The sequence below is a fragment of the Streptomyces griseoloalbus genome, from assembly GCA_014650015.1.
In the GTDB taxonomy this organism is placed as follows: domain Bacteria; phylum Actinomycetota; class Actinomycetes; order Streptomycetales; family Streptomycetaceae; genus Streptomyces; species Streptomyces griseoloalbus.
On the sequence record BMUD01000002.1, the window covers coordinates 225,828 to 281,004 of the forward strand.

Annotated in this window: 58 protein-coding genes and 1 pseudogene (1 of these 59 running past the window's edge); 29 read left to right on the top strand and 30 right to left on the bottom strand. The window is 72.4% G+C overall.

Going from position 1 to position 55,177, the window contains the following annotated elements; all coding sequences use genetic code 11:
• Positions 1-395: 395 nt before the first annotated feature.
• Positions 396-1,349 carry an ROK family protein gene (locus tag IE178_RS03955; protein WP_193511305.1) on the bottom strand — a complete coding sequence of 318 codons (954 nt, stop codon included), beginning with the start codon at positions 1,347-1,349 and terminating at the stop codon, positions 396-398.
• Positions 1,350-1,553: 204 nt separating this feature from the next.
• On the opposite strand from IE178_RS03955, the gene IE178_RS03960 reads away from it, so the two are divergent.
• Together IE178_RS03960 and IE178_RS03965 are read left to right on the top strand one after the other, a co-directional pair.
• Positions 1,554-2,648 carry a LacI family DNA-binding transcriptional regulator gene (locus IE178_RS03960; RefSeq protein WP_184762111.1) on the top strand — a complete coding sequence of 365 codons (1,095 nt, stop codon included), beginning with the start codon at positions 1,554-1,556 and terminating at the stop codon, positions 2,646-2,648.
• A gap of 7 nt (positions 2,649-2,655) precedes the next feature.
• Positions 2,656-3,459: a hypothetical protein gene (locus IE178_RS03965; protein WP_184762112.1), complete on the top strand. Its 804-nt coding sequence runs from the start codon at positions 2,656-2,658 to the stop codon at positions 3,457-3,459.
• 40 nt (positions 3,460-3,499) lie between these two features.
• Here IE178_RS03965 and IE178_RS35690 read toward each other — a convergent pair.
• The 8 genes and pseudogenes from IE178_RS35690 to IE178_RS04000 form a co-directional block, all read right to left on the bottom strand.
• Positions 3,500-3,745, bottom strand: a pseudogene (locus tag IE178_RS35690) (serine/threonine-protein kinase); the annotation flags it as partial.
• A gap of 46 nt (positions 3,746-3,791) precedes the next feature.
• Positions 3,792-4,046: a helix-turn-helix domain-containing protein gene (locus tag IE178_RS03970; RefSeq protein ID WP_193511306.1), complete on the bottom strand. Its 255-nt coding sequence runs from the start codon at positions 4,044-4,046 to the stop codon at positions 3,792-3,794.
• Positions 4,046-4,543 carry a DUF2975 domain-containing protein gene (locus IE178_RS03975; protein WP_193511307.1) on the bottom strand — a complete coding sequence of 166 codons (498 nt, stop codon included), beginning with the start codon at positions 4,541-4,543 and terminating at the stop codon, positions 4,046-4,048. Before IE178_RS03975 ends, IE178_RS03970 begins: the two co-directional genes overlap by 1 nt.
• A gap of 77 nt (positions 4,544-4,620) precedes the next feature.
• Positions 4,621-5,925 carry a DUF6986 family protein gene (locus tag IE178_RS03980; RefSeq protein WP_193511308.1) on the bottom strand — a complete coding sequence of 435 codons (1,305 nt, stop codon included), beginning with the start codon at positions 5,923-5,925 and terminating at the stop codon, positions 4,621-4,623.
• A 164-nt stretch (positions 5,926-6,089) separates the two neighbouring features.
• A complete protein-coding gene (locus IE178_RS03985) occupies positions 6,090-7,052 on the bottom strand; it encodes an electron transfer flavoprotein subunit alpha/FixB family protein (RefSeq protein WP_184762116.1) in 963 nt (320 codons plus the stop codon).
• Between the two features lie 61 nt (positions 7,053-7,113).
• Positions 7,114-7,902 (bottom strand): electron transfer flavoprotein subunit beta/FixA family protein, encoded by a 789-nt coding sequence (locus IE178_RS03990; RefSeq protein WP_184762117.1) that lies wholly within the window; start codon positions 7,900-7,902, stop codon positions 7,114-7,116.
• Between the two features lie 218 nt (positions 7,903-8,120).
• Positions 8,121-8,630, bottom strand: coding sequence for a flavin reductase family protein (locus IE178_RS03995; RefSeq protein WP_184762118.1), 510 nt, complete (start codon positions 8,628-8,630; stop codon positions 8,121-8,123).
• A gap of 217 nt (positions 8,631-8,847) precedes the next feature.
• The gene (locus tag IE178_RS04000) at positions 8,848-9,207 is read right to left on the bottom strand and encodes a TlpA family protein disulfide reductase (protein WP_184762364.1); all 360 of its coding nucleotides are present in this window, start codon (positions 9,205-9,207) and stop codon (positions 8,848-8,850) included.
• 235 nt (positions 9,208-9,442) lie between these two features.
• Between IE178_RS04000 and IE178_RS04005 the strand changes: the two genes are divergently transcribed.
• Together IE178_RS04005 and IE178_RS04010 are read left to right on the top strand one after the other, a co-directional pair.
• A complete protein-coding gene (locus IE178_RS04005) occupies positions 9,443-10,171 on the top strand; it encodes a lysophospholipid acyltransferase family protein (RefSeq protein WP_184762119.1) in 729 nt (242 codons plus the stop codon).
• A gap of 107 nt (positions 10,172-10,278) precedes the next feature.
• Complete coding sequence (locus IE178_RS04010) at positions 10,279-11,298, top strand: hypothetical protein (RefSeq protein WP_193511309.1); 1,020 nt, start codon at positions 10,279-10,281, stop codon at positions 11,296-11,298.
• A gap of 22 nt (positions 11,299-11,320) precedes the next feature.
• Here the strand turns inward: IE178_RS04010 and IE178_RS04015 are convergent, their stop codons facing one another.
• The 6 genes from IE178_RS04015 to IE178_RS04040 all read right to left on the bottom strand — a co-directional run bounded on the left by IE178_RS04015 (position 11,321) and on the right by IE178_RS04040 (position 17,137).
• A complete protein-coding gene (locus tag IE178_RS04015; protein ID WP_193511310.1) occupies positions 11,321-12,502 on the bottom strand; it encodes a hypothetical protein in 1,182 nt (393 codons plus the stop codon).
• Between the two features lie 10 nt (positions 12,503-12,512).
• Positions 12,513-13,226 carry a B3/B4 domain-containing protein gene (locus tag IE178_RS04020; RefSeq protein WP_193511311.1) on the bottom strand — a complete coding sequence of 238 codons (714 nt, stop codon included), beginning with the start codon at positions 13,224-13,226 and terminating at the stop codon, positions 12,513-12,515.
• Positions 13,227-13,240: 14 nt separating this feature from the next.
• The gene (locus IE178_RS04025; protein WP_184762123.1) at positions 13,241-13,813 is read right to left on the bottom strand and encodes a transglutaminase domain-containing protein; all 573 of its coding nucleotides are present in this window, start codon (positions 13,811-13,813) and stop codon (positions 13,241-13,243) included.
• Between the two features lie 74 nt (positions 13,814-13,887).
• Positions 13,888-14,958, bottom strand: a complete 1,071-nt coding sequence (locus tag IE178_RS04030; protein WP_184762124.1) for a threonine aldolase family protein — start codon at positions 14,956-14,958, stop codon at positions 13,888-13,890.
• Positions 14,955-15,701: an SDR family NAD(P)-dependent oxidoreductase gene (locus IE178_RS04035; RefSeq protein WP_184762125.1), complete on the bottom strand. Its 747-nt coding sequence runs from the start codon at positions 15,699-15,701 to the stop codon at positions 14,955-14,957. Before IE178_RS04035 ends, IE178_RS04030 begins: the two co-directional genes overlap by 4 nt.
• A gap of 38 nt (positions 15,702-15,739) precedes the next feature.
• Positions 15,740-17,137 (bottom strand): DUF6421 family protein, encoded by a 1,398-nt coding sequence (locus IE178_RS04040; protein WP_184762126.1) that lies wholly within the window; start codon positions 17,135-17,137, stop codon positions 15,740-15,742.
• A 253-nt stretch (positions 17,138-17,390) separates the two neighbouring features.
• On the opposite strand from IE178_RS04040, the gene IE178_RS04045 reads away from it, so the two are divergent.
• Positions 17,391-18,074 (top strand): glycerophosphodiester phosphodiesterase, encoded by a 684-nt coding sequence (locus IE178_RS04045; RefSeq protein ID WP_193511312.1) that lies wholly within the window; start codon positions 17,391-17,393, stop codon positions 18,072-18,074.
• Here the strand turns inward: IE178_RS04045 and IE178_RS04050 are convergent.
• Positions 18,064-18,639, bottom strand: coding sequence for a GNAT family N-acetyltransferase (locus IE178_RS04050; RefSeq protein WP_193511313.1), 576 nt, complete (start codon positions 18,637-18,639; stop codon positions 18,064-18,066). The two genes, IE178_RS04045 and IE178_RS04050, sit on opposite strands and share 11 nt — an antisense overlap.
• Positions 18,640-18,729: 90 nt before the next feature.
• On the opposite strand from IE178_RS04050, the gene IE178_RS04055 reads away from it, so the two are divergent.
• Together IE178_RS04055 and IE178_RS04060 are read left to right on the top strand one after the other, a co-directional pair.
• Positions 18,730-19,131, top strand: a complete 402-nt coding sequence (locus tag IE178_RS04055) for a VOC family protein (protein WP_193511314.1) — start codon at positions 18,730-18,732, stop codon at positions 19,129-19,131.
• A 118-nt stretch (positions 19,132-19,249) separates the two neighbouring features.
• The gene (locus IE178_RS04060) at positions 19,250-20,017 is read left to right on the top strand and encodes a VOC family protein (RefSeq protein WP_193511315.1); all 768 of its coding nucleotides are present in this window, start codon (positions 19,250-19,252) and stop codon (positions 20,015-20,017) included.
• Between the two features lie 117 nt (positions 20,018-20,134).
• Here IE178_RS04060 and IE178_RS04065 read toward each other — a convergent pair whose 3' ends face one another.
• Positions 20,135-20,740 carry a MarR family winged helix-turn-helix transcriptional regulator gene (locus IE178_RS04065; RefSeq protein ID WP_193511316.1) on the bottom strand — a complete coding sequence of 202 codons (606 nt, stop codon included), beginning with the start codon at positions 20,738-20,740 and terminating at the stop codon, positions 20,135-20,137.
• A complete protein-coding gene (locus IE178_RS04070) occupies positions 20,737-22,422 on the bottom strand; it encodes an FUSC family protein (RefSeq protein ID WP_193511317.1) in 1,686 nt (561 codons plus the stop codon). Before IE178_RS04070 ends, IE178_RS04065 begins: the two co-directional genes overlap by 4 nt.
• A gap of 157 nt (positions 22,423-22,579) precedes the next feature.
• On the opposite strand from IE178_RS04070, the gene IE178_RS04075 reads away from it, so the two are divergent.
• The 4 genes from IE178_RS04075 to IE178_RS04090 all read left to right on the top strand — a co-directional run bounded on the left by IE178_RS04075 (position 22,580) and on the right by IE178_RS04090 (position 25,860).
• Complete coding sequence (locus tag IE178_RS04075) at positions 22,580-23,140, top strand: DUF5134 domain-containing protein (RefSeq protein ID WP_193511318.1); 561 nt, start codon at positions 22,580-22,582, stop codon at positions 23,138-23,140.
• A gap of 100 nt (positions 23,141-23,240) precedes the next feature.
• The gene (locus tag IE178_RS04080; protein ID WP_193511319.1) at positions 23,241-24,176 is read left to right on the top strand and encodes a M56 family metallopeptidase; all 936 of its coding nucleotides are present in this window, start codon (positions 23,241-23,243) and stop codon (positions 24,174-24,176) included.
• A gap of 96 nt (positions 24,177-24,272) precedes the next feature.
• Entirely contained in the window at positions 24,273-24,944 is a 672-nt protein-coding gene (locus IE178_RS04085) for a phosphatase PAP2 family protein (protein ID WP_193511320.1), read from the top strand.
• A gap of 199 nt (positions 24,945-25,143) precedes the next feature.
• A complete protein-coding gene (locus IE178_RS04090) occupies positions 25,144-25,860 on the top strand; it encodes a TetR/AcrR family transcriptional regulator (RefSeq protein WP_184762136.1) in 717 nt (238 codons plus the stop codon).
• On the opposite strand, the gene IE178_RS04095 is transcribed toward IE178_RS04090, so the two are convergent.
• A complete protein-coding gene (locus IE178_RS04095) occupies positions 25,848-27,350 on the bottom strand; it encodes an LVIVD repeat-containing protein (RefSeq protein ID WP_184762137.1) in 1,503 nt (500 codons plus the stop codon). The two genes, IE178_RS04090 and IE178_RS04095, sit on opposite strands and share 13 nt — an antisense overlap.
• 207 nt (positions 27,351-27,557) lie before the next feature.
• On the opposite strand from IE178_RS04095, the gene IE178_RS04100 reads away from it, so the two are divergent.
• Positions 27,558-28,226, top strand: a complete 669-nt coding sequence (locus IE178_RS04100) for a DUF305 domain-containing protein (RefSeq protein ID WP_184762138.1) — start codon at positions 27,558-27,560, stop codon at positions 28,224-28,226.
• A 27-nt stretch (positions 28,227-28,253) separates the two neighbouring features.
• On the opposite strand, the gene IE178_RS04105 is transcribed toward IE178_RS04100, so the two are convergent.
• Positions 28,254-28,754 (bottom strand): DUF6214 family protein, encoded by a 501-nt coding sequence (locus tag IE178_RS04105; RefSeq protein ID WP_193511321.1) that lies wholly within the window; start codon positions 28,752-28,754, stop codon positions 28,254-28,256.
• A 201-nt stretch (positions 28,755-28,955) separates the two neighbouring features.
• Here IE178_RS04105 and IE178_RS04110 point away from each other — a divergent pair, with 201 nt between their 5' ends.
• Positions 28,956-30,338: an FAD-dependent oxidoreductase gene (locus tag IE178_RS04110; RefSeq protein WP_193511322.1), complete on the top strand. Its 1,383-nt coding sequence runs from the start codon at positions 28,956-28,958 to the stop codon at positions 30,336-30,338.
• Between the two features lie 45 nt (positions 30,339-30,383).
• On the opposite strand, the gene IE178_RS04115 is transcribed toward IE178_RS04110, so the two are convergent.
• Positions 30,384-30,743, bottom strand: a complete 360-nt coding sequence (locus tag IE178_RS04115) for an ArsR/SmtB family transcription factor (RefSeq protein WP_184762141.1) — start codon at positions 30,741-30,743, stop codon at positions 30,384-30,386.
• A gap of 126 nt (positions 30,744-30,869) precedes the next feature.
• Here IE178_RS04115 and IE178_RS04120 point away from each other — a divergent pair, with 126 nt between their 5' ends.
• From IE178_RS04120 to IE178_RS04145, 6 genes are all read left to right on the top strand, one after another.
• Complete coding sequence (locus IE178_RS04120) at positions 30,870-31,949, top strand: NADH:flavin oxidoreductase/NADH oxidase (RefSeq protein WP_193511323.1); 1,080 nt, start codon at positions 30,870-30,872, stop codon at positions 31,947-31,949.
• Between the two features lie 277 nt (positions 31,950-32,226).
• Positions 32,227-33,030, top strand: a complete 804-nt coding sequence (locus IE178_RS04125) for a pectate lyase (protein WP_193511324.1) — start codon at positions 32,227-32,229, stop codon at positions 33,028-33,030.
• A 470-nt stretch (positions 33,031-33,500) separates the two neighbouring features.
• Positions 33,501-34,655 carry a WD40/YVTN/BNR-like repeat-containing protein gene (locus IE178_RS04130; RefSeq protein WP_193511325.1) on the top strand — a complete coding sequence of 385 codons (1,155 nt, stop codon included), beginning with the start codon at positions 33,501-33,503 and terminating at the stop codon, positions 34,653-34,655.
• Between the two features lie 73 nt (positions 34,656-34,728).
• Positions 34,729-35,406, top strand: coding sequence for a uracil-DNA glycosylase (locus tag IE178_RS04135; protein WP_184762145.1), 678 nt, complete (start codon positions 34,729-34,731; stop codon positions 35,404-35,406).
• Complete coding sequence (locus tag IE178_RS04140; RefSeq protein ID WP_193511326.1) at positions 35,403-36,419, top strand: N-acetylglucosamine kinase; 1,017 nt, start codon at positions 35,403-35,405, stop codon at positions 36,417-36,419. Before IE178_RS04135 ends, IE178_RS04140 begins: the two co-directional genes overlap by 4 nt.
• A gap of 84 nt (positions 36,420-36,503) precedes the next feature.
• Positions 36,504-37,427, top strand: a complete 924-nt coding sequence (locus IE178_RS04145; RefSeq protein ID WP_184762147.1) for a sirohydrochlorin chelatase — start codon at positions 36,504-36,506, stop codon at positions 37,425-37,427.
• Between the two features lie 117 nt (positions 37,428-37,544).
• On the opposite strand, the gene IE178_RS04150 is transcribed toward IE178_RS04145, so the two are convergent.
• Entirely contained in the window at positions 37,545-38,576 is a 1,032-nt protein-coding gene (locus tag IE178_RS04150) for a lactonase family protein (protein WP_193511327.1), read from the bottom strand.
• A gap of 110 nt (positions 38,577-38,686) precedes the next feature.
• Entirely contained in the window at positions 38,687-40,174 is a 1,488-nt protein-coding gene (locus IE178_RS04155; protein WP_184762149.1) for an FUSC family protein, read from the bottom strand.
• A gap of 267 nt (positions 40,175-40,441) precedes the next feature.
• Here IE178_RS04155 and IE178_RS04160 point away from each other — a divergent pair, with 267 nt between their 5' ends.
• From IE178_RS04160 to IE178_RS04175, 4 genes are all read left to right on the top strand, one after another.
• A complete protein-coding gene (locus IE178_RS04160; RefSeq protein ID WP_184762150.1) occupies positions 40,442-40,918 on the top strand; it encodes an Lrp/AsnC family transcriptional regulator in 477 nt (158 codons plus the stop codon).
• 20 nt (positions 40,919-40,938) lie between these two features.
• Positions 40,939-41,634 (top strand): HAD family hydrolase, encoded by a 696-nt coding sequence (locus IE178_RS04165; protein WP_184762151.1) that lies wholly within the window; start codon positions 40,939-40,941, stop codon positions 41,632-41,634.
• Between the two features lie 141 nt (positions 41,635-41,775).
• Complete coding sequence (locus IE178_RS04170; protein ID WP_193511328.1) at positions 41,776-44,598, top strand: beta-L-arabinofuranosidase domain-containing protein; 2,823 nt, start codon at positions 41,776-41,778, stop codon at positions 44,596-44,598.
• Between the two features lie 92 nt (positions 44,599-44,690).
• Positions 44,691-45,440, top strand: coding sequence for a DUF4142 domain-containing protein (locus tag IE178_RS04175; RefSeq protein ID WP_193511329.1), 750 nt, complete (start codon positions 44,691-44,693; stop codon positions 45,438-45,440).
• A gap of 18 nt (positions 45,441-45,458) precedes the next feature.
• On the opposite strand, the gene IE178_RS04180 is transcribed toward IE178_RS04175, so the two are convergent.
• Complete coding sequence (locus tag IE178_RS04180; RefSeq protein ID WP_193511330.1) at positions 45,459-46,214, bottom strand: LysR family transcriptional regulator substrate-binding protein; 756 nt, start codon at positions 46,212-46,214, stop codon at positions 45,459-45,461.
• A 123-nt stretch (positions 46,215-46,337) separates the two neighbouring features.
• Here IE178_RS04180 and IE178_RS04185 point away from each other — a divergent pair, with 123 nt between their 5' ends.
• The 3 genes from IE178_RS04185 (at position 46,338) to IE178_RS04195 (ending at position 48,532) form a co-directional block, all read left to right on the top strand.
• Positions 46,338-46,730 (top strand): DUF5997 family protein, encoded by a 393-nt coding sequence (locus IE178_RS04185; RefSeq protein WP_193511331.1) that lies wholly within the window; start codon positions 46,338-46,340, stop codon positions 46,728-46,730.
• A 127-nt stretch (positions 46,731-46,857) separates the two neighbouring features.
• Positions 46,858-47,346, top strand: coding sequence for a hypothetical protein (locus tag IE178_RS04190; RefSeq protein ID WP_184762156.1), 489 nt, complete (start codon positions 46,858-46,860; stop codon positions 47,344-47,346).
• A gap of 100 nt (positions 47,347-47,446) precedes the next feature.
• The gene (locus IE178_RS04195) at positions 47,447-48,532 is read left to right on the top strand and encodes a DNA polymerase III subunit beta family protein (RefSeq protein WP_193511332.1); all 1,086 of its coding nucleotides are present in this window, start codon (positions 47,447-47,449) and stop codon (positions 48,530-48,532) included.
• Positions 48,533-48,593: 61 nt separating this feature from the next.
• On the opposite strand, the gene IE178_RS04200 is transcribed toward IE178_RS04195, so the two are convergent.
• Together IE178_RS04200 and IE178_RS04205 are read right to left on the bottom strand one after the other, a co-directional pair.
• Positions 48,594-49,841 (bottom strand): cation:proton antiporter, encoded by a 1,248-nt coding sequence (locus IE178_RS04200; protein ID WP_184762158.1) that lies wholly within the window; start codon positions 49,839-49,841, stop codon positions 48,594-48,596.
• Positions 49,842-49,845: 4 nt separating this feature from the next.
• Complete coding sequence (locus IE178_RS04205) at positions 49,846-50,316, bottom strand: cation:proton antiporter regulatory subunit (RefSeq protein ID WP_184762159.1); 471 nt, start codon at positions 50,314-50,316, stop codon at positions 49,846-49,848.
• 303 nt (positions 50,317-50,619) lie between these two features.
• Between IE178_RS04205 and IE178_RS04210 the strand changes: the two genes are divergently transcribed.
• Both IE178_RS04210 and IE178_RS04215 read left to right on the top strand, forming a co-directional pair.
• Complete coding sequence (locus tag IE178_RS04210; protein ID WP_193511333.1) at positions 50,620-51,456, top strand: universal stress protein; 837 nt, start codon at positions 50,620-50,622, stop codon at positions 51,454-51,456.
• Between the two features lie 59 nt (positions 51,457-51,515).
• Positions 51,516-52,037: an SRPBCC domain-containing protein gene (locus IE178_RS04215; protein WP_193511334.1), complete on the top strand. Its 522-nt coding sequence runs from the start codon at positions 51,516-51,518 to the stop codon at positions 52,035-52,037.
• 45 nt (positions 52,038-52,082) lie between these two features.
• Here the strand turns inward: IE178_RS04215 and IE178_RS04220 are convergent, their stop codons facing one another.
• Complete coding sequence (locus tag IE178_RS04220) at positions 52,083-52,427, bottom strand: hypothetical protein (protein ID WP_193511335.1); 345 nt, start codon at positions 52,425-52,427, stop codon at positions 52,083-52,085.
• Positions 52,428-52,597: 170 nt separating this feature from the next.
• A complete protein-coding gene (locus IE178_RS04225; protein WP_184762161.1) occupies positions 52,598-53,020 on the bottom strand; it encodes a secondary thiamine-phosphate synthase enzyme YjbQ in 423 nt (140 codons plus the stop codon).
• Positions 53,021-53,144: 124 nt separating this feature from the next.
• Between IE178_RS04225 and IE178_RS04230 the strand changes: the two genes are divergently transcribed.
• On the top strand, positions 53,145-54,212 hold the full coding sequence (locus IE178_RS04230; RefSeq protein WP_438874345.1) for an NAD(P)-binding domain-containing protein: 1,068 nt from the start codon (positions 53,145-53,147) through the stop codon (positions 54,210-54,212).
• Positions 54,213-54,234: 22 nt separating this feature from the next.
• Here the strand turns inward: IE178_RS04230 and mltG are convergent, their stop codons facing one another.
• Complete coding sequence (gene mltG / locus IE178_RS04235) at positions 54,235-55,080, bottom strand: endolytic transglycosylase MltG (RefSeq protein ID WP_193511337.1); 846 nt, start codon at positions 55,078-55,080, stop codon at positions 54,235-54,237.
• 43 nt (positions 55,081-55,123) lie between these two features.
• A protein-coding gene (locus tag IE178_RS04240) for an ABC transporter ATP-binding protein (RefSeq protein ID WP_193511338.1) crosses the window boundary here: on the bottom strand, positions 55,124-55,177 show its 3' end. Its footprint extends 1,749 nt past the window's final position; 54 of the gene's 1,803 nt are visible here — the last part of the coding sequence; its start codon lies beyond the right edge, outside the window — the gene reads right to left on this strand; it ends in the stop codon at positions 55,124-55,126.

Sequence of the window (55,177 nt, forward strand, 5' to 3'; positions counted from 1 at the left end):
TCAACTGCCGGAGCGGCCCCAGGGTCACGCACGGCTTGCCGGAACCGCCCCCGCCGCCGGTCACTGTCGTCTGCCCCCGCCGCCCGTCACCGCCGCCGGTCACTGTCGCCTGGCACCACCGCCCGTCACCGCCGCCGGTCACTGTCGCCCGGCACCACCGCCCGTCACCCCCGCCGGTCACTGTCGCCCGGCACCACCGCCCGTCACCGCCGCCGGTCACTGTCGCCTGGCACCGGGCGGGCGCATCGGACGCCCGCGGTCGGACGACCGGACCGGGAAGACCGGACTCCGAAGACCGGGCTCGGACGACCGGGCTCGGACGACCGGGCTCGGACACGGCCCCTCGGGGCCCCGCGTGCCCCAGCCCTCCGCCCTCCGCCCTCCGCCCTCCGCCCTCACACTGCCGCAACCGCCGCGTCCGCACTCCTGGCCAGCGCCGCCGCAGCGGCACCCACCAGGCCCGCGTCGGTGCCCATCTGCGCCGGTGTCACCGCGAGGCGGTGGACGAAGGACAGGGTGGCGTACTCGGTCAGGGCCTGACGCAGAGGGGCGAAGAGGACCTCACCCGCCTTGCCCACGCCCCCGCCGATCACGGCGATGTCGATCTCGACGAGCGTCGCGGTGGCCGCGATGCCCGCGGCCAGCGCCCTGGCCGCCCGCTCGAAGGACGCCACGGCCACCGGATCCCCGGCGCGGGCGGCGGCGGCCACCGCGGCGGCGGAGGTGTCACCGTCCGGGCCGGGCCGCCAGCCGTTGTCCAGGGCCCGGCGGGCGATGTTGGGGCCGCTCGCGATGCGCTCCACACAACCGCGCGAGCCGCACGGACACAGGTCGCCGTCGAGGTCCACACTGATGTGGCCGATGTGGCCGGCGTTGCCGGTGGGCCCGGGGTGCAGCCGGCCACCGAGCACCAGGCCGCCGCCGACCCCCGTCGAGACGACCATGCACAGCGCGTTGTCGTGGCCGCGGGCGGCGCCCTGCCAGTGTTCGGCGGCTGCGATGGCCACACCGTCGCCGATCAGCTCCACGGGCAGGCCCCCGGCCGCGGTCCGGACCCGGGAGACGAGCGGGTAGTCGCGCCAGCCGGGGACGTTCACCGGGCTCACCGTGCCGGCGGTGGCGTCCACGGGACCTGCGCTGCCGATGCCCACCGCGCCGGCGCGCTGCCACAGCGGGGACGCGGTGAGCTCGTCGAGCACCGCGTCGACCGCCCTCATCACGGTCTCGCCGCCCTCCCGCGCGGGCGTCGGCCGCTGGGCTCGGACCAGGATCCGGCCCTGGCGGTCCACCAGTGCGCCGGCGATCTTGGTGCCGCCGATATCGAGCGCAGCCACGAGGTCGGTGTGCATCAGCGTCGAATCTCCCCGTCAAACATCAGAAAACGTCGAAAAGCCCTGGGAACGACCATGCGCGACCAGGAGGCAACACATGGACCGTGGGCAGCGGCCCGGTCGAGCGGTGATGTGCAGGCCGGAGTGTGCGTTGGACAGTGTCTCCTGAGCCTGACAACGTTGTCCAGGCTCTATGCTCGACGCCACATCCTCATACAACCCATGGGCCAGCGCATCCCCGTGGCCGACAGGACAGGACATCGCACCGTGCCGGAGACGACCCGCCGCACCGAACGCCTCCCCAGGAACCGTTACGGCAACCGTCCGACGATGAAGGACGTGGCCGCCCGGGCCGGTGTCGGACTCAAGACGGTCTCCCGGGTGGTCAACGGCGAAGCCGGGGTCACGCCGGAGACGGAGCGCCGCGTCCAGGAGGCGATCGAGGCGCTGGGCTTCCGCCGCAACGACAGTGCCCGGGTGCTGCGCAAGGGCCGCACCGCCAGCATCGGTCTGGTCCTGGAGGATCTCGCGGACCCGTTCTACGGGCCGTTGAGCCGGGCGGTCGAGGAGGTGGCCCGCGCACACGGCGCCCTGCTGATCAACGGCTCCAGCGCGGAGGACGCCGACCGCGAGCAGGAGCTGGTGCTGGCCCTGTGCGCCCGCCGGGTGGACGGACTGGTGGTGATCCCGGCAGGCGACGACCACCGCTACCTGGAGCCGGAGATCAAGGCGGGCGTCGCCACCGTCTTCGTGGACCGGCCGGCCGGGCACATCGACGCGGACGTCGTGGTGTCGGACAACCACGGCGGTGCCCGCGACGGTGTCAGCCACCTCATCGCGCACGGCCACCGCAGGATCGGCTTCATCGGTGACATGCCCCGCATCCACACCGCGGCCGAGCGGCTGCGCGGCTACCGGACCGCCATGGAGGACGCGGGGATACAGGTGGCGGACTCCTGGATGTCGCTGGGGATCACCGACCCGGATCGGGTGCGCCGGGCGGCCGAGGACATGCTCTCCAGCCCGGATCCGGTCACCGCGATCTTCACGGGCAACAACCGGGTGACGGTCACCGTGGTCCGTGTGCTCGCCGAACACGCGCGCCCGGTCGCCCTCGTCGGTTTCGACGACATCGAGCTGGCCGATCTCCTGCAGCCGGGGGTCACCGTCGTCGCCCAGGACGCGGCGACCCTCGGCCGGACCGCCGCCGAGCGTCTGTTCCGTCAACTGGACGGCACTCTGCTCACTCCGGAGCGCATCGTCATCCCCACCCGACTGATCACCCGGGGCTCCGGCGAGCTGCCCCCGGCGGACTGAGCGGGCGATGCCGGTGGAGGAGGACCGCACCCTGCGGGCGCTGGGCCTGGACAAGGCGCCGCGCGAGCATCCGCTGCTGTATCCGGGCGCGTGGCCGCGGGAGTCGGGACTGCTCAACGGGGAGCGGCTGCTGCCGCTGGACCGCCTGGTGCACGAGGACCGCGTGCCCGTGCTCGCGGTCGGCTCCAACGCCTGTCCCGGTCAACTGCGGCACAAGATGGCCGAGTCCGGGGTCATCACGCCGGTCCCGATGGTGCGGGCCCGGGTGACCGGCGTCGGCGTCGGCGTCTCGGCGCACGTCAGCCGCATGGGGTACGTGTCGAACTCACCCATCAGCGCCCCGCACACGGTGCGGGAGTTGTTCGTCATCTGGCTCGACGCCCGGCAGCTCGCGGTGATCGACGCGAGCGAGGGCGTACCGCGGGCGAACGGCAACTTCCACCGCGCCTGGCTGCCCGCACCCGACGTGCGGATCGAACTCGCCGACGGCTCCACGCTCCCGGGCGCGTATGTGTACGTCAATCGCCACGGCGTGCTGCACGACGGCACCGGCGCCCCGCGCGCCCATCCGGGCCAGCGGGCACTGCTCACCGGCCTGCTCGCCGGCTCACCCGGGTTGCGGGAGCTGTTCGGCGTGTCCCCCGAGGAGTTCTGCGCGCGGGCCCGCGCCGACCGGCGGCTGTGCGCCCGGGGCACGCGGCTGTTCGTCGAGGAGGAGCTGGTGACCGCCTGCGGCCTGGAGCGGTATGTGGGGTCTCAGCAGTACGGAAGTCCGGGCACCGGTGCGTCGTTGGCGCCGCCCTTGATGTAGACGTCGCTGACCCAGACGCCGCGTTCGCGCTGTCGTCGTCGGGGTGGCGCACCCTGGCCGCCGCGCGTGCCTCGCGCCGCATCCGCAGTCCGAGGTCGGCCAGTTCGGTGCCGGCGGCATCGGTGTAGGCGCGCAGTTCCTTGACCGCCACCTCGCGGCCCAGGACTTCGTCCAGCGCCTTCCACATCACGCCCATTCCGCCGCGCCCGAGCTGCGCGGTGACCCGGTAGCGGCCGGCCAGCAGGCGACCGGTTCCCTCCGCCTGTCCGTGCTCCCCCGTTGACACCGTTGCCCCGTCCCTGTGACACCACTGACCGTGCGTGGCGTACAGCCTAAGGGGCGCGGGTGACGGATCCGGCCGGGGCGTCCGCGCCCTCGGGGTCCTCGGCCTCCCAGCGCAGCAGGTCGCCCGGCTGGCACTCGAGCACTTCGCAGAGCGCGGCGAGGGTGGTGAAGCGCACCGCCTTGGCGCGGCCGTTCTTGAGCACCGCCAGATTGGCCGGTGTGATCCCGACGCGTTCGGCGAGCTCGCCCACGGACATCTTCCGCTTGGCGAGCATCACGTCGATGTCGACGGCGATCGGCATCAGATCACCTCGGCCAGCTCGGCCTGCATCCGCGACGCCTCGACCTCGCGCGCGACGGCCTGCGCCAGCAGCATCCGCAGGACGAGGACGATCAGCGCGATCCCCAGGATCGCCAGGCCGGCCCCGCCCAGCAGCAGCACGATGCCCGGGGCCACCGCCTCGCCCGGCGCCAGGAGCACGCCGAGCGCGAACACCAGCAGTGCGGCGGCGACGAACGCGCCGATGACGATGTGCACGTAGCGGAAGGCGGCGGGGGAGAAGACGGTCCCGCGCCGCGCCATCGTGACCAGCCGCCAGACGCAGACCAGGACGGTCTGGGCGGCCAGCACCACGAGGACCACGATGAGGAGCGACGGGGCGCGCAGGGGGGAGTGGTCGGCGTCCAGCCCGTCGAGGTCGCCCGCCAGCAGCGGCACCATCACCACCTGCACGCCCAGGGAACCCGTCAGCAACGCTACGGTCACGGCGCGCAGCGCGAGCACGGTCAGCTGTCCCATCGCCCCTCCTTCACCCGAACCACGATGGAAACCTATCGAAATTCGATAGGTGAGACAAGCGGGCGGACGCGCCGGGGCTACTGCGCGGAGGCCGTCGAATCGCCGCGGCGGGGCGACGCGAAGCCCTGCAGGTCGGCCCGCGCGAGGCCGGTGAGCCGGGTCACTTCGGCGGTGTCCAGGGCGCCGCAGTCCAGGCCGCGCAGCAGGTATCCGGCGAGGGCCTTGGCGGTGGCGGGCTCGTCCATGACGTCGCCGCCGGCCCGGCCGACGTACCGGACGAGGCGGGCGGCGGCCTGCTCCAAGCCCTCGCGGTAGAAGGCGAAGACGGCCGCGTAGCGGGTGGGAAGGTGGCCGGGGTGCATGTCCCAGCCCTGGTAGTAGGCGCGGGCGAGGGCACGGCGGGTGAGGCCGTAGTGCAGGCGCCAGGCGTCGTGCACCTTCTCGGCCGGACCGACGGGCAGCACGTTGGTGGAGCCGTCCGAGAGGCGTACGCCGGTGCCCGCGGCGGCGACCTGCATGACGGCCTTGGCGTGGTCGGCGGCCGGGTGGTCGCTCGCCTGGTGCGCGGCGGAGACGCCGAGGCAGGCGCTGTAGTCGAAGGTGCCGTAGTGCAGGCCGGTGGCGCGGCCCTCGGCGGCCTGGATCATGCGGGCGACGGTGGCGGTGCCGTCGGCGGCGAGGATGGACTGGCTGGTCTCGATCTGGATCTCGAAGCCGATCCGGCCGGGCTCGAGTCCGCGCGCTTCCTCGAAGGCGTCGAGGAGCCTGGCCAGGGCGGTGACCTGCTCGGGGTAGGTGACCTTGGGCAGGGTCAGAACCAGTCCGCCGGGCAGACCGCCGGCCTCCAGCAGGCCGGTGAGGAAGATGTCGAGGGTGCGGATGCCCCGGTCGCGGACGGCGGCCTCCATGCACTTCACACGGATGCCCATGTACGGGGCCGCGGTGCCTTCGGCGTACGCCTCGGCGATCAGCCGTGCGGCGCGGGCCGCGGCCTCGTCCTCCTCGGCGTCGGGGCGGTTTCCGTAACCGTCCTCGAAGTCGACGCGCAGGTCCTCGACCGGCTCGCGCTCCAGTTTGGCGCGGACGCGGCCGTACACGTCCTCGGCGAGCGCGTCGTCCAGTCCGAGGACGGCGGCGAAGGCGGCGGCGTCGGGGGCGTGTTCGTCGAGTGCGGTGAGCGCCCGGTCGCCCCAGACGCGGAGGGTGTCGGCGGTGAAGGCGTCGCCGGGGACGTAGACGGTGTGGACGGGCTGGCGGGTGCCGGGGTCTCCGGGATAGCGGCGCTCCAGTTCGGCGTCGACCGGCGCGAGGGAGGCGCTGATCTCCTCACTGACGGCGCCCGCGAGACTCGTCGCCACCCGTTCCCGCTGCCCCTGCCCCATTCCCCGCTCCTCACTTCCGCGATACGGAATCAACAATTCGTTGAGCTGAAGTTATCGGGCGCTTCTTGGCCGGTCAACACCCTCGGTGTCCCCGGCCGGGAGGCTCCGGGGACACCGAGGCCCCCGCGACCGGGGTCGCGAGGGCCTCGTACGGACGGGGAGGATCAGCCCTTGCGGGTCTTGATCTCCTCGGTCAGCTGCGGGACGACGTCGAACAGGTCGCCGACGATGCCGTAGTCGACCAGCTCGAAGATCGGGGCCTCGGCGTCCTTGTTGATGGCCACGATGGTCTTCGAGGTCTGCATGCCGGCCCGGTGCTGGATGGCGCCGGAGATGCCGGAGGCGATGTACAGCTGCGGCGAGACCGACTTGCCGGTCTGGCCGACCTGGTTGGTGTGCGGGTACCAGCCGGCGTCGACGGCGGCACGCGAGGCACCGACGGCCGCGCCGAGCGAGTCGGCGAGCGCCTCGATGAGTCCGAAGTTCTCCGCGCCGTTGACGCCACGGCCACCGGAGACCACGATCGCGGCCTCGGTCAGCTCCGGACGACCCGTCGACTCACGCGGCGTACGGCCGGTGACCTTGGTGCCGGTCGCCTGGTCGGAGAAGGACACGCTCAGGGCCTCGACCGCGCCGGCGGCCGGAGCGGCCTCCACGGCGGCCGAGTTCGGCTTCACCGTGATGACCGGGGTGCCCTTGGAGACACGGGACTTGGTGGTGTAGGAGGCGGCGAACACCGACTGCGTGGCCACCGGGCCCTCGTCGCCGGCCTCCAGGTCGACGGCGTCGGTGATGATGCCGGAGCCGAGACGCAGCGCCAGACGGGCGGCGATCTCCTTGCCCTCGGCGGAGGACGGGACCAGGACGGCGGCCGGGGAGACGGCCTCGTGGGCGGCCTGCAGGGCGTCCACCTTCGGCACGACCAGGTAGTCGGCGTACTCGGCGGCCTCGTGGGTGAGGACCTTCACGGCGCCGTGCTCGGCCAGCGTGGCGGCGGTGTCCGCGGCGCCGCTGCCCAGCGCGACGGCGACCGGCTCACCGATGCGACGGGCCAGCGTCAGCAGCTCCAGAGTGGGCTTGCGGACGGCACCGTCCACGTGGTCGACGTAGACGAGAACTTCAGCCATGGGACTTCTTCTCTCCTGCTTGCGAGGTGTGAGGGGCGGGAAGCGAGCCGAGCCTCTCGGCTCAGATGAACTTCTGGCTCGCGAGGAACTCGGCGAGCTGCTTGCCGCCCTCGCCCTCGTCCTTGACGATCGTGCCGGCGGTGCGCGCCGGACGCTCGGCCGCCGTGTCGACCGTGGTGTAGGCGTTCTCCAGACCGACCTCGTCCTCGTCGATGTCGAGGTCGGACAGGTCCCAGGACTGCACCGGCTTCTTCTTGGCAGCCATGATGCCCTTGAAGGACGGGTAACGCGCCTCACCCGACTGGTCGGTGACCGACACGACCGCCGGGAGGGAGGCCTCGAGCTGCTCGGAGGCGGCGTCGCCGTCACGGCGGCCCTTGACCGTGCCGTCCTCGACGGAGACCTCGGACAGCAGGGTCACCTGCGGTACGCCCAGACGCTCCGCGAGCAGCGCCGGAACGACGCCCATGGTGCCGTCGGTGGAGGCCATGCCGGAAATGACCAGGTCGTAGCCGGCCTTCTCGACGGCCTTGGCCAGGACCAGGGAGGTGCCGATCGCGTCGGTGCCGTGCAGGTCGTCGTCCTCGACGTGGATCGCCTTGTCCGCACCCATGGACAGCGCCTTGCGCAGCGCGTCCTTGGCGTCCTCCGGGCCCACCGTCAGTACGGTGATCTCCACGTCGTCGTCGGAGTTCTCCGAGATCTGCAGCGCCTGCTCGACCGCGTACTCGTCCAGCTCGGAGAGCAGACCGTCCACGTCGTCCCGGTCGACGGTCAGGTCATCGGCGAAGTGCCGGTCGCCAGTGGCGTCGGGCACGTACTTCACAGTGACAACGATCCTCAAGCTCACGCCGGCTCTCCTACTGCATCGTCATTTCTGGCTGCCTGCCTCCAGGCAGCATAGGCGCCTGAAGCAGGCGGTCCCGGTCGGGGCGACCCGCGCTCCGACCGAAATATTACTCGTCAGTACATCCAGTTCCTGCCCGCTAAGCAAGCGCTTTGAACTGTGACCTTCGCAACGCAGCGTAACCGGAACTCGACGGGTCCGCGACCAGGCGGGACCCCGGCTCAGTCGCGCAGTCCGCTGAAGCGTCCCTGGTGGTAGAGGAGCGGACGACCGTGACCGGTGGGGTCGCCGAGCAGGACCTCGGCGACCACGATCCGGTGGTCGCCGGCGGGCACCCGCGCCGCCACCTTGCACACCATCCAGGCCGGCACGTCGTCCAGCACGGGGACGCCCTCGGGCCCCTCCCGCCAGGCGGTGGCCGGGCCGAAGCGGTCGGCGCCGCTGCGCGCGAAGATCGCCGCCAGCTCCTGCTGGTGCTCCCCGAGCACGTGCACGCCGACGTGGTCACCCGTCGCGATCGCCGGCCAGCTGGAGCTGCCGGTGCCGACCGCGAAGGACAGCATCGGGGGCTCGGCGGAGACGGAGGCGAGGGAGGTGGCGGTGAAACCGACCGGACCGCCACGGCCGCGCGCGGTGATCACGGCGACGCCCGCCGCGTGCCTGCGGAAGACGGAGCGCAACAGGTCGGGCGAGGCGAGCCGGGCGGCGCCGGGATCCGAGGTGGCCGTCATGGAACCGTCCTTGTGCGGGAGGTGACGAGCGGGTTCGCGGCTGCTCACCGGCCCGGTCGGCGCACGCGCACGGCACGCACGGCGGCCGCCGGGTGACCGGGTGCCCGCCGGGGTCGAAGGGGTTCCGAAGGCATGGAGTCAGGCTGACGACGGGCGGCCCGCACAGTCAAGTCGGTCCCGTGCGGTGGGAGATGCCTCACCACGGTCGTGCCGGCCCTCACACGGCCTCCCCGAGTGCGGCGATCACATCGGCCTTGCGCGGCTGCCCGGTCGCACGCCGTACGATCCGGCCGGCGGCGTCGAGGACCAGCACCGTCGGGGTCTTCACGATGTCCAGCCGTCGCACGAGGTCCAGCCGGGCCTCGGCGTCGATCTCCACGTGGGCCACCCCCGGGACCAGTGCGGCCACCTCGCCGAGCACCCGCCGGGTGGCCCGGCAGGGCGCGCAGAACGCACTGGAGAACTGCACCAGGGTGGCGCGTTCCCCCAGTTCGGCTCCCAGCCCGGCCCACGGTTCCGTCACGTCGAGCCGCCCTCCGTCGTCCCGGTCCCGCACTCGCCGTCTCCCGTCATGGATTGCGTGTCAACCGCTTCCAGCGTTCCCCGGAACGCGAACATTCCCGGCCGCCCGCACAGAGCCCGGGGTCCATCGGAGGTGGACGTGACGAGAATCTCGCGGCCCACGGGCACCAGGGCTGGTTCACCGGCCGTTCTTCGGGCACCATCTGCGACAAGCCGTAAAACCTACGGCTGCGTAACTTCGACTGGGAGCCCCCCTTCCCAGGCAGAGAAGGAAGGGTTTCAACCCGCCCATGGCAGAACTCGTCTACCGGCCGGTCGTCGGTTTCGCCCGCACCCTGTTCAAGGCGTGGGACCTCAAGATCGACTGCCAGGGTTCGGAAAACATCCCGCGCTCGGGCGGCGCCGTGCTGGTGAGCAATCACATCAGCTACCTCGACTTCGTCTTCAACGGCCTGGCCGCCCTCCCGCAGAAGCGGCTCGTGCGGTTCATGGCGAAGGAGTCGGTCTTCCGGCACAGGATCTCCGGTCCGCTGATGCGCGGCATGAAGCACATCCCGGTGGACCGCGAGCAGGGCGACGCGGCATACGAACACGCGCTGCGGTCCCTTCGGTCGGGGGAGATCGTGGGCGTCTTCCCGGAGGCGACGATCTCGCAGTCGTTCACGCTGAAGAGCTTCAAGTCGGGCGCCGCGCGTCTGGCCCAGGAGGCGGGCGTGCCGCTGATCCCGATGGCGGTGTGGGGCACGCAGCGGCTGTGGACCAAGGGCCGCCCGCGCAACTTCAAGCGCAGCCACACCCCCATCACCATCCGCGTCGGCGAGGCGATCGAGGCCTCCAAGGACAAGTACGCGGGTGCGATCACCCGGCAGGTGCGTGAGCGCGTGCAGGAACTGCTGGAGGCTGCGCAGCGCGCCTATCCGGTGCACCCCAAGGGCCCGGACGACACCTGGTGGATGCCGGCCCACCTCGGCGGTACGGCTCCGACGCCGGAGCAGGTCCGCGAGGCCGAGGCGCGCTGACCCCACCGCCCCGGGTGCCCCGCGCTGTCGATAGGGTCCCGCCGTAACGAGGAACCGGCGTCCCGCACGCCGGTTCCTTTCCGTCGGCTGCGTTACGGGGGCGAAGGATGCGGCGCTGGATCAAGGTGGCGGTGGCGGCTGCGGCGGTGGTGGGCCTGGGCGGCTGGATCGCCGCGCCCTTCGCCCAGGACTGGTGGCTGGTGCGCACGGCCTGCGACGGGGCACTGCCGGGGGACGCGGTACGACAGCTCGCGAAGAACGGGTCGCACTTCAAGGACGCCGAGTCGGTGACGTACCGGGAACTCGGCGAGTACCGGTGCACGCTGTCGTTCGAGGGTGACGACCTGCGCAGCGACCTGGTGCTGCGGGTGGAGGCGTACACCCATCGGGACCAGCAGGACCGGGAGTTCCTGACCACCTTCCAGGTGGGCGGGTTCATCCCGCAGTCGCCGGTGCCCCAGGGCCTGCCCGGCTTCATCGACCGTTTCGGCGCCGTGCAGTTCCTCCTGCCCTGCCCGGATCTGGGGAAGGACGACGACGGGCGCCGGCGCAAGCTGCTGGTGCGCACGCAGTTCGGGCAGGACGCCCTGTGGGGCCATCCGGCCGCCTATGAAACGGCCGTGGGCCTCGTCAACGGCGTCTCGGACCGCCTCGGTTGCGGCGCCGAGCCGCTGACCGCTCCCGACGGTGACGCCGGGCTCGTCGAACCGGAGGAGGACCCGAAGACGGTTCCGCTCGCCGAGGCGGGTGACACCGGATGCGGGTGGGTGACGCGCGCGGGCCTCCCGGACGAGGGCGGCTGGCGGGTGGCGGACGGGACCAACGACGCCGCGCCGACAGGTCGCTGCCTGCTGTACGACCAGGAGGCGGCGGACGGTGGCAACGGGGACCGGCTGACATTCGTCGCCTGGTACGGCGACTGGAGCAGCCGTTTCGCCGCCGACGACGGGGGGCGGCCCCTCTCTCTGACGGCGACCGCCCGCTGCGCCGGCGAGGCCGCGCACTTCGCCGTCGGCGGGTCGGACGAGATCCCTGGTGTGGGGCAGGACCGCAGGCGGGACCTGCTGGAGGCGTTCGCCCGCGACCAGGTGGAGCGGCGGAGCTGCTCCGGCCTGCTGGTGAGGTGACCGGCTGGCCGCCGGAACCCGCTCAGACGCTCAGCCAGAGCCCCCGTACATACGCGTTGTCGATGATCTGGCCCATCGCCGCCGCTCGCGCCTCGGGGACGTTCCGTGACTCGGCCCAGGCGTCGAGCACCGTGAGCAACTGGTGGCGGCCGTCCACCGGGTCTCCCCGCAGCGGGCCGGACACCGGCCGGCCGGCGATGTCGCCCATGGGCGGACGGGTGGTCAGGCGCCGCTCGGCGGGCCGGTAGGCACCGCGCGTGTGCTGCCGTACGGCCCGGTCGAAGGCGGCGAGGTCGGGGATCCCGCCGTCCCTGGTGTGCGCCGCGCGGTACCTCATCAGGGCGCCGATCCGCCCGGCGATGTCCTCCAGGTCGTTGTCGGGCCAGGTGGTGGCGGCGGAACCGTCACGGGGATCGTCCTCGCGGCGGGAGTCGGGGTCGCCACCCTGGGAGGTGAGGCGTTCCAGGTAGTGGGCGAAGTAAGCGCGCTCGGCGTCGTAGAGGACCGCGAACGCCTCGGGGTTCCGGGCCACTTCCTCGATGAGGCGGTCGGGATCCGTGCTCGCGTCAAGGACGGGATCGGTGTACTCGAAGTCGGCGTGTGCCTCTCCGGGGGCGAGGAAACGGCCGTACCGGGTCCAGCCCTCCCGGTCGGGTGCCGCCTGTTCCGACGTCACGGCCGGGCCCGCGGCGTCGTCGGAGGAGGAGAGGTAGCGGGCTTCGTCCACCACGTAGTCGGCCAGCATCCGGGCCAGGCCGGGGGCCATGCCGTCGGGCACCTCGGCCCAGTCCAGGGCCGCGACGACGGCGTAGGCGGCACGTGCCTGGGCCACCGTGTGCACGGCGCCCGGGCGGTCGGCACGGGTGGCGGCCTCGATCAGGGCGCCCAGTGCCCTGGCGCCGTCGCCGCACGGATTCTCCTGCCGGATCAGCTTGCGCACGGCCGGATAGCGGGCCATGTCGTCACCCGGGTCCAGGGCACGGGTGGCGGCGGCCGGGTCCTTCGCGAGGGCACGGGTGGAGGCCGGAACGTCCTGGCAGGGGGCGTCGTCGCCGGAGTCCGCCAGCACCAGGGGCACCGTCGTCGCGGTGGCGAGCAGCGCCAGGGCCACGGCCGAGGTGAGCAGCCAGTGCCGCCTCAGCCGGGCGAACCGCCCTGGTCGTGTCTCCGCTTCCGCCTGCCCGGCCACTCCCCCGTCGCTCATGGCGGGCAGACTAGCGACCGCCCGGGGCCGCCGGAGCGGCGGGGTGCACCGTGATCCGCGCTCCCGGGCTGAACTTCTCCAGCAGGTCGGCGAGTTCGGCCGCCGCGGTCTCCACCGCGGGAACCGGCATCGGTGCCAGGCTCTCCAGCAGGAAGATGCCCGAGGTCGTCTCCTCGGTGAGCCGGGTCCGCGGGCCCTGGCGCCAGTTCCAGCGGCGGCAGGTCACGCCGGTGTCGTCGCGCCACACGACCTCTCCGCAGTCGGGGTGCTCGACGGACTCCTCGCCGTCCGCGACCGTCACGAAGTCCTCCTGGCCGGTGGCGCGTACGAGCCGCATCCCGCCCTCGATGCGGTCGATGTCCTCGCCACCCACGGGGATCAGATGGGCGACGCTGATGGCGTTGTAGAGGTCGACGAGGAGGTTGATCCGGGGCAGACCCGCTGCGGAGAGGGCCCGCTTGGCCAGCGCCTCGGCCGAGTTGCGGGTGCGCGACGGTTTGGAACCGAACGCCGTGTACGTCTCGCGCCAGGCCGCCATGTGCGGGTCCTCGTGCGGGGCCCGCCCCTGAAGGCGTGCGGCGAGCCGGCCGGCCGCGTCGTCGAGCAGGGCGGAGCTCTCGTCCGTGCTGGGCCCGTTGACCAGTCCGTATGCCTCGACGGCGACATGGGTGAAGCCGGGCGCGAGGGCACGTACCTCGTCGGACACGGTCAGTGTGAAGGTCATGGTGCGCCTTGGTGTCAGAGTGCGGTGGGGAGCGTCCGCCACAGGTGCGGCCGGTCGACGGCGGCCCGCAGGGCGTTCAGTACGACTGGATGTGGTGCAGCATACAGGACCGGGTAGTCCATCTCATTGGACGCCGGATCGGGCGTGAAGGCCAGCCGCTCACCGTCCAGGGAGAACCGGGCGTCCACTCCGGGCTTGTTGCCCCGGGGATCCTGCCGGTGCCAGGCGCCGCGGAACCGCACGGCGACCAGGCCGTGCACGACGCCGAGGTTCTGATAACAGAGCGCGGTCGGGATGTCCTCGGCGCGCAGCAGCGCGGCCAGGGCGTGGGCCTTGGCGTAGCAGATGCCGGTGCCCTGCTCCAGGACGTCGGAGGCACGCCAGGTGACACGGAGGTCGCCCGAGTCCTGCGAGTGGGGAATGGTGTCGCGCACGAATTCGAACGCCGCTCGCGCATACTCATACGAGTCCGCCACCCCTGCGGCGAGACGCGCCGCCGTATCGCGGACCAGTGGGTGATGGTGGTCGATCGCCTCGTCGGCGGCCACATACGCGGAGAGGTCCGCCGTTTGCTGGATCAGCTGCATGCCACCAGAGCATAGGAATGCGACCGGTCGACAGGCAATGTATTTTCGATCGGTCGCATACTTATGCGTGACGCCTAGCGGGCCATCTCCTCCTTGAGCGCCGCCACGAACGTGTCCACGTCGTCCTCGGTCGTGTCGAAGGCGCACATCCAGCGGACGTCGCCCGCCGTCTCGTCCCAGAAGTAGAACCGGAAACGCTTCTGCAGCCGCTCGCTCACGTCGTGCGGCAGACGTGCGAAGACCGCGTTGGCCTGCACCGGGTAGAGGATCTCCACACCGTGTACCGCGCGTACTCCCTCGGCGAGGCGCTGGGCCATCTCGTTGGCGTGCCGGGCGTTGCGCAGCCAGAGGTCCCTGGCGAGCAGGGCCTCCAACTGCACCGAGACGAAGCGCATCTTGGACGCCAGCTGCATGGACAGCTTGCGCAGGTGCTTCATGTGACGGACGGCGTCCTGGTCGATCACCACGACGGCCTCGCCGAACAGTGCGCCGTTCTTCGTGCCGCCCAGGGACAGCAGGTCGACGCCCACCCCGTTGGTGAAGGTGCGCATCGGGACGTTCAGCGTGGCGGCCGCGTTGGCCAGCCGGGAGCCGTCGACGTGCACCTTCATGCCGTGCGCGTGGGCGTGCTCGCAGATGGCGCGGATCTCGTCCGGTGTGTAGACCGTGCCCAGCTCGGTGGCCTGGGCTATGGACACCACCTGCGGCATCGCCCGGTGCTCGTCCTCCCAGCCGTACGCCTGCCGGTCGATCAGCTCGGGGGTGAGCTTGCCGTCGGGGGTGGGCACGGTGAGCAGTTTGATCCCGCCGACCCGCTCCGGTGCCCCGCCCTCGTCCACGTTGATGTGGGCGCTCTCGGCGCAGATCACCGCGCCCCAGCGGTCGGTGACCGCCTGGAGCGCGACGACGTTGGCGCCGGTGCCGTTGAACACCGGGAACGCCTCTGCGGTGGGGCCGAAGTGGCTGCGGATCACCTGCTGGAGGTTCTCGGTGTACGCGTCCTCGCCGTAGGCGACCTGGTGCCCGCCGTTGGCCACGGCCAGGGCGGCGAGCACCTCCGGGTGGACTCCGGCGTAGTTGTCGCTGGCGAAACCGCGGACGTCCGGGTCGTGATGACGACGCGCGTCGGTCCTCGGTGGGTTCACGGCTTCTCGGTCAGCCACAGACGGTTTCCGTTCACTTCCGCGGCGGGCTTCTCCCAGACTCCGGCGATGGCCTCGGCCAGGTCCTTGACGTCCGTGAAGCCCGCGAACTTCGCGTTGGGGCGGTCGGCGCGCATCGCGTCGTGCACCAACGCCTTCACCACCAGGATCGCAGCCGCCGACGTCGGCCCCTGCTCGCCCCCGGCCTTGCGGAAGTAGTCGCCCATGGCCAGCGTCCACGCCTCGGCGGCGGCCTTGGCCGCGGCGTACGCGGCGTTGCCCGCGGTGGGTTTGCTGGCGCCGGCCGCGCTGATCAGGACGTACCTGCCGCGGTCACTGCGCTGGAGGGCCTCGTGGAAGGCGAGGGAGGTGTGCTGGACGGTGCGCACCAGCAGCAGTTCCAGCAGGTCCCAGTCGTCCAGGCTGGTCTTGGTGAAGGTCTCGCTGCCGCGCCACCCGCCGACGAGGTGGACCAGGCCGTCGACCCGGCCGAACTCCTTCTCGACGCGGGTGGCCCAGTCACGGGTGGAGTTCAGGTCCAGCAGATCGACCGTGTCACCGGTGACCGTGGCGCCGCCGTGCGCGTAGCGCGCCGCGTCCACGGCCTGGGCCAGCCGCTCCGGGTCGTTGTCGGAGCCGACGACGATCGCCCCGGCCTCGGCCAGCCTGAGCAGTGCCGCCTGCCCCGCGGGTCCCCCCGCGCCGGCTACCGCGATCACCGCACCCTCGAGCGCCCCGTTCCCCATGATCCTCGCCTCCTGAGCAGTTGTGGACTCGCGATCGCTCACGCGGCGACCCGCTCGGCACCGTCCGCCGTGATGCCCCTGGTGGAGGCGATCACGTTCTTCAGCTTCTTGGACAGTGCCTCATAGAACATGCTCAGCGGAAACTCGTCCGGAAGCACGTCATCGACGAGTTTGCGCGGCGGCTGCGTCAGGTCGAGGGCGTCGGGGCCCTTGGCCCACTTGGAGCCCGGGTGCGGGGAGAGGTAGGTGGAGACCAGCTCGTACCCGGCGAACCAGTGGACGAGCTTGGGGCGGTCGATGCCGTCGCGGTACAGCGTCTCGATCTCCGCGCACAGCTGGTTGGTGACCTGCGGGGCGCGCTCCCAGTCGATGGAGAGCTTGTTGTCGGTCCAGCGGACGACGTCGTGCCGGTGCAGGTAGGCGAAGAGCAGCTGGCCGCCGAGGCCGTCGTAGTTGCGCACCCGCTCACCGGTGACCGGGAAGCGGAACATCCGGTCGAAGAGCACCGCGACCTGCACGTCACGGGCCTGCGGGACGCCGTCGCCGGCGAGCTTCACGGCCTCCTTGAAGGCGGTGAGGTCGCACCGCAGCTCCTCCAGGCCGTACATCCAGAACGGCTGGCGCTGCTTGATCATGAACGGGTCGAAGGGCAGGTCGCCGTGGCTGTGGGTGCGGTCGTGGACCATGTCCCAGAGCACGAACGCCTCTTCGCAGCGCTTCTGGTCGTGCACCATCGCCGCGACGTCCTCGGGCAGCCGAAGGCCCAGGATGTCCACGGCGGCCTCGGTGACCCGGCGGAAGCGGGCGGCCTCGCGGTCGCAGAAGATGCCGCCCCAGGTGAACCGCTCGGGGGCCTCGCGCACGGCGATGGTCTCGGGGAAGAGGACCGCGGAGTTGGTGTCGTAGCCCGCGGTGAAGTCCTCGAAGGTGATGCCGCAGAACAGCGGGTTGTCGTAGCGGGTGCGCTCCAGCTCGGCCAGCCAGTCCGGCCAGACCATGCGCAGCACCACCGCCTCGAGGTTGCGGTCCGGATTGCCGTTCTGCGTGTACATCGGGAAGACGACCAGGTGCTGCAGGCCGTCCTCGCGGTGCGCGGCGGGCTGGAAGGCCAGCAGGGAGTCGAGGAAGTCGGGCACTTCGAAGCCGCCCCCGGCCCAGCGGGCCAGGTCCCCGGCCAGGGCCTCGTGGTAGGCGGTGTCGTGCGGGAGCAGCGGGGACAGCTCCTCGACCGCCTCGATCACCTGTCGCACCGCGCGCTCGGCGTCGGTGCGGGACGGGGCGCCCTCGGCGTCGAAGTCGATCGACCCGTCCTTGGACTGCCAGGGCCGGATCCGCTCCACGGCATCCTTGAGCACGGGCCATGCCGGGTGCTCCACCACCCTGGCCGCCGAAGGAACCTGGCCCCCGGCATCCACCTGCACAAGAATTTCCGTCATGTCCCATCCTCCACAGGAGAACCTCGCGTAAGGAGACCGTATACACAGGAGGTTTCTCCCAGCAAGGGGCACCTCGGGAAATTATCCTGCCTCACCCGGGCCTTCACCGCATTTTTTCCTGTGATACACCCGGGTGGGCGACGCTGCGTGCGATCGAGGTTCAGCCTCTGGACGCGACGGGCACAGGCGATACGGTCCAGGAGGGCCGTAGGGACGCGGCCCCCCGCCGCCGTCGACGGAAGCGAGTCGCATCTTGAACTTCCTCACCATCGGTCACCGCGGAGTCATGGGTGTGGCACCCGAGAACACCCTCCGGTCCTTCGCCGCCGCCCAGGAGGCGGGCCTCGACGTCATCGAACTCGATCTGCACCTGAGCAAGGACGGCGCGCTCGTCGTCATGCACGACACGGACGTGGACCGCACGACGGACGGCACGGGCGCCATCGCCGACAAGACCCTCGCCGAGCTGCGCGCCCTGGACGCCGGGCACGGCGAGCACATTCCCGTCTTCGAGGAGGTCCTGGACGCCGTCCGGACCCCGCTGCAGGCCGAGATCAAGGACGTACGGGCGGCCCGGGCACTGGCCGAGGTGATGAACGGGCGGAACCTGGCCGACCGCGTCGAGGTCTCGTCGTTCCACGACGAGGCGATCACCGAGATCGCCCGGCTGGTGCCGGGGGTGCGCACGGCGCTCATCGCCGGCCGCTACGGGACGGACATCGTGGACCGGGCGGTCGAGGCCGGCGCCTCGACCGTCTGCCTCAACATCCGCCGGCTCACCCTGGAGATCGTGGAGCAGGCCCGCAAGGCGGACCTGGCGATCATCGGCTGGGTGGTCAACACCCAGGACCACCTCAGGCTGGTCCGGGCCCTGGGACTGGACGGAGCGACCACCGACTATCCGGAGATCAAACGCACCGGCCGCTTCACCGCGTGACGGGCACGTCCCGCTGCGACGGGCCGGTCAGCTCCTTGACCAGCAGCTCGAACTGCAGATCGGCGCGCTGCGGAATGCCGAAGCGCTCATCGCCGTACGGGAAGGGAGTCATCTTTCCCGTACGGCGGTAGCCGCGCCGCTCGTACCAGGCGATCAGGTCCTCCCGCAGGGAGATCACCGTCATGTGCATCTCATCCACGCCCCACGTCTCGCGGGCCCGGCGCTCCGCCTCGGCGATGATCGTCCTGCCGAGTCCGGCCCCCTGGAGGGCGGGGCTGACCGCGAACATCCCGAAGTAGGCGTACGCGCCGCGGTGTTCGAGCTGGCAGCAGGCGACGATCCGGCCCTCGCGCTCCACCGTCAGCAGTCGGCTGTCCGGCGACTTGACGACTTCCCGCACGCCCTCCGGGTCGGTCCGCTGCCCCCGCAGGAGGTCCGCCTCCGTGGTCCACCCGACCCGGCTGGAGTCTCCCCGGTACGCCGACTCGATCAGCGCGACGAGGGCGTCCACGTCGGCGTCGGTGGCGTCGCGGAAGGTCAGTGCGGTGTCGGTGGCGGATTCCATGGGCGCGTCTCCGTTTCGTGTGCGTCGCCTTCGGCGCGGCTGAGCAGGGAACGAGACTAACCCGGCCGACGCTGCGGCTACGCTCGGCGCATGGTGCATGTACTGGGCAGCCGCGTCCTGCTCCGCCCCACCGATCCCGACCGCTCCCGCGCCTTCTACGGCGAGCAGTTGGGCCTGGCCGTCCACCGCGAGTTCGGCACGGGCCCGGAGCGCGGCACCGTCTACTTCCTCGGCGGCGGATTCCTGGAGCTCTCGGGCCGCTCGGAGGAGGCCCCCTCGACTGCGTCCCCGGCGGTACGGCTCTGGCTCCAGGTCGAGGACATCACGGCGGCGCACGACGAACTGACGGCCAAGGGGGTCGGCATCGTCCGTCCTCCGGTCAAGGAGCCGTGGGGGCTGATCGAGATGTGGATCGCCGACCCGGACGGCACACCGATCGTGCTGGTCGAGATCCCCGCCGAGCATCCCCTGCGCTACCGGCCGGGGATCTGAGGCGGCGGATCGGGCGGGAGGCGGCGCCGCCGTCCCGCGGCCGGTCGTCCCGCGCCGGATGGCCGGGGCCGCGGGCCGGGCTTAGCGTGCTGAAGGGGCCCGCGGCGGAAGGAGCGCCATGAAACTGTCCGCGCCGGTGACCGGTGGGCCCTGCTGGGTCGAGCTGGGGACCACCGACCTGGAGTCCGCCCAGCGGTTCTACACACGGCTGTTCGACTGGCGTCCCGAGACGGACCCGCGCGAGGAGGCCGGTGGTTACACGGTCGCGCACCTCGGTGACGCCGCGGTCGCCGCGCTGGCGCCGCTGTACCGGGAGGCGCGGCCCGTCGCCTGGAACGTGTCGTTCGCCGTGACCGACGCCGATGCCACCCTGCGGGAGGTGCGTGCGGCGGGCGGGCAGACGCTGCTCGAGGCGACGGACGTGTTCGACATGGGCCGTTTCGCGGTGGCCGCCGATCCCACCGGTGCCGTCTTCCAGTTGTGGCAGGCGGGTGCCTTCCCGGGCGCCGGCGTGTTCAACGTGCCCGGGTCACTGGGCTGGGTGGAACTGCTGACCCGGGCGCCGCAGCAGGCCGTGTCCTTCTACACCGGCGTGTTCGGCTGGAGTGTGGCCCCTTCCCGGCGCTACCCGCAGTGGGGCATCGACGGCGCGGACTTCGGCGGCCTGGTGACGATGGACGACAAGTTCCCCCACGAGGTGCCGGCGCACTGGCTGCCGTACTTCGCGGTCGACGACGTGGACGCCGCCGCGGCGACGGCGACGCGGGCACGGGGCACGGTGCTGATGGAGCCCGTCTCGCATCCGGAGGGTCCGCGCATCGCCGTGCTGCGCGATCCGCAGGGGGCCATGTTCGGCGTGTACCGGGCCGCGGACGAGGCCGCGTGAGCACAGGAGGGCGCACGGCGACCCCGACGGGTCCCTTCGAGTACACAACGGGACCCGGCGGCCCGGACGGGGCCTCGCGGGCATGAGACACGCGCACGGCGACCCGGAGATGGGCCGTCACGCCCGCAGCGCGCCCAGACGTCCTTCCAGTTGCCCGAGCAGCGTGCCGAGCAGGGCGGCGAGTTCACCGAGTTCCGGGCCGTCCAGGCCGGACAGCGCGGCGGTCTCGTAGGCGAGCTGCGCGGGCAGGATGCCGTCGACCAGGTCGCGCCCGGGGGCGGTGAGGCGGACGTGCGCGACCCGGCGGTCGCGGGCGTCGCCGCGGCGTTCCACCAGTCCCCGTTCGGTGAGCTGCTTGAGGCGCTTGGTGACGGCGGCCCCCGAGGAGAAGGTCTCGCGGGCCAGTTCGCTCGGGGTCAGCTCGTGGCCGGTGCGGCGCAGCGCGCCGAGCAGGTCGAACTCCGGGCGGGTCAGCCCGGCCCGGCGCAGCGGGGCGTCCTCCGCCTGCTGGAGGAGGGCTGCGCAGCGGTTGATACGGCCGATGACCTCCATGGGGCCGGTGTCGAGGCCGGGGTGGACGGCCCGCCACTGCCGGACGACCTCGGCGACCGTGTCGCCCCGCCCGGGGCCGGGCAGGTCCACTCCGGTCACGGACGGCTCCTCCCCGCCGGTCGCGGACGGCTCCTCGCCGCCGGTCGCCGATGGTCCTTCGGTCGCCGTCATGGCCGTACGTCCTCCGTGTCCGTGCCGGTGCCGGGGTCCGGGAGCAGCCCCTGGCGTCGTACCGTCGCCGCGAGCGTACGGTGTCCCGACCGCTCGGCGAGCACGACCCGCTCCTGGGGCAGCGCGCGCTGCCACCACTCGCCGGCCGCGGCGTCGGCGGTGGTCCGCAGGTCGACCAGGGCGGTGGCGAGGTCGCGGCGGGCGGTCTCCAGGGCCGTCGGCGCGGCCTGCGGATCGGCCAGGACGCGGGCGGCGCCTTCGCGGGCCCGGTCGACGGCGGTGAGGCAGCGTTCGACGCGGTCGCCCGCCCGCCGGTCGGTGACGGCCAGGGCGGCGACGAACCCGACCACGGCGCCGACGAGGGTGTCCACCGCACGCTCGGTGACCAGGTCGCCGGTCCGCTGCGGGCCGGCGAACTCGGTGACGAGCAGCGCCAGCGGGGTGACACAGACGCTGCCGAGCCAGTAGTTGCGGCTGATGAGCGCCTCGGCGCCGAAGCTGAAGGCCAGGCAGCACAGGACGAGTGCGAGCGGGCCGAGGTGGGCGACCGGTGCCACGGCGGCGAAGAGGAGGACGCCGGCGAGGTTGCCGACGACGCGCTGTACGGTCCGGCCCCAGGTGAGGCTGAGGTTGGCCTGGTAGAGCGCGGCGGCGGTGACCAGGGCCCAGTAGGGGCGGCCGATGCCGAGGGCGAGGGAGGCGTACCCGGCGAGCGCGCAGCCAAGGGCGGTGCGCACGGCGAGCGGGGTGAGCCCGGCCCGCAGGGTGCGCTGCCCAGTGACCCGTTCGGCGGCCACGCCGAGGAGTTCGGCGGCGCCCGCGCGGGGGTCGTCGGTGCGCGGGACGGCTCCGGTTCCGCGCAGGGCACGAGCCCAGGCGCGCAGGCGCGCGGGGTCGGCGTCGGCGGGCGCGGCGAGGGCGACCTCGGCACGGACCACGAGCCGTTCCAGGGCGCGGCGGGCGCCGGAAGGCCGGTTTCCGGCGGAGAGCAGGGACTGCCAGGCGGACTGCACGGCGGCGTAGGCGGCGGCGCGGGCCCCGGTGTGGCCGTCGCCGGTGCCGCCGGTTGCGGCGTACGCGGCAGCGGTGTCCAGGGCGTGGGCGGTGGCGCGGCGTTCGGGGCCGTGCGGCCTGATCAGGGCGGGTGCCATGCCCACCAGCCAGGCCCAGACGCCGGCCGCGGCGGCGAGCCCGAGGTGGCCGGGGACCTGCCCGAGGGTTTGCGGTACGAACAGCGCGGCGGAGCTGACGAAGGTGAGGACGACGTTGCCGGGTGGTCCGAGGCGGGTGGCGTCGCACAGCGCCTTCTGCGCGGCGGCCAGTACGGCGCCGACGGTGACCAGGACGACGGCGTTCCCGGTGAGGGAGGCGGCGACCAGGGCCGCGGCGAGGCCGCCGAGCATGCCGAGCACCACTCCCGCCAGCACCCGGGCCCGGGCGGCGTACGGACGGTTGTGGGCGTACAGGGCGCACAGGGATCCGGCCATGGTGTACATGGCGAGATCGAGCCGGCCGAGCGTGGCCAGGAGCAGGCTGGGCGGTGCGACCGAGGCGACCACGCTGAGGGCCGGTTTGAACCAGATGTCGGAGGGGCGCCCGAGGCGCAGCGCGCCGGCGAGCGGAAGACGCCGGGTGGGCCGGACGGTGGGGGGCGGGGTAGGGGGAGGGGTCGCACTGCTCATGGGAAACAACGTTAGCAGGTAATTTACTCGTGAATCATATGCCCTGACCTGCCGCTCACCTCCGCACGCTCCCCGCGCACCCCCGTGCGCTCGCGTGCCCGCCGCCGGGATCGGGCATCCCCTCAACGACCGTCGAGCGGGCGAGGGGGAGGATCGGGTGCACGGACCGGCGTCGTCCGGCTGGCTGCTCGTCGCGCTCTGCGCGGCGACCGGCGCCTACTGTCTGCTGCGGACGCGCAGCCGCGTGGAGGAGCAGCGCCGTGCCGCGGGCGGCGAGGCGCTGATGGGCTTCGGCATGGCCGTGATGGCGGTGCCGGCGACGGCGTTCACCCCGCCGGTCTGGGCCTGGCCGGCCTGCGCGGCGGTGTTCGCTCTCGCCGGTCTGCCCGCGCTCCGGGCGGCCCGCACGGGCGCGTGTCATCTTCACCATCTGATCGGGGCCGGAGCGATGGTCTACATGGCGGTGACCATGGCCACCTCCCCCGGGAGCGGAGACGGACACGGGCATGCGCAGGGCGACGCGGGCATACCCCTGCCGACGGGGGCCCTGCTGCTCTATTTCGTCGCGTACGTGCTCGTGACGGGCGTACGGCTGGTGCCCGTGGCCGCCGTGGCGGGGGACGGCCGGGGTGCCGGCTGGGGTGACCGGCCGGAACTGACGCGGGCCTGCCGACTGTCCATGGCCATCGCGATGGTGGCGATGCTGCTGACGATGTGAGGGCGGATACGCTCCGGCGGTGCGGGCGCGGCACCGTTGCCTGCGTCACTTCGGTTCACCGGTCCGCACACGGAGGGGCCCGCGCTCATAGGCTGCTCGCATGATCCTCCCCGCGGCCCTGCTGCTGCTCGGTGTCCTGACCGCCGTCATGGGGCCCCGGCTGCTCGCCCGGGCCGACTGGCCGGACCGAGAACCGGTGGTGGCGCTGTGGGCGTGGCAGTGCGTGATCGCGACGGTGCTGCTGTGCTGTGCCCTGTCGATGACGTTCAGCGCGGCGGCGGCCTGGCAGGCGGTGGGCGGTCATGTGTTCGCCACCGCGCCCCGGGCGGTCGTGGAGGCGTACGCCCTCGGCACGGCCGGACTCTGGGCGGAGGCCACCGCGGTGGCACTGGCGTGCGGCGGGCTGTGGAGCGCGGCGATGCTGGTCCGTGAGGTCGTACGGGCCCGCGCACGGCGTCGGGCGCGCCGGGCCGACCTCCAGGTGCGGGCGCCGCTGCTGCCCGGGGAGGAGCCGGGCGCCGACCGGCTCGTGGTCCTGGAGGGCGAGCGGCCCGACGCCTGGTGGCTGCCGGGCACCCCGCCCCGACTGGTCGTCACCACGGCCGCGTTGCGCCGGCTGAAGGGCAGGCAGCTGGACGCCGTCCTCGCGCACGAGCGGGGGCATGCGCAGGCCCGGCACGACTGGCTGCTGCACTGCTCCTCCGCGCTGGCGGACGGGTTCGGGCAGGTTCCGGTGTTCGCGGCGTTCCGCGACGAGATGCACCGGCTCGTCGAACTCGCCGCCGACGACATGGCGTCGCGCCGCTTCGGCCGGCTGACCACCGCCCTCGCCCTGGTGGAACTCAACGAGCACCGCGGGGTGTTCGGCCCCTGTCCGGCCCCGCAGGCCCTTGTCACGGCCCGCGTGCACCGTCTGCTCACTCCCCCGGACCGGCTCACCGCGGGACGGCGGCTGCGGCTGACCGCCGCGGCGTCGCTGGTACCGGTGATCCCCGTACTCGTGGCGTTCGTACCGGGATTGCGGGCACTGGGGTAGCCGGCGGTCCGGAGAGCGTCCGGGAACGGGCCCGGGCGGAAGGTCCGGTGGAGAGGGGAACTGGCCCCGAGGCGTCCGGTCGGCGAGGATCGCCTCATGCACACCTCCCACGCCGATTCCCCGCCCACGTCGCCGGAGCGCCGTCCCGCCACCCTGCCCACCGGACTGCTGGCGCTGTGCTCGGCGTTGCTGCTGGCACTCGTCGCCGTCGAGTGGCGTCCCCTGCTCAGCCTGGACAGCGACATCTCCCGCACCACCCACCGCTGGGCGGTCGAGGAACCGGGCCTGACGCAGACGTCCCGCATCCTGACCGACTGGGTCTGGGACCCGTGGACGATGCGGGTGCTGTGCGGTGTGGCGGTGGCGCTGCTGGTGTGGCGGTACGCGGCCCGGTGGACGGCGATGTGGCTGGTACTGACGGTAGCCGTCGGGACGGCGTTGCAGCAGGGCCTGAAGGCCGCGCTGGACCGTGCCCGCCCGGTCTGGCCCGACCCGGTCGACTCCGCGCACTTCGCGGCCTTCCCGTCGGGCCACGCCATGACCGCGACGGTCGTTTGCGGCCTCCTGCTGTGGCTCCTGCACCGCCACGGGGTGGGCCACGCCCTGTGGCGCGCGGCGCTGACCGTGGCGGTCGTCTCGGTCATCGGCGTCGGCCTCACCCGCGTCTGGCTCGGCGTCCACTGGCCCACGGACGTCCTCGGCGGCTGGCTGTTCGGTGCCCTGGTGGTGACCGCGGCGGTGGGGATCCACAAGCGGCTGCACCCGTGATCCCGGCACGCCTTCCGGATTCGGCCGGAAGAGCGCGACCAGTAGCCCAAGGCAACCTTCACCGTGCTCCAGACCGTTCACCTCGGACGATCCCCCGTGTCGCCCGAGGTGAACGGCAGCCCTGAAGAGACCCACCAGGGGGTCTGACCGGACGCGTTGAGTATAGTTGGCTGGCAGCCAGTCAACGCAGGAGTCCAGCATGTCCCCGCGCAGCGCCCTGGTCAATGAAGAGTTGCGGAGGCGTTCGAAGGAGCGGCTTCTGCACGCCGCCGTGGAGTTGGTGAGCGAGCACGGCTACGACGCGACGACGCTCGGCGACATCGCCGACCGGGCCGGCTCCGCGCGGGGCCTGGTCTCGTACTACTTCCCGGGAAAGCGCCAGCTGGTGCAGTCCGCCGTGCACCGGCTGATGCACCGCACCCTGGAGGAGGCACTGGAGCGCGAGCCGCGCGCCGAGGACGGCCGGGAGCGGATGGCGCGGGCCATCGACGCGATCCTGGGGCTGGCGCGGGACCGTCCGGTGCTGATGCGCCAGCACATGGCCGGACTGCTGCAGGCCGAGGGTTTCCTGCCCTGCCCGGAGCAGCGGCGCCTGGCGGAACTGCTGAGCGACACCGTCGCCCGGCACGGCTCGCACGACGTCGAGGCCGACTATCCGATGCTGCGCGCCCTGCTGATGGGTGCCGTGTACGCGGCCCTGATGCCGGGCGCGCCGATGCCCGTCCCGGCGCTGCGCGCGGAGTTGTTCAAGCGCTACCGGCTCGACTGGGAGCTGGGTGTCCCGCCGGACGCCGAGGCGCCCGGCGGGAGGTATGAGACGGAGCGGACGGATCTGGGCCGGTTCTTCGCGACCGAGCCGGCGCCGGGCCGCCCGGATCCGGCCCCTCGGCCGGAGCCGGATGCTCAGTCGAAGTAGTCCGGCTGCGTCTGCACGTTGAGCTCACGCATGTGCACCCGGCGGGCCGGGTCCGTGCGCCGGTCATCGATCTTCAGGACGTCGAAGCCCTTGGCGATGTCGTTCGAGTAGATGTAGCCGTTGTAGTAGTACGCCGACCAGGAGCCGCCGGTCGCGACGCGGTCCGTGGACAGCGGGCCGCGCTCGAAGTAGGCGATCTCCTTGGGCTTCGAGGAGTCGGTGAAGTCCCAGACGGAGACACCGCCCTGGTACCAGGCCTGGACCATCAGGTCCTTGCCCTTGACCGGGATCAGCGAGCCGTTGTGCGCGACGCAGTTCTCGGTGTCCGCCTGGTGGCGGGGGATCTTGAAGTAGCTGCGGAAGACCAGTTCGCGCCGGTCGCCCTTGCCGACGATGTCGTAGATGCCGTCCGCGCCGCGGTTCGGGCCGATGGCCTCGTTGCAGGTGGCGGCGCCGCCCCCGCCCAGCTCGTCCGTGAAGACGACCTTGTTGGCCTTCTGGTTGAAGGTCGCCGAGTGCCAGAACGCGAAGTTGACGTTGTCCTGCACCCGGTCGATGACCTTCGGGTGCTCGGGGTCCTCGATGGAGAACAGGATGCCGTCGCCCATGCAGGCGCCGGCGGCCAGGTCCTTCGACGGCAGCACGGTGATGTCGTGGCAGCCGGTGGTCTTGGAGACACCCGGGTTGGTGGGTGCGCCCGGGTTGCCGCCGCCGTCCGGGCCCTCGCCCGGGAACAGCACCGGGAAGCCGACCAGCGCCGCCTTCTCGGGGGCGTGGCGCGGCACCTTGATCACCGAGATGCCGTCGTGCGGCGGCTGGCAGTCGGGGTAGGCCGCGTTCGGCGAGTACGAGGAGACGTAGATGTAGACGTTCCCGCGTTCGGGCACCAGCGTGTGGGTGTGCGAGCCGCAGGCGGTCTCGACGGCCGCGACGTAGCGCGGGTTCCGCTTGTCGCTGATGTCGAAGACCTTCATGCCCTCCCAGGAGGACTTCTCGGTCGTCGGCTGCGTGGTGCTGTTGCAACTGCTGTCGCTGCGCGAGGAGTCGGTGGACAGGAACAGCAGATCACCGGAGACGGAGATGTCGTTCTGCGAGCCGGGGCACAGGACCTGGGCCACCGTCTTCGGCGCCTTCGGGTCGCTGATGTCGAAGATGCGGAAGCCGTCGTAGTTGCCGGCGAAGGCGTACCGGCCCTGGAAGGCCAGGTCCGAATTGGTCCCGGGCAGCGCGTCCTTGGGGATGTTGGCCACGTGCCGGATGTTGTCGGAGTGGACGACCTCGTCCTGGCCGGGTATCTCACCACTCTCGATGGCCTCGCGCGCCTCGGCCTGGTCGCTCCGCGAGACCTCCTTCCGATCGGCCGGCGAGTCCCCGGGATCCGGGATCGCGGCGGCCGGCGCGGCAGTGAGCAGCGCGGCCAGCAGCCCACCGGCCGCCGCGGCAATTCCCAGGCGTCTGCGCCGGGTACGGGGAACACTCAACAGGATCACTGTTTCCTCCCTGGTTCCGTTCACTGGTGAACGGGTTTCGCACCGGCAGTATGGTCTTGGACATGCACATACCAACAGAGGGCAACACCCTTGCAACACAGTTTTTTGATCAAAGTTGCACGGAAGCGTGCTAGGACGGTCGTCGACACTCACGAGGTGTCGTACACCCCTCCCCGGAGGGGGCACCCCCAGTCACAGGAGGTCCTTGTGCACTACCGCCGTGTGTCCCGTGTGTCCGTCGCCGCGGCCGGACTGACCGCTCTGGCCGTACTCGGGCTCGCGGCCTGCGACTCCGACACGGACGACGCCGAGTCGGGCGCCGCGACCGGGCCTTCGGTCATCGTGCCGGGCGGACCCGGCGAGGCGAACCGGACCCTGTCGGCCGAGGAGGCCGCCCAGCAGCGCACGGAGGACGACTCCCCCAACTCCGCCGACGTGTCCTACGCGCGGATGATGATCGTGCACCACACACAGGCCCTCGAGATGACCGGACTCGTACCGGACCGTGCCGAGTCGTCGAAGATCGTCAAGCTGGCCGAGCGCATCGCCGCCGCGCAGCAGCCGGAGATCAAGGCGATGCAGGGCTGGCTGAAGAGCCATGACAAGCCGGAGCAGGACGACGCACACGGGCACGGGCACGACCACGCGACGATGCCCGGAATGGCCACGCAGGCTCAGCTGAAGCAACTGCGCGCGGCCGACGGCGAGGCCTTCGACCAGCTCTTCCTCACCCTGATGATCACCCATCACCAGGGGGCGATCACCATGTCCACCGAGGTGAAGGGGCAGGGCAACAACATCCGGATCGAGGAGATGGCGGACGACGTGGTCGCCCAGCAGACGAGCGAGATCAGCCGGATGCGCGACCTGCTGTGAGTGTGCGCCGGCCGTGAACCGGCCCGCTCAGCGCCGGGCGTGGCGCGGGGACAGCAGCCCCGCGTCGCGCGTCCGGCCGATGAGCCTGAGTGCCCCGCGCCGGCTGTACCCCGTCTCGTCCATCACGGCGAGAACCGGATCGGTGCCCCGATCCTGGGCCGTGCGGTACGCCCGCGCCACGAGCCGCCACTGAGTCCCCCGCTGGCGGGCGGAGCGGTCCCGGTGCGCGCCCGTGCCGGCCCCGTCCCCCGGGCCCGGCTCGGACCCGGGATCCGCCTCGGCCCCGCAATCCGGCTCGGCCTCGGCGCCGCAGGCCCGGGCCAATGGCCCCTCGATCCAGTCGGCGAGCACGGCCAGGTCCTCCAGGGCCAGCGCCGGCCGGGCCCGCACGTCCTCCACGCAGACCCACCCCTCGCACACCGTCGCGAGCACGTCGATGCGGGCCCCGTCGCCGAAGGTCAGCCGCACATGGAGCCACCGGGTGGCCCGCTCCCCCTCCCGCACCTCCCACGCGGGCCACACGGACACCGCACCCTCCGCCGGAGAGCGATCGGAAAGCTGAAGAACAGATGCGTCGGGCACACACGCAACGTAACGGTGTGATCAGTTTCCCTCCGCGGGAACACGCACCCCGACCGGCGGACGGCACCCTGTCAGCGGAGCGCGGACGGTGCCATGCTGGAGACATCAGCGATCTCCCGTCGATCCCGCAGGGTGAGGAGTTCCGCCGTGCTGCGTGTCGCCGTCATCGGTTCCGGGCCGAGCGGGTGCTACACCGCCCAGAGTCTCGTCCAGCAGGACCCCGAGGTGCGCGTCGACGTGCTGGACCGGCTGCCGTGCCCGTACGGCCTGGTCCGCTACGGCGTCGCACCGGACCACGAGAAGATCAAGTCCCTCCAGAACAACCTCCGCGCGGTCCTGGAGCACGAGCGGGTGCGCTTCCTCGGCGGCGTGCCGGTCGGGCCGGGCGGGGTGCCGGTCGCGCGACTGCGGCAGCTGTACCACGCGGTGGTGTACTGCGTGGGCGCCGCCACGGACCGGCGGCTGGGGATCCCGGGTGAGGAGCTGCCGGGCAGCTGGTCGGCGACCGAGTTCGTGTCCTGGTACAGCGCGCATCCGGACACCCCCGGCCTCTCGGCTCCGCCCGGACAGGCAGGTACCACCGCCGACGACGGTTTCCTGCGCGGGGTGCGGTCCGTGGTGGTCATCGGCATGGGCAACGTGGCCGTGGACGTCACCCGCATGCTGGCCCGGGGTGCGGCGGAACTGAGCCCGACGGACATGCCGCACGCCGCCCTGACCGCACTCGCGGCGAGCCGGGTGACCCTTCTCCACATGGTGGGCCGGCGCGGCCCGTCCCAGGCTCGCTTCACCACCAAGGAGCTGCGCGAGCTGGGAGCCCTGCCCGACACCGGCGTCGCCGTGGATCCGGCCGAGTTGGCGCTGGATCCGGCGTACACGGATCCCTCCGCGCTGCCCGCGGCACAGCGCCGTAACGTCGAGGTGCTGCGCGGCTGGGCCGGGGCACCGGAGCCGGGCACCCGGCGCCTGATCCGCCTGCGTTTCTTCCTCCGCCCGGTCGAAGTGATCGCCCGGGACGGGCGCGTGGGCGCGGTGCGCTTCGAGCGGACGGTGCCGGACGGGCACGGCGGCGTCAGCGGCACGGGACGGTTCGAGGAGATCGAGGGGCAGCTGGTGCTGCGCTCGGTGGGGTATCGCGGGGTGCCGCTGGAGGGGCTTCCGTTCGACCCGGCCTCCGGCACGGTGCCGCATCTTTGCGGGCGGGTGCTGCGCGCGGACGCCGTGGCCCCGGGCGAGTACGTGGCGGGCTGGATCAAGCGGGGTCCGACCGGCGTCATCGGCACGAATCGGCCGTGCGCGAAGGAGACGGTGACCTCCCTGCTGCAGGACGCGGCCGTCCTCCTCGGACGCGACCTGCCCGGCGACCCGTTGGCGGCCCTGCGGGCCGAGGGCATCGATCCGGTGGAGTGGACGGGCTGGCAGGCGATCGAACGCGCCGAGGCGGAGCTGGGCGCCTCACTCGGCCGCAGCACCGTCAAACTCCCCGACTGGGAATCCCTCCTGGCGGCGGCACGAGCAGCCGGCACGTGAGCCCGCCGCGGGCCCACCCGGTCCCCTCGGAGCGGGCGGGCCCGGTCAGTTGCCGAGCCGGCGACCGGCCTGGCGGCCGGCGGCGGTGAGCACGCAGTCGAGCAGGCCGGGGAAGAGGTCGTCCAGGTCGTCCCGGCGCAGACCGTTCATCTTGGCGGTGCCCTCGTAGATCTGCCGGATCACGCCGCTCTCTCGCAGCACCCGGAAGTGGTGCGTGGTGGTCGACTTGGTGACCGGCAGGTCGAAGTGCGAGCAGGAGAGCGCGACGCCCTCGTGCGCGAGCTCGCGGACGATGCGCAGCCGCACGGGGTCGGAGAGCGCGTGCAGCACGCCCTCCAGCCGGATCTCCTCGCGCGCCGGGTGCGGCAGGTCGCGCGTGCTGGGGGCGGGGGCGGCGGTCGTCACGGCGGCTCCACATTCGGTCCGGGAGTGCTCATTGTACGAGATCCATCGTAGTTTGACATCCGCCTTACTACGATGGCTATCGTACGAGCCGCACCGCCCCCTGGCCCCCACCGAATGGAGCACGCCGTGAGCACGCTGTTCGAGCCGTACACCCTGCGCGATGTGACGATCCCCAACCGGGTGTGGATGCCGCCGATGTGCCAGTACTCGGCCGCACCCGAGGGTCCCGGGGCCGGCGCGCCCGTCGACTGGCACTTCGCGCACTACGCGGCCCGCGCGGCCGGCGGCACCGGACTCATCGTCGTCGAGGCCACCGCCGTGTCGCCCGAGGGCCGCATCTCGCCGTACGACCTCGGCATCTGGAACGACACCCAGGTCGAGGCCTTCCGCCGGATCACCCGCTTCCTCGTCTCGCAGGGCACCGTCCCCGCCATCCAGCTCGCGCACGCCGGACGCAAGGCGTCGACCGACCGGCCCTGGAAGGGCGGCGCGCCGGTCGGACCGCAGGCGCACGGCTGGCAGCCGGTGGCACCGAGCCCGCTCGCCTTCGACGAGCGCCACCCGGTGCCGGACGAGCTGACCGTCGACCGGATCCAGGAGATCGTCGGCCAGTTCCGCGCCGCCGCCCGACGGGCGCTCGCCGCCGGCTTCGAGATCGCCGAGATCCACGGCGCCCACGGCTATCTGATCAACGAGTTCCTCTCCCCGCACTCCAACCACCGCACCGACGCCTACGGCGGCTCGTACGAGAACCGGACGCGCTTCGCGCTCGAGGTCGTCGACGCCGTGCGCGAGGAGTGGCCCGACGACAAGCCGCTGTTCTTCCGCATTTCGGCCACCGAGTGGCTGGAGGGGTCCGGCTGGACCACGGACGACACCGTCCGCTTCGCCACCGAACTGCACGCCCACGGCATCGACCTGCTCGACGTCTCCACCGGCGGCAACGCCTCCGGCGCCCGCATCCCGACCGGGCCCGGTTACCAGGTCCCGTTCGCCGCGCGGGTGCGCAACGAGACGCCGATGCCGGTCGCCGCCGTCGGTCTGATCACCGACGCCGAGCAGGCGGAGAAGATCCTCGCCAACGGCGAGGCCGACGCGGTGCTCCTCGGCCGCGAGCTGCTCCGCAACCCCTCGTGGGCCCGGCACGCGGCCCGCGAGCTGGGCGGCGAGGTCCATGTGCCGGACCAGTACCACCGCTCGGTCTGACCTCCGCCGAAAGCCGTGCCGGTGGCCCGGGGTGCCTGTCGCGCCCCGGGCCACCGGCATCGGTCATTCCTGGCCGAATGTGATCCACGCGAGGCGTTGACTAGAAAGCGCTTGCCCCCTACGTTCCGTTCAGCAGCGTGACCCGCCCACGCCATCTCGGCGAGACGACCACGCACGCTGAGCACCATGCAGAACGTCGTTCATATACATGACCTTCGGGCGTTCGACAACGGACGCCGGAAGGCCCTGACCCCCACACCCCGACAGAAGGAACGACATGACTTCCGCGACACGACCGCGCGCCCGCAGGCGCGCACTGACAGGCGCACTGGCCACCCTCGGCCTCTCGGTTGGCATGGTCATGACTACGGGAGCGTCCTCGGCCGACGCCGCCACCTGGCCGACCCCGAACGGCAGCGAGGGCGTCTCCTCCACCATCTCCGTGTCCGGCACCAAGGACTACGGAATGAAGCGCCTGTACGGCACCGGCGACCTGGGCTCCGGAGGCCAGGACGAGGATCAGGGCCCGATCCTGCAACTGGCGGACGGCGCGGTCCTGAAGAACGTCATCCTGGGCGCCCCCGCGGCCGACGGCATCCACTGCCAGGGCTCCTGCACACTGCAGAACGTCTGGTGGGAGGACGTCGGCGAGGACGCCGCCACGTTCAAGGGCAAGTCGTCCGGGTCGGTCTACACCGTCAGCGGCGGCGGCGCCAAGGAAGCCAGCGACAAGGTGTTCCAGTTCAACGGCGCCGGAACGCTGAACGTGTCGAACTTCGCGGTGAAGAACTTCGGCACCTTCGTCCGCTCCTGCGGCAACTGCTCCACCCAGTACAAGCGGACGATCAACCTCAACACCATCGAGGTGAACTGGAAGGGCAGCAGGCTCGCCGGCATCAACACCAACTACGGCGACAGCGCGACCCTGCGGAACATCACGATCATCGGGGACAGCAGCAAGAAGATCGTCCCCTGCCAGAAGTACATCGGCAACGACGACGGTGACGAGCCGGACTCCAACGGCTCGGGCTCCGACGGTACGTACTGCAAGTACTCGTCGTCCGACATCACCTACCGGTAGCCCCCCGGGTAGCGGCCGTACGAGGCGTTCCGCGCGGCGTCTCGTACGGCCGGCCGCTTCACGGCGTTCGTGGCACCGCTCACGCGGTGTGCGCTCCGCCCGCGCGTTCATGCCGTCGCCGACCCGCGAGCGCACCTCTCCCGTCACCTCCCGCCGGATGCCCGAGTACGCGGCCCGCGGCGCGGCCCGCAGGGGGACACCGTGTTCACGGGGATCGACGAGGTCGACCGGGCCTCGATGCCGCGCGCCGCACGACAGCGCGGAGGACGCGCCCCGGTCGCTCAGGGGGCCGGCCCCCGCGGCGCCGCCGGGCGGGAGAGGCACGTGCGACGGGATGTGCGGCGCCGTCCACCACCAGGGGGACGTGTACGACTCGACGCCGGCCGGCGTTCCGTTCCTCGTCGTAGCGGGTCGGCGGGCCGCCGCACCGTCCCGACCTGCGGCGCAGTCCGATCCAGAGGTGACTGTCAGTGGCGGGGTGCAGACTGGCCGGTGTCCGAGACGAGGACGTCGACGATGACGTCGCGGAGGTGATCGGCATGACCGAGGTACTGCTCGCCGTGGGCACCCGCAAGGGCCTGTTCATCGGGCGCCGACGGGGTGGCACCTGGGAGTTCGACGAGAGCCCCTACTTCAACGCGCAGGCCGTGTACTCGGTCGCCATCGACACCCGCGGCGCGAGCCCGCGGCTGCTGGCCGGCGGGGACAGCGCGCACTGGGGCCCTTCGGTGTTCCACTCCGACGACCTGGGCCGCACCTGGACCGAGCCGGCCCGGCCCGCCGTCAAGTTCCCCCAGGACACGGGTGCTTCGCTGGAGCGGGTGTGGCAGCTGCACCCGGCCGCGGCCGAACCGGACGTGGTGTACGCGGGTACGGAACCGGCCGCGCTGTACCGCTCGGAGGACCGCGGGGAGACCTTCGAGCTGATCCGGCCGCTGTGGGAACACCCCACGCGTTCGAAGTGGGTGCCGGGCGGCGGCGGTGAGGGTCTGCACACCGTGCTGACCGACGCGCGTGATCCGCGGGCCGTGACGGTGGCCGTCTCCACGGCGGGCGTGTTCCGCACCGTGGACGGCGGCGCCAGCTGGGCACCGTCCAACTCCGGGGTCTCCGCGGTGTTCCTGCCGGATCCGAACCCGGAGTTCGGGCAGTGCGTGCACAAGGTCGCCCGGGACGCGGCGCACCCGGACCGGCTGTACCTGCAGAACCACTGGGGTGTGTACCGCAGCGACGACGCGGGCGGGAGCTGGACGGACATCGGCGAGGGACTGCCGTCGACCTTCGGATTCGCGGTGGTGGCCCATCCCCGTCGCGGTGACACGGCGTATGTGTTCCCGATCAACGCCGACTCCGACCGGGTGCCGGCCGACCGGCGCTGCCGGGTCTTCCGGACGGCGGACGCGGGCGCGAGCTGGGAGCCGCTCACTGCGGGGCTGCCGCAGGAGGATCACTACGGCACGGTGCTGCGCGACGCGATGTGCCACGACGGCGCGGACCCGGCGGGCATCTACTTCGGCAACCGCAACGGCGAGGTGTACGCGTCGGCCGACGACGGTGACAGCTGGCGGCAGTTGGCCTCGCATCTGCCGGACGTGCTGTGTGTGCGGGCCGCGGTCGTCGGATGAGCCGTGACCCGTTCCGGTCCGGTCCTCGCCTTCGGTTGATCACCGCTGCCGTCGCGGCAGTAGGGTGACGCCCGTGGCACCACGACCCTTGAATGAAATCGTCGAAGCGGGCTGGGCGAAGGCCCTGGAACCGGTGGCCGGACAGGTCGCCGGGATGGGGGACTTCCTGCGCGCGGAGATCGCCGCGGGACGCACCTATCTCCCGGCCGGACCGAATGTCCTGCGGGCCTTCCAGCAGCCTTTCGACGACGTACGCGTTCTGATCGTCGGACAGGACCCGTACCCGACCCCGGGGCACGCGGTGGGACTGTCGTTCTCGGTCGCGCCCGAGGTGCGACCGTTGCCCGGCAGCCTCATCAACATCTTCCGGGAGCTGAACACGGACCTGGGCCTGCCCCAGCCGTCGAGCGGTGATCTCACGCCGTGGACGCAGCAGGGCGTGCTGCTGCTCAACCGGGCGCTGACGACGGCCCCGCGCAAGCCGGGCGCCCACCGCGGCAAGGGCTGGGAGGAGGTCACCGAGCAGGCGATACGGGCGCTGGCCGGGCGGGGCAAGCCCTTGGTCTCCATCCTGTGGGGACGTGATGCCCGCAACTGCCGCCCGCTGCTCGGCGATCTGCCGGCGGTGGAGTCGGCCCATCCGTCGCCCATGTCCGCCGACCGGGGTTTCTTCGGCTCCCGCCCCTTCAGCCGGGCCAACGACCTGCTGATCCGTCAGGGCGGCCAACCGGTGGACTGGCGTCTTCCGTGACCGCGCCCACCGGGACCGGTTTCCTCGCCGTCGACTCCGGAGGATCGGGTCTGCGGGTCGTCGTCGGGTCCGGCGGGCGCGGTCCGCTGGCCCGGGGCGCCTCGGACGAACCGGTGCGCACGGGGGCCCGGGGCATCGACCCGGGACACCTCATGGGGCAACTGGTGCCGATGGCACGGGCCTTGTGCGCCGAGGCCCGGGTCGAGCGGCTGGACACGGCCGTCGTCGGTGCGGCCGGGCTGGCCAGTCTGGGGGACGCGCTGCGCGCGGAGCTGCCGGGCGCGCTGGCTCGTGAACTGGGCGTGCGGCGGGTGGCGTTGGCCGCCGACGCGGTCACCGCGTATGTCGGTGCCCTCGGGCCGCGGCCCGGCGCAGTGATCGCCGCCGGTACGGGCATGATCACGATCGGCACCGATCTGACCGGCTGGCGCCGGGCGGACGGCTGGGGGCATCTGCTGGGCGACTGTGGCGGTGGTGCCTGGATCGGGCGGGCGGGGCTGGAGGCGGTGATGCGCGCGTACGACGGGCGGGCGGGCGGTTCCGCGCGGCTGCTGGCGAGCGCCGAGGACATGTTCGGCCCGGCGGCCGGGTTGCCCGGCCTGCTGTATCCGCGTACCGACCGGCCGGCCGTTCTCGCCTCCTTCGCGCCCCGGGTGGGCGCGTGCGCGTCCGACGGCGATCCCGTCGCCGTGGAGATCCTGCGGGCGGCGGCCCGGCACATGGCCGATTCCGCGGCCGCGGTGTGCCCGGCGGCGGGCGAGCCCGTGGTCGGTCTCACGGGAGGCCTGTTCAAGATGGGCGCCGGCCTGCTCGCGCCGCTGGACGAGGAGCTGGCGCGGAGGCTGCCGCGGGCGCGGCGCGTCACGGCCGAGGGGGACCCCCTGCACGGGGCGGTACGCATCGCGGACGACCTCACCACCGGATCCTTCACCCTTCCGGGTGACGAAAAGATGCTGTGCGTGACGAGCCCGACAGGTGAGGGCGTCACCCACGCGGCCGACGCCCGTACGTGACTCTTCAGACAAAAAGGGATGGATACCGCTCACCTGCCCCCTCCCCGAACAGGGGAGCCTAAGAAGCCACTAACATGCCGCAACATGAGCACCCCCACTGGGCCCGCGTCCGGCCTGCCAGTACGAATGCCGCGCCCCCGCCAGCCGGGGCGGCACCGCCGTCCCGAACCCCTGGTGGCTCCCGAGGGCGCGCCCGCGCTCGTCCTCGCCGTGCCGGGTACGCCCAGTAGTGCCACCCGCTCGCTCACCGAAGAGGTCGTGAGCATCGCCCGTTCAGAGCTGCCCGGCCTCGATGCCCGCATCGGCTACCTCGACGGCGACGACGAGGAATACCCCACGCTGCAGTCCGTCCTCACCTACGCGGCCGAGGAGCGCACCGCGCGCTTCGCGCAGGCCCGCGAAGCCGGCATGGACGTCAAGGAGCCCGACGGCCCCGTCGCCGTCGTCGTGCCGCTGCTGGCCGGCCCGGACAGCGCGCTGCTGCGCCAGGTCCGCCAGGCCGTGATGGACAGCCGTGTCGCCGCGGAGCTGACCGATGTGCTGGGCCCGCACCCGCTGCTCGCCGAGGCGCTGCACGTGCGGTTGTCGGAGGCCGGTCTGGCCCGCGCCGACCGTGCCCGCCTGTTCACCGTGGCGACCGCGGCGGACGGCATCATCCTGGCCTCCGTGGGCGGTGACGAGGCCGTGCAGGCGGCCGGGATCACCGGCATGCTGCTCGCCGCGCGCCTCGCGGTGCCGGTGATGGCGGCGGCCCTGGACCAGGAGGGTTCCATCGCCTCCGTGGCCGAGCAGCTGCGCACCTCCGGTTCGCAGCAGCTGGCTCTCGCGCCGTACCTGATCGGGCCCGAGATCGACGCGAGCCTGATCGAGGAGGCCGCGAAGGAGGCGGACTGCTCCGCCTCCGAGGCGCTCGGCCCGTACCCGGCGATCGGCAAGCTGGCCCTGGCCAAGTACACGACGGCCCTGGGCATCGCACCGCAGCAGGCACAGAGCACCCCGGCCCGCTGACGCGACCGGCTCGCACACGACGCCGAATGGGCCCGCTCCGGTTTCCGGGGCGGGCCCTTCGTCATGGGCCGACGGCCCCGGTCAGCCGATGACCAGGGGGCGGCTGCCGGCCACGGGTCAGCCGGTGACCACGCAGGACGCCGCCGGCACCGCGATCGAACCCCTGCGGTGCGGCACCCCCGTGTCCGGGTCCAGCGTGAACCAGGTCACGTCTCCGGAGCGCTCGTTCGCGACGTACAGAACGCCGTGGGACTCGGTGATCGCGCGCGGCCAGTGACCGCCGCACGGGACGGTGGTGAGCGGGGTCAGCGCCGCGCCCTCCCCCTCGACGGCGAACACCGACAGGACGTCCTCGCCGCGGGTCGCGGTCCACACGAAACGGCCGTCGGGCGAGACGGCCAGGCCGGACGGATAGGCGTCACCGGCCGGGGTGCCGGGCAGGACGGGGATCTCGGCGAGCGGCTTGAGCGCGCCGTCGGCGGCGTCCCAGCGGCAGACGACGAGGGTGGGGCTCAGCTCGTTGAGGACGTAGGCGCAGGAACCGCCCGGGTGGAAGGCCAGGTGCCGCGGCCCCGATCCGGGGCGCAGGGCGATCTCCCGGTGCTGCGAGGGAGCGCCGTCGGCGAGGGTGTACACCCGCACGGAGTCCGTACCGAGGTCGACGCCGACCGCCCAGCGGCCGCTCGGGTCGGGCTGCACCTGGTGCGGGTGCGGGCCCTGCTGGCGTTGCGGATGAGGGCCGGAGCCGTCGTGCCGGAGCACCCCGGACACGGACCGCGCGAGGCCGCCGTCCGCGCGGACCGGGACCGCGCTGACACTGCCGGAGCCGTAGTTCGCGGTGAGGACGTGACCGGCGAAGAGGCTGAGGTGGGTGGGCCCGTTCCCGTCCACCGGCACCTCGCGCCCGGCCGGTTCCGGTTCGTTCCCGGTCAGGCGGAAGGCGGCGACGGCGCCCTCGGCCGCCTCGCTGACCGCGTACAGCGTGCGCCCGTCGGGCGAGAGGGCCAGGTAGGACGGGTCGGGCAGGGCGTTCAGGGTGCCCAGGACTCTCAGCGCGCCGGTGCCGGGGTCGATGGACGCGGTGACGATGCCCGGGCCTCCCGCCGCCGTGAACGACCCGATGAACGCCCGTCGCCTGCCGACCGCCACGACTGTCCCCTCTCGTCGCCTACCGAATGGGGGTGACGGTAGCAGTCGATCACGCGAGGTCTAGACCAAAGCACTGCTGAGCGTCACATACCGCCCTCCGGGCCCGGCCTTCAGGCCCCGACGAGCGGGGAGCCGGACGGTGCCCGCAGGGGGGCGGCGAGTTCGGCGAGGGCGCGTTCCAGCCCGTGGAGGTGGGCCAGGGCCGGCTCCGTCGCGGCCGGGGCCGTCCGGACCGCGACGTCACGGCCACCGGTGAGGGCCTCGACCGCGATCTCCACGCGCCGGCAGGCGGCGGTCAGACGGGCGTCGTGCGAGGCCTCCGGGTCGGCCGCGACGGCGACGAGGCCGCGGATCTCCCGGGCGCAGTCGTCGAGCAGGGCGATCACGCGGCGGGCGCGCCGCTTGCGTCCGCGCATGGGGTTGAGGGGATGCACCAGCGGGGCGACCGAGAGCCGTACCCGCGCGAGGAGCCGCTCCAGCTCCGCCACCAGCGGCGCCGGGTCGGCGTCCGCGGTCCCGGCGAGCCGCGCGGCCGTCTCGGCGGTGCAGGCGTGGACACAGCGCAGGGCCCGCTGGATCCAGGCGTCGGTGATGCTGTGGGTGGTCACGGGCACGACGAAGGCCACCGCCAGCGCGGCGCCGAGCGCGCCGACGCCGGTCTCCACGAGCCGCAGCGCCAGCAGACCGGGGGTGAGCACGCCCAGCAGGCCGTAGAGCATGGCGGCGAGCATCGTCACCCAGAGCATCATCCAGGTGTAGGACACGGCGGCCGTGTAGAAGATGCCGAAGACGGCGACGGCGACGACCAGGACCGTGAGCGGCCCGTCCCCGCGCGCGGGAACGGCGACGAACAGCGCGAGCCCGATACCGATGACCGTGCCCAGCACGCGCCGGAAGCCGCGCACCAGGGTCTCGCCCCGGGAGGTGGTGTTGACGAACACCCACCAGGTGGCGCCGACGGCCCAGTACCAGCGCTGCCCGGACACCAGCTGGCCCACGACCAGGGCGAAGCCCGCGCCGGCGGTCGCCTGGATCGCCTGGCGGGTGGTCACGCGGAAGAGCCCGGTGCCACCGGGCGGTGCCGGTACGACGGCCGGGGGCAGGCGGCGTTCGTAGCACCACACCCCGAAGCGCACCCCGGCCGCGGCGAGCACGGAGAGCAGGACGGAGGCGTACAGCTCGGGGAGCTGGCCGGTCCTCGCGTGCAGGAACTGCGCCACGAAGTACGTCATGAAGGCGAAGACACCGAGGCTGTGCCCGCGCGGGCCCCAGCGCCGCGCGTACACGCCCAGCCCGACGACGGCGAGGAAGGTGAGGTCCCGCGCCACCGGGTGGTCGTGCAGCACGGCCGCGACGGCGAGCACCGGCAGCCCGACGGCGGGCAGCAACGCCGTGGTGACGGCCTGCCCGCGGACCGTGGTGTCGGTGACGGTGAACAGGGCGAGCAGCGCGGCGAGCCCACCGGTGACGGCACCGGTGAGCGAGTGGCCGGCCAGGCCGCAGACGACGACGGCCAGCCCGACGCCGAGCACGGCCCGCGTCGCGAAGCGCAGCCGGGTCCGGCCCGGGTCCGGAGCCATGAACACCCTCTTCAGCACCGCTTACCGCCCCCTGGGAATGATGGTGTGCACCGTGGCATGAAAAAGACGCCGCGGGGTCCGCAGCGCCATCGACCTCTCCATATGAGCATCTGCCCCACCGGTGGCTCAACCGACTCCCTCACAGCTGGGCCATTGGCTCGATCCGTGGGGCTGGACGCGACAGTCGGAGTACCAACGGCCGACGACGGGTGGCACAGCGGTCCGGCAGGCACTCGGGCCGTTGGTACAGTCGGAAACGATCACTGGACGAGGAGGCCGGGCGTCATGACCGTCGACGAGCTCGACACCCGCATCCTGCGGCTGCTGCTGGAGCAGCCGCGCACCAGCGTGCGGGAGTACGCCCGGATCCTCGGGGTCGCCCGCGGCACCCTCCAGGCCCGGCTCGACCGCATGGAGCGCGAGGGAGTGATCACCGGGACGGGACCCGTCCTCTCCCCCGCCGCGCTGGGCCACCCCGTGCTCGCGTTCGTGCACATCGAGGTCACCCAGGGGCACCTGGACGAGGTGGGGGACGCGCTGGCCGCCGTACCGGAGATCGTCGAGGCGTTCTCCATCACGGGCGGCGGCGATCTGCTGACCCGGGTCGTGGCGCGCGACGCCGGGCATCTGGAGGACGTGATCCAGAAGCTGATCAGCCTGCCCGGCGTGGTGCGCACCCGTACCGAGATGGCGCTGCGCGAACGCGTCCCGCACCGGCTGCTGCCGCTGGTGGAGTCGATCGGCCGCACGGCCCGGAAGTGAGCCTTGGCATCCTGGAGCCCATGAGCACCCTCGGCACCCTCTCGGTCATCTTCGATCTCGACGGCACGCTCGTGGACAGCGAACCCCACTACTACGAGGCGGGCCGCCGGACCCTCGCCGCGTACGGGGTGCCGGACTTCTCCTGGGCCGAGCACGAGCGCTACGTCGGGATCAGCACGAGGGAGACAATTACCGACTGGCGGGAGAGGTACGGCATCTCCGCATCGGTCGAGGAGCTGCTCGCGGTCAAGAACCGCCGCTATCTGGAGTTGGCCGGCGCCGCCACGCGGGTCTACCCGGAGATGCGCGCGTTCGTCGAACTGCTGGCGGCCGAGGGCGTGCCGATGGCCGTGGCCTCCGGTTCTTCACCCGAGGCCATCGGGGCGATCCTGGCCGGCACGGGCCTGGACGCGCAGTTGCGCATCGTCGTCTCGGCCGACGAGGTCGCGCACGGCAAGCCGGCTCCCGATGTCTTCCTGGAGGCGGCCCGCAGACTCGGCGCGGACCCGGCCGACTGCGTGGTGGTCGAGGACGCCGCCCCGGGCGTCGCAGCCGCCCACGCGGCGGGGATGCGCTGCATCGCGATCCCCTACGTCGCCGCGCAGGCCGACGCCGCCGAGTTCGCCACCGCCGGCCTGCTGCTGCGCGGCGGGCAGGCGGAGTTCACCGCCCGGGCGGCGCGCGCGTGGCTGGCGGACCCCGCAGGGCGTCCCTGACCGGCATCCGCGTCCACGCGTTCTCGGTGAACGTACGCAACCGATCGCTCCTGACCCGTTGACGCCCTCCCGTCCCCTCCCTATCGTCTGGTCGATTGTTCGTACGGCGTTCGAGATACCGAACCGAACAGAGGAGCATCCATGGCACGGCCCCTCTCCAGACGAACCCTCTTCCAGGCCGCCGCGCTGGCGGCGACGGCGACCGCCGTCTCCGCAGCGGCCACCGGGCGCGCCGTCGCCGCGCCGAACGTGCCGGCCACCGATCCCGGCGTACCCGCCGCGTGGACGGTGCGGCCCTTCGGACTGGAGGACGTGGCACTCGGACCGGGTGTCTTCGCCGGCAAACGCCGGCTGATGCTGGACCACGCCCGTGGCTACGACGTGAACCGGTTGCTCCAGGTCTTCCGCGCCAACGCCGGTCTGTCCACCCGGGGCGCGGTCGCCCCCGGCGGCTGGGAAGGGCTGGACGGCGAGGCCAACGGCAATCTGCGCGGTCACTACACCGGCCATTTCCTGACCATGCTGGCGCAGGCGTACCGCGGCACCGGCGAGCAGGTCTTCGCGGACCGGATCGACACCATGGTCGGGGCGCTGACCGAGGTGCGCGAGGCACTGCGGCACGACCCGGCCGTGCTGAGCGCCGGCGGACGGTTCGGGCGCGCGGCGGAGAACGTGCGCGGCTCGTACCGGTACATGGACCTTCCGGCCGCCGTCCTCGCCGACGCCCCGGCGCTCACCCTGTCCGCCTGGGTGCGCCCGGCGCACGACGCCGCCTGGGCAAGGATCTTCGACTTCGGCGACGACACCACCCGCTATCTGTACCTGGCCGCCCGCAACGCGAACGGGGTGCCGCGGTTCGCCGTCACCACCTCGGGGCCGGGCGGCGAGCAGGGCCTCGACGGCACCGCACCGCTGCCGCTCGGCGAGTGGAGCCATCTGGCGGTGACCCTGGCCGACGGCACCGGCACCCTCTACGTCAACGGCACCGCCGTGGCCCGCAACACGGCGATCACGCTGACACCGGCCGCGCTCGGCACCCTCGCCAACAACTGGCTGGGCCGCTCCGCCTTCCCCGCCGACCCGGTCTTCGCGGGCGCGTTCGAGGACGTCAACGTCTTCTCGCGGGCCCTGACCGCCGCCGAGGTCACCGAGTTGCAGGGCCGCCGGGCCGCCGAGGCGTCGACCGGCCGGGGCGACCTGGCGTCGTACGCCTTCGACGAGACAGCGGGCAGCACCTTCGCGGACGGCTCCGGCCGCGGGCTGGACGCCACCCTGCGCCGCACCTGGGGCGCGCCCAGCCATCCGGGTTTCCTCGCCGCGTATCCCGAGACGCAGTTCATCGAGCTGGAGTCGATGACCGGCAGCGACTACACCCGGGTGTGGGCGCCGTACTACACCGCGCACAAGATCCTCAGAGGGCTGCTGGACGCGTATCTCGCCACGGACGACGACCGGGCGCTCGATCTGGCGTCCGGCATGGGCGACTGGATGTACGCGCGGCTGTCCGTGCTGCCGGCGGCCACCCTGCAGCGGATGTGGGGGCTGTTCTCCAGCGGGGAGTTCGGCGGCATCGTCGAGGCCGTCTGCGACCTGCACACGATCACCGGGCGGGCCGAACACGTCGCCCTGGCCCGGCTGTTCGACCTGGACCGGCTCATCGACGCCTGTGCCGCGAACACCGACATCCTGGACGGGCTGCACGCCAACCAGCACATCCCGATCTTCACGGGTCTGGTGCGGCTGCACGACGAGACGGGCGAGGAGCGCTACCTCACGGCCGCGAAGAACTTCTGGGGCATGGTCGTACCGCACCGCGTGTACGCCATCGGCGGCACCAGCACCGGCGAGTTCTGGAAGGCCCGCGATGCGATCGCGGGCACGATCGGCGACACCACCGCCGAGACCTGCTGCGCGTACAACATGCTCAAACTGAGCCGGACCCTGTTCTTCCACGAGCAGGATCCGTCGTACATGGACTACTACGAACGGGCTCTGTACAACCAGGTGCTCGGTTCCAAGCAGGACCGGCCGGACGCGGAGAAGCCGCTCGTCACCTACTTCATCGGCCTGACACCGGGTCATGTGCGCGACTACACGCCCAAGCAGGGGACGACCTGCTGCGAGGGCACCGGGTTGGAGAGCGCCACGAAGTACCAGGACTCGGTGTACTTCGCGAAGGCCGACGACAGCGCCCTGTACGTCAACCTCTACAGCGCCTCCCGGCTGACCTGGGCCGGGAAGGGCGTCACGGTCACCCAGAGCACCCGCTATCCGGAGGAGCGCGGCAGCACGCTCACCATCGGCGGCGGTCCGGCCTCCTTCACGCTGCTGCTGCGCGTGCCGTCCTGGGCGACCGCCGGATTCCGGGTGACCGTCAACGGACGTGCCGTGCCGGGGACTCCGGTTCCCGGCCGCTACTTCGGTGTCTCGCGGACCTGGCGCGACGGCGACACCGTACGGATCTCCGTGCCCTTCCGGCTGCGGGTGGAGCAGGCCCTCGACGACCCCACCCTGCAGGCGCTGTTCCTCGGCCCGGTCCATCTGGTCGCCCGTCGACCGGGGCCCGCCGCGGTGCGGTTCGGGCTGTACCGCAACGCCGGCCTCTCCGGCGATCTGCTGCCCTCCCTCTCCCCGGTCCCGGACAAGCCCTTGCACTACACACTGGACGGCGTCGAGCTGGCGCCCTTCTCCGAGGGGACCGAGGACCCGACGCACGCCTACTTCCGTCGCTCGGAGCCGCGTGTGATCTTCGGCGTGTCCGACTCCGGCGTCGCCAACCCCGCGCGCGGCGACGGCACGACACTGCTCGACGAGATCTGGGCGGGAGCGCCCTTCAGCGGCAAGGGCGCGCTGGTGACACGGGTGCGCTCCACCGTGGATGCCTGGGTGTCCGCCGCTTCGCTGAGCCGCGCCGACGGCGACAAGGTGGTGAGGACGGCCGGGGAGGCCACCTACGCCGGCTGAGACGGGCCGGAAAATCTTTCCCGAACGGTGATTGTCCCGCGCCCCGCGTCCGTACTTCCTGCTGTTGGGCCGTTCATATCCCAGGAGGCACGATGCGCATCTCGCGCAGCACGGCAGGAACCGCGTTCGTGGGCGGAGCCATGATCCTCACCCTCGCCGCGCTCGCCTATCCCACCATGCTGGGCGTACAGAACACATCGACCAAGCAGGACCGGGTGGTCGCCAACACCAACTACGGCCCGCTCACCGAGGCGGACCGTGACTTCGTGGTGAAGGTGCGCGCGGCCGGGCTGTGGGAGCACCCGCTGGGGCTGCTGGCGATGGAGCGGGGTACGACGCCCGAGATGAAGGAGGCGGGAGAGCACCTGGTCGTCGGTCACGGCAGGCTCGACGACACCTGCCGCAGGATATCCCTCGAACTGGGCATCACGCTGCCGAACCAGGCCTCGCCCCAGCAGCAGGGATTCGTGGCGACCGTGCAGTCCGCCGCCGGCAAGGAGTTCGACTCCACGGCGGTGAACATCATGCGCGTGACCCACGGCCAGATCTTCCCGGCCATCGCCAAGATCCGGGCCAACACCAGGAACACCCTGGTGCGGCAGCTGGCCGACCAGGCCAACGACACGGTGCTCGACCACATCACGGTGCTGGAGAGGACGGGCCTGGTCAATCACGAGCAGGTCAACTTCCAGCAGACCAGCCCGCCCAAGATGCCGCAGGAGCAGGTGACCCCGCCGGCGCCGCAGGCGGGCGCGCCGGTCCTCGTGCTGAAGATCCCCGAAGGGCTGGAGGACCTGAACACGGCCTCTCCGGCGCCGTCGCCGTCTCCGACGGTCGGATAGGACGGCGGGCCCGCACGGTCACGACCTGCGGCGGGGCTTGCCCCGCCGCGGGGTCTTGGCCGTGCCGCCGGTGGCTCCCCGGCGGCTCCGGCCGGCTGAACCGCCGGCCGGCTGCTGCTTTTGGGCTCCGCTCCGCTCGCGCTTCTCCTGTGCCGGCTGCTGCTTGCGGCCGCGGGTGCTGTTGACGGTCCGGCCGCGGACGATGCCGATGAAGTCCTCGACCCGCTCCGTCGTCGCCGCCTCGGGCCAGGCCAGCGCCACGCTCGACTCGGGAGCCGCCACGAGCGGCCGGTGGGTGAGGTCCTTGCGGTGGTGCAGCCGGGCCAGGGACAGCGGTACGACGAGCACGCCGATCCCGGCCGCGACGAGTTCGATCGCGTCGGCGGTGGTGGCGGGGCGTTCGAGGGCGGGCCGTCCCGGCAGGCCGTCCCAGACGAGGACGTCGTCGAGGGGGTGCAGCACGATGTCGTCGGCCAGGTCCTCCAGGGACACCGTGTCGACCGCCGTGACGAGATGGTCCCTGGGCACCACGACGACCGTCTGCTCGGTGTAGAGGGGGATCGCGCTGAGGACCGTACGGTCGACGGGCAGCCGGACGAGGCCCGCGTCGGCGTCCCCGGCCAGCAGCAGCCCCTGTGCCGTCGCGGCGGGCACCTGCGTGAGGGTCAGCGGGACGTCGGGCAGCCGCTCCTTCCAGACGCGCACCCATTTGTCGGGCATCACGCCGGGTACGTACACGAGCCGGAACGAGGGGGGGACTTCCGAGCCTGTCACCGGGCCAGGTTACCGGCCGTGGTCGGCGGCCGTGGTCGGCGGTACCGCTCGACGGCCGTGGTCGGCGGTCGCGCTCGACGGCCGTGGTCGGCGGTCGCGCACACGGTCGATACCCTGGACGCCATGACGTCGCACCAGAGCACCCAGACGATGAAGCCCGCGACCGCGGCGAAGAAACTGGGTGTGTACCTCGAGGCCACCCCCGCCGAGTTCCGGGAGGGGTCCGTCTCACGCGCCGAGCTGAACGCGCTCCAGGCGGATCCGCCGCAGTGGCTCACGGACCTGCGGCGCGACGGCCCGCACCCCCGCCCGGTGGTCGCGGCCAAGCTGGGCGTCTCCATCGCCGGTCTCGCGCGCGGCGGGGTCACCGAGCCCCTCACCACCGAGCAGATCGAGACACTGAAGCGGGAACGTCCCGAGTGGCTGGAGCGGGAGCGCGCCACCCAGGCCGAGGTCCGCAAGGAAGCGGCCCGCATCAAGCAGCGGGACGCGGAGCGCGCGCAGCGCGGCGACTGACCCCGGCGGGCTCCGAAAGACGAGAACGCCAGCCCGCGCCACCCTTCCGGCGGGTAGAAATATCTACCAGCATGGCCGTACAGCACGCGTCCGCAGGGGCGCAGCCGATCCTGCGCGGGGTGGGGACATGCACAGCGCCATGTGGAAGCAGGCCGTCGAGTGGCTGGCCGCGGCGGCCACGGACCCACAGGAGTGCAAGCGTGAGTGGGACCACGGCAAGGGGACGGCGCTGCTCGCGGCGGGACGGTACTGGGACGTGCTCAGCGTGCCCGACCGCCTCGGGCTGCTCGCCCTGGACGTCCTGTGGAGCGATCCCCTGAAAGTGCTCGGGCCCACGCTGGTGGATGTCACGGCCCGCAGAGTGGGGTTCTTCCTGCCGCCCGATCCGGTCAGCGAGTGGGTCGGGTTCGGGGTGCGGCACGTCGGCCGGGGGTCCTGGGTCGCCGTGCCTCCGCCGTACCGGCCCGCCGGCCGCCTGGAGTGGCTGGTGCCGCCGGACGGCACCGGCACCCTGCACGCCCCCGGTCCGCTCGAACTGGCCCTGGGCAAGGCGACCGGGACGCTCGCCGTCCTGGCTCCGGCCGGCGCGGAGCCGACGGGGCCGGACCGCTGGTGACCGCGTGAACCACGCGCGGTGACCGCTCGTCGGGCCGGGCCGGGCCCGGGTTGACCCTCGACCTTGTCGAGGGACCAGGGTCGCGGGTGTGGAGAGCGAGATGCGCAGCATTGGTGAGATGGCCCGGGACAGCGGACTGGGCGTGAGCGCCCTGCGGTTCTACGACCGTGCCGGTGTCCTGGTCCCCGACCGGGTGGATCCGGTCAGCGGCTACCGCTGGTACGCCCCCGGGCAGCTCGACGAGGCACGGCTGCTGGCCCGCCTGCGCCGGGCCGGGATGCCGCTGGCGGACATCCGGCTGGTGCTGGCCGGCTGGGCCGGCGCGGAGACCGACCTCGTACGACAGCTCCTCGACGCGCATCTGCGGCGTCTGGAACAGGGGCTGTCCGAGGCGCGCGCCGAGTTCTCCACGCTCCGAGCCCTACTCGACGACAGGGAGAACCCCATGACTTCGCCTCGCACCGCCACTCCGGTCCGGCTGTCCGTCCCCGGCCCCGAACTGGCCGCGGCGCTGGACGCGGTCCGTTTCGCGGCCGGCACCGACCCGGAACTGCCGATGCTCGGCGGGATCCTGTTCGACGTCGAGGGCGACGCCCTGCACCTCGTGGCCACCGACCGGTACCGGATGGCCGTCGCGCGCACCGCCGCCGACGGACACGGTGGGCCCCGCGTCCAGGTCACCGTGCCCCTGGCGCTCGCCGACGCGATGCGGGCGCTGCTGGACGGCGAGGAACAGGTCCGGCTCGCCGTGGACGGTGACCGCGTGACCCTGGAGGCCGGGGACCGGCAGACGGCGGGCCAGTGCCTCGGCCACGACTTCCCCGACTACCGGCGCCTCGTCCGTCTCCCGGCCGGACGGCGCGCCCTGGTGGACGTGCCGGCCTTCCGGGAGGCGGTGCGCACCGGCCCCGTCCGCGCGGGCGAGGTGCGCGAGCAGGACGGGGTGTCCTGCGACCTCAGCGTGCTGCAGGTGTCGGACGACGGCTCGGTCGCCCTCGTCGGGGACGGTGCCGACGGCCGGGACCTGGTCGCCGTCAACCGCGCGTTCCTGCTGGACGCGCTCGCCGCGGGAGCCGGCGACCGGCTGGTCCTCGAGTTCGGCGCGCCGACCGCGCCCCTGGCGGTCCGCCGGCCGGACGACGAGCACACGTTCTCGCTGCTGATGCCGGTGCGGCTGGACAACTAGGGTCGGTCGGTCCGGGAAGCCGCGTGACGCGGCTTCCCGGACCGACCGCCCCCCGGCCGACTCAGCGTTCGCGGCTGTTGTCCTCCACCGGTTCCAGTGTCTCCACGGCCGGCGGCTCGCCCGGTGCGGGCCTGGCGTCGGCCGATGCCGTACGACGTCCGGCCAGCCACAGGGCCACGGGCTCGGTGTAGCGGGCCGTCAGCGGACCCACCACCACCAGGACCAGGACGTACGCCGTGGCCAGCGGGCCGAGGTCCGGTTCGATGCCGGCGGTGACCGCGAGCCCGGCGATGACGATGGAGAACTCGCCCCGGGCCACCAGGGTGCCGCCCGCGCGCCAGCGACCCTTGGGGGAGATACCGGCCCGGTGGGCGGCCCAGTACCCGGTGGCGATCTTCGTCAGCGCGGTGACGACGGCGAGCGCGAGGGCGGGAAGGATCACCGGCGGGATGGACTCCGGGTCGGTGTGCAGCCCGAAGAAGACGAAGAACACCGCGGCGAACAGGTCCCGCAGCGGTGCCAGCAGGTTGTGCGCGCCCTCGGCGACCTCCCCGGACAGGGCGATGCCGACCAGGAACGCGCCCACGGCCGCCGAGACCTGCAGCTGCTGGGCGAGCCCCGCGACGAGCAGGGTGAGACCCAGCACCACCAGCAGCAGCTTCTCCGGGTCGTCGCTGGAGACGAACCGGGAGATCACCCGCCCGTAGCGGACGGCGACGAACAGTACGAGTCCGGCGACGCCCAGCGCGATGGCCAGCGTGACGCTGCCCGCGGCGAGGCTGACGCCGGCCAGCAGGGCGGTGATGATCGGCAGGTAGACCGCCATCGCGAGGTCCTCGAGGACCAGGATGCTGAGGATCACCGGTGTCTCGCGGTTGCCGAGCCGTCCGAGGTCGCCGAGGACCTTCGCGATGACGCCGGACGAGGAGATCCAGGTGACGCCGGCCAGGACGACCGCGGCGACCGGGCCCCAGCCGAGCAGCAGGGCCAGGGCGGCGCCCGGCAGGGCGTTCAGCGCCATGTCGACGAGGCCGGCCGGGTACTGGGTCTTGAGGTTGGAGACGAGGTCGCTGGCCGTGTACTCCAGGCCGAGCATGAGCAGCAGCAGGATGACGCCGATCTCGGCGCCGATCGCGACGAACTCCTCGCTCGCGCCGAGCGGCAGCAGGCCGCCCTCTCCGAAGGCGAGGCCGGCCAGCAGATAGAGGGGGATCGGGGAGAACTGGAGGCGTCCGGCGAGGCGTCCCAGCAGGCCGAGCCCGAGGATGATCGCTCCGAACTCGATCAGGAAGATCGCGGAAGAGTGCACGCGCTCACTCCCGCCCGAGTATCTCGGCGGCGGCGTCGATGCCCTCGCGCGTGCCGATCAGGATCAGCGTGTCACCGCCGGCCAGCCGGAAGTCCGGCGCGGGGGACGGGATCGCCTCCGCCCGCCGCAGCACGGCCACGATCGACGCGCCGGTGTCGGTGCGCATGCGGGTCTCGCCCAGCAGCCGGCCGTTCCAGTGGGAGACGGAGGACAGCTCGATGCGCTCGGCGACCAGCCCCAGATCGGTGGTGTGCAGCAGGTTGGGGCTGTGGTGGGCGGGCATCAGCGCGTCGATCAGCGCGGCCGACTCGGCGACGGTCAGGCGCAGCGACCGGGCGCAGGCGTCCGGGTCGTCGGAGCGGTAGAGGTTGACCGTTCGGGCTCCGTCCCGATGGGCGATGACCGACAGGTGCTCGTGCTCACGCGTGGTGAGGTCGTATTTCACGCCGATGCCCGGCAGCGGCGTCGCGCTCATCCGTGGAGCAGGCACAGCCCGTCCCCTTCCCGGTTTCTTCCGATGTCATCCGATGTGTGGTGGTGCACGGTCCGGCGGGTCGCACGGGTGATCCACCCCCACAGGGGCAATGGTGCCATCCCGCCATTCGGCCGGAACATGGGTGCTGTCACGGATGGACAGGGGACGCGGCGGGGGCGGAGGATGCCGGGGGAGGGGTGTCACCGCAGGCCGGAACCCATTTCGGAGGTCGGGCGGGGAGGACGGGTACGTGCCGCCCGCCGCGGGTACTCGGATGCGTCGCCGCCGGGGACGGGAGGTGCGGTGGACGACACGGTGATCGTGGGAGTGGACGGTTCGCCCTCCAGCCTCGCGGCGGTCGACGTCGCGGCCCATGAGGCGGGGCTGCGCGGCGCACGGCTGCGGATCGTGCACGCCTTCAGCCGCCCCGCGGACCTGGACCCGATGATCCAGGGTGTGCTGGCGCAGGCCGAGCGGCGCGCCCACGGCCTGGCGCCGGGACTGGAGATCACTCGGACCGTGGCGTCCGGTGAGACGCTGACGGTGCTGCGGAGCGAGTCGCGGCACGCGGTGCTGACGGTGGTCGGCGGGCGGGGGCGCGGCGGGTTCGGGGATCTGCTGCTGGGCTCGACGGTCGTGCAGCTGGCGGCGCACGGGCACGGTCCGCTGATGGTGGTTCGCGGGCGCGCCGGTCCGGGGGGACCCGTGCTCCTCGCCGTGGACGGCTCGCCGGCCGGGAACGCGGCGGCGGCCTTCGCCTTCGCCGAGGCCACGTTGCGCGGGGCCCCGCTGGTCGCGATGCATGTGTGGAACACCTGGAGCGAGCCGACACCGTACGAGGGCCCGGCGGATCCGTTGAACGTGGGGGTGGATCTCGACCGGCTCCGTGACCGGCACCGGGGGCTGCTGGAGGAGGCGGTGGCTCGATGGCGGGCCGCTCATCCGCGGGTCACCGTGGAGCCACGCCTGGAGCGGGCCCGGGTGCGTCACGCGCTGCTCGACGCGAGCCGGGAGGCCCAGCTGGTGGTGGCCGGGGTCCGCGGCCACGGCGGCTTCACCGGAATGCTGCTCGGTTCCGTCAGCCAGGCGCTGCTGTACCACGCCGACTGCCCGGTCGCCGTGGTCCGCGCCGAGGAGTGACCGATGCCGCCGGTGGACCACCCTGTGCGGCCGACGGGACGCCGGGGCAGGGTGGGGCCATGTACACGACGCAGGCTTCCGGCCATGTGAACGCGCCCCGACCGGCCGTCTACCGGGCACTGGTGAGCGCGGACGCGATCGCGCGATGGCGGGTGCCGCCGGGCATGCGGAGCGAGGTGCACGCGTTCGAGGCACGCGAGGGCGGCAGGTTCCGGGTCTCGCTGACGTACGACGCGCCGGACGCGGCCGGCAAGTCGGCCGCGCACACCGATACCTGTCACGGGCACTTCGCGCGGCTGGTGCCGGACGACATGGTGGTGGAGGTCATGGAGTTCGAGGCCCGGGATCCCGCGCTGCGGGGCACGATGACCATGACGACCACGCTCACCGACTCCGGCGGCGGCACGGACGTGCTGATCGTCCACGAGGGCGTCCCCGACGCGGTGCCCGCCGCCGACAACGAGGCGGGCGTGCGGGCGGCTCTGACGCGTCTCGCCCGTTACGTGGAGCAGGGCGAGGGGGCGGTGGAGCAGGGCGGGAGGCCGTCCGGGGCGGGCCGGGCGGCCGGTTCCGGCGGGTGACGACGCGCCCCACCCCCGTCGCGGGGTGGGGCGTTCGTGTGCGGTTCAGCAGGGAGCGGTGACGTTGCCGCAGTAGATCCAGCCGTAGGCGGTCTTGGGGGTGCCGTTGCCGAACGAGTACCGCACGTAGTACCAGCGGTTGCCGTGATCGTTGTAGGCGTTGTGGCTCCAGTCCAACGTCTCGCCGGAGTAGGTCGACACGACCACATCGCAACTGGCCGCATAGCACTCCCTGATCGGACCTCCGAGTGAGGTGGTCCGGTACCACGCGGCAGCGGAGACCTCGCCGGGGCCGGGGCTGCTCCGGTCGGCTGCGGCGGGGCCGGCGCTGATCCCGGTGGCGAGTGCGGCGGCGACGGCGGCGACGGCGAGTGCGCGTCGGATACGCATGGTGTTTCCCCCTCGGATCGACTGGGTGGAAATCTCTCACCGCCGCCTTGTGCAGAGCTTGGAGGGACCTTGGACGGTCCCGGCCACGCCCCCGGGCCATGCGGCCGGCCGGTCCGCGACCCGAGGGATCAAGAGCAACCGCGTCACGGCGGACCCCCGACCGCAGCTGCTCAGCCGAGGAAGCTCAGCCGGACCCGACGGTCGGGGTTGTCCCTGTTCGTGTCGACCAGGCACACCGACTGCCAGGTGCCCAGCTCCAGCCGTCCGCCCACGACCGGGAGGGTCGCGTGGGGCGGGACGAAGGCGGGCAGGACGTGGTCGCGGCCGTGGCCGGGGCTGCCGTGACGGTGCTGCCAGCGGTCGTCGGCGGGCAGCAGCGTGTGCAGCGTGGACAGGAGGTCGTCGTCGCTGCCCGCGCCGGTCTCGATGACGGCGATACCGGCCGTGGCGTGCGGCACGAAGATGTTCAGCAGGCCGTCGCGGCCGGCCGCCGCCTCCCGCAGGAAGGACGCGCAGTCGCCGGTGATGTCGACGACCCTCTCGTCGGAGCCGGTGGCGATGGTGAGGACGCGGGTGGTGAAGGCATCGGACATGTGCTCCATCCTGACCCATGTGCCGGGCTTGACACGCGAGGGCGGGCGGGAAGATCGACGCGTGGGAAGATCCACGACCGGGAAGATCCACGACCTTCACCCTGTTAGTAGAAGCGTGAACAACATGCGCGAGGTCGAGGTGGTCGTCATAGGCGCCGGGCAGGCGGGACTGTCCGGCGCCTATCACCTGCGGCGGACCGGGTTCGAGCCGGACCGCGACTTCGTGGTGCTGGACCACTCCCCCGGCCCCGGCGGCGCCTGGCAGTTCCGGTGGCCCTCACTGACGTACGGCAAGGTGCACGGGATGCACTCGCTGCCCGGCATGGAGCTCACGGACGCCGATCCGGCGCGCGCCTCCTCCGAGGTGATCAGCGAGTACTTCGACCGCTACGAGCGGACCTTCGACCTGCGGGTACGGCGTCCGGTGGACGTAGGAGCCGTGCGGGAGGGGCCCGACGGGCGGCTCCTGGTGGAGACCTCGGACGGCACCTGGGCGACACGGGCCCTGATCAGCGCCACCGGCACCTGGGACCGGCCCTTCTGGCCGCGCTATCCGGGCCAGGAGACCTTCCGGGGGCGGCAGGTGCACACCGCGCGGTACCCGGGGCCCGAGGCGTTCGCCGGGCAGCGGGTGGTCGTGGTGGGCGGCGGCGCCTCGGGCACCCAGCATCTGCTGGAGATCGCTCCGTACGCGGCGGCCACGACCTGGGTGACCCGGCGGCCCCCGGCCTTCCGCGAGGGGCCCTTCGACGAGGAGGCGGGGCGGGCGGCCGTGGCGCTCGTCGAGGAGCGGGTGCGGCAGGGGCTGCCGCCGCGCAGTGTCGTCTCGGTGACGGGACTGCCGCTCAACGACGCGATCCGGAAGGGGCTGGCGGACGGCGTGCTCGACCGGAAGCCCATGTTCGACCGGATCACACCCGACGGCGTGGAGTGGGCGGACGGGCGGCGGGTGGCGGCCGACGTCATCCTGTGGGCCACGGGTTTCCGTCCCGCCGTCGACCATCTCGCCCCGCTGCGACTGCGGGAGCCGGGCGGCGGCATCCGGGTCGAGGACACGCGAGCGGTCGCCGACCCGCGCGTCCATCTCGTCGGCTACGGTCCCTCGGCCAGCACCATCGGCGCCAATCGGGCGGGACGGGCGGCGGTGCGGGACATCAGGCGGCTGCTGGCACGGGAGCCGGTCGCGGCGTGACGGCCGGGGCCGGGCCGCCGGCTCACTTCTTCTGCTCTTCGCCCGCCTTCGCCTGCCGGGCGTCGAACTCGGCGACATTGCGCTGGTGTTCCGCGTAGTCGGCCGTGAAGCGGGTGTCGCCCGGCTTGACCGTGACGAAGTACAGCCAGTCGCCCGGGGTCGGGTTGATCGCGGCGCGCACCGCGTCCTCGCCGGGGTTGTCGATCGGGGTCGGCGGCAGCCCCATGCGTGCGTAGGAGTTGTACGGGCTGTCGGTCCTGGTGTCGGCTTCCGTCGCGCGCGGCGTCGAGCGGCCCAGGGCGTAGGTGACGGTCGAGTCCATCTGCAGCGGCATCCCGCGCTCCAGCCGGTTGAAGATCACCCGGGCCACCTTGCCCATGTCGGTCCTGTTGGAGGCCTCCGCCTGGACGATGCTCGCGACGGTGACCGCCTGATAGACGTTCATCGCGTTGCGCTGCGCACCGGCGGCGATCGGGGCTCCGTTGAACTTCTGGTTGGCGGTGTCGACCATCCGGGACAGCAGTCGCTCCGGGGTCGCCTTCCCGTCCAGCGGATAGGTGGCCGGGAAGAGGTAGCCCTCCGGATTGCCCTCGGCCTCGTTCGGCAGCTTCAGGTTCGCCTTGCCGAGGGACTTCTTCGTGGAGCCCGCGGGCAGCGCGAGGACCTTGTCGACGGCGGCGTACACCTGGCTCGCCCGCCAGCCCTCCGGTACCACCAGGGTCGTGGGGCGGGTCTCGCCGTCGCCGTTCATGATCAGCAGCGGCACCGCCACGGCGGCGCCGGCCACGACGGCCCCGATCGCCGCGAGGGCGAGACGGCCCCGGCGCGTCAGTCGAATCGTGCTCCGTGACGGAGTGTTCATCTGCATGCGGGCACGGTAACCCGCATATCGCCACAAACCCGGCATATCTTCATTTTGTCGGCTCCAGTCGGGCGTCCCGTCGCACGAGGGCCGCATAGCGCCC

Bases quoted from the DNA above. Each gene is read 5' to 3' on its own strand.
- IE178_RS03955 (WP_193511305.1), bottom strand. From the start codon at position 1,349: ATGCACACCGACCTCGTGGCTGCGCTCGATATCGGCGGCACCAAGATC.
- IE178_RS03960 (WP_184762111.1), top strand. From the start codon at position 1,554: ATGGGCCAGCGCATCCCCGTGGCCGACAGGACAGGACATCGCACCGTG.
- IE178_RS03965 (WP_184762112.1), top strand. From the start codon at position 2,656: ATGCCGGTGGAGGAGGACCGCACCCTGCGGGCGCTGGGCCTGGACAAG.
- IE178_RS03970 (WP_193511306.1), bottom strand. From the start codon at position 4,046: ATGCCGATCGCCGTCGACATCGACGTGATGCTCGCCAAGCGGAAGATG.
- IE178_RS03975 (WP_193511307.1), bottom strand. From the start codon at position 4,543: ATGGGACAGCTGACCGTGCTCGCGCTGCGCGCCGTGACCGTAGCGTTG.
- IE178_RS03980 (WP_193511308.1), bottom strand. From the start codon at position 5,925: ATGGGGCAGGGGCAGCGGGAACGGGTGGCGACGAGTCTCGCGGGCGCC.
- IE178_RS03985 (WP_184762116.1), bottom strand. From the start codon at position 7,052: ATGGCTGAAGTTCTCGTCTACGTCGACCACGTGGACGGTGCCGTCCGC.
- IE178_RS03995 (WP_184762118.1), bottom strand. From the start codon at position 8,630: ATGACGGCCACCTCGGATCCCGGCGCCGCCCGGCTCGCCTCGCCCGAC.
- IE178_RS04005 (WP_184762119.1), top strand. From the start codon at position 9,443: ATGGCAGAACTCGTCTACCGGCCGGTCGTCGGTTTCGCCCGCACCCTG.
- IE178_RS04010 (WP_193511309.1), top strand. From the start codon at position 10,279: ATGCGGCGCTGGATCAAGGTGGCGGTGGCGGCTGCGGCGGTGGTGGGC.
- IE178_RS04015 (WP_193511310.1), bottom strand. From the start codon at position 12,502: ATGAGCGACGGGGGAGTGGCCGGGCAGGCGGAAGCGGAGACACGACCA.
- IE178_RS04020 (WP_193511311.1), bottom strand. From the start codon at position 13,226: ATGACCTTCACACTGACCGTGTCCGACGAGGTACGTGCCCTCGCGCCC.
- IE178_RS04025 (WP_184762123.1), bottom strand. From the start codon at position 13,813: ATGCAGCTGATCCAGCAAACGGCGGACCTCTCCGCGTATGTGGCCGCC.
- IE178_RS04035 (WP_184762125.1), bottom strand. From the start codon at position 15,701: ATGGGGAACGGGGCGCTCGAGGGTGCGGTGATCGCGGTAGCCGGCGCG.
- IE178_RS04040 (WP_184762126.1), bottom strand. From the start codon at position 17,137: ATGACGGAAATTCTTGTGCAGGTGGATGCCGGGGGCCAGGTTCCTTCG.
- IE178_RS04050 (WP_193511313.1), bottom strand. From the start codon at position 18,639: ATGGAATCCGCCACCGACACCGCACTGACCTTCCGCGACGCCACCGAC.
- IE178_RS04055 (WP_193511314.1), top strand. From the start codon at position 18,730: ATGGTGCATGTACTGGGCAGCCGCGTCCTGCTCCGCCCCACCGATCCC.
- IE178_RS04060 (WP_193511315.1), top strand. From the start codon at position 19,250: ATGAAACTGTCCGCGCCGGTGACCGGTGGGCCCTGCTGGGTCGAGCTG.
- IE178_RS04065 (WP_193511316.1), bottom strand. From the start codon at position 20,740: ATGACGGCGACCGAAGGACCATCGGCGACCGGCGGCGAGGAGCCGTCC.
- IE178_RS04070 (WP_193511317.1), bottom strand. From the start codon at position 22,422: ATGAGCAGTGCGACCCCTCCCCCTACCCCGCCCCCCACCGTCCGGCCC.
- IE178_RS04080 (WP_193511319.1), top strand. From the start codon at position 23,241: ATGATCCTCCCCGCGGCCCTGCTGCTGCTCGGTGTCCTGACCGCCGTC.
- IE178_RS04085 (WP_193511320.1), top strand. From the start codon at position 24,273: ATGCACACCTCCCACGCCGATTCCCCGCCCACGTCGCCGGAGCGCCGT.
- IE178_RS04090 (WP_184762136.1), top strand. From the start codon at position 25,144: ATGTCCCCGCGCAGCGCCCTGGTCAATGAAGAGTTGCGGAGGCGTTCG.
- IE178_RS04125 (WP_193511324.1), top strand. From the start codon at position 32,227: ATGACTTCCGCGACACGACCGCGCGCCCGCAGGCGCGCACTGACAGGC.
- IE178_RS04145 (WP_184762147.1), top strand. From the start codon at position 36,504: ATGAGCACCCCCACTGGGCCCGCGTCCGGCCTGCCAGTACGAATGCCG.
- IE178_RS04160 (WP_184762150.1), top strand. From the start codon at position 40,442: ATGACCGTCGACGAGCTCGACACCCGCATCCTGCGGCTGCTGCTGGAG.
- IE178_RS04165 (WP_184762151.1), top strand. From the start codon at position 40,939: ATGAGCACCCTCGGCACCCTCTCGGTCATCTTCGATCTCGACGGCACG.
- IE178_RS04170 (WP_193511328.1), top strand. From the start codon at position 41,776: ATGGCACGGCCCCTCTCCAGACGAACCCTCTTCCAGGCCGCCGCGCTG.
- IE178_RS04175 (WP_193511329.1), top strand. From the start codon at position 44,691: ATGCGCATCTCGCGCAGCACGGCAGGAACCGCGTTCGTGGGCGGAGCC.
- IE178_RS04185 (WP_193511331.1), top strand. From the start codon at position 46,338: ATGACGTCGCACCAGAGCACCCAGACGATGAAGCCCGCGACCGCGGCG.
- IE178_RS04190 (WP_184762156.1), top strand. From the start codon at position 46,858: ATGCACAGCGCCATGTGGAAGCAGGCCGTCGAGTGGCTGGCCGCGGCG.
- IE178_RS04195 (WP_193511332.1), top strand. From the start codon at position 47,447: ATGCGCAGCATTGGTGAGATGGCCCGGGACAGCGGACTGGGCGTGAGC.
- IE178_RS04205 (WP_184762159.1), bottom strand. From the start codon at position 50,316: ATGAGCGCGACGCCGCTGCCGGGCATCGGCGTGAAATACGACCTCACC.
- IE178_RS04215 (WP_193511334.1), top strand. From the start codon at position 51,516: ATGTACACGACGCAGGCTTCCGGCCATGTGAACGCGCCCCGACCGGCC.
- IE178_RS04220 (WP_193511335.1), bottom strand. From the start codon at position 52,427: ATGCGTATCCGACGCGCACTCGCCGTCGCCGCCGTCGCCGCCGCACTC.
- IE178_RS04225 (WP_184762161.1), bottom strand. From the start codon at position 53,020: ATGTCCGATGCCTTCACCACCCGCGTCCTCACCATCGCCACCGGCTCC.
- IE178_RS04230 (WP_438874345.1), top strand. From the start codon at position 53,145: ATGCGCGAGGTCGAGGTGGTCGTCATAGGCGCCGGGCAGGCGGGACTG.
- mltG (WP_193511337.1), bottom strand. From the start codon at position 55,080: ATGCAGATGAACACTCCGTCACGGAGCACGATTCGACTGACGCGCCGG.